Here is a 56,499-nt window from a genome sequence, read left to right as displayed (position 1 = left end):
TCTGATTTCTCAGACGCCACGCCCCGATATTGGCACCAGGATTCAGTTGCACATAAGTGCTATCGTCATTGCCACCCGCACCATCACGGTATTCCGTACGGTTGGTATTAGCACTGTAATTCAACAACAGTGCCGGGATGCCGTCATCCCATAACTGACGAGGCGCAATCCCTCTCAAATGAGGGCGCATGGCCACCTGAGGAATACTCAATTGCAGTTGCTGATTGTTAAACAAAAACTCGGTTTTTGCCTGTGAGATAGCATTCAGATTGGCGCAGACTTCACCTCCTTTGCTATTCTCATCACCATGGCTGTCAGCACGGCCCTCCTTTACCTCAGTAAAGCCTCCACTAGCAGTCAATCCAGGATAGTCCTCTACCTTTACGCCATAATGTGACAGTTGTTCAACCGTCAGGCAGGGCGTCAGTACAGATTGTTCGTTGGCATCTTTCTTTAGCACAAACTCCACATCCTGAGTATCAACCGGCTCACCATTGAGCAGAATATCAACATGATATGTGCCCGGAAGCTGACCACCAGCATTGAAGACTGAGACATCAACACGCCCATCTAACGCATTTGAATCAAACGACCATGTTTTGGCATTAAGCCCCCCTGAAAGACAGGTGAGGCTAACCGCAAGCGCAATGCGCGAATACTTCATGGCTGAGATCCTTGCTTATTGCCAAAGTAGAGCGGATTATCGTGTTATTATTTAACAATTGACTGATAGACCTGACTTTCGCCGCCGTAATCAGTGATAACCTTCCATTCCACCTTATTCCCGGACGCACTTTTTGGTATTGCAAGGGTTTGGCTACCACGAGGGGGCACATAATCCGGATTGACTGTCACTCCTCCCAACCGGACATTGCTCAGACTCATGTAATAAGGTGTTGGATTGGTGACCTTCAATTTGTCACCTTCTTTATTCCAAGTCAGGGTTGATGCCACTGTTTCCGGTCCACCTGTAATAGAAGAAGGGCGGACCAGTAACTTGACACAACTGCTGATGCTCATTTGAATATTCAGTGATACCTCTTTGCTGGTTTTTTTGTCCCCCTGCGCCCATTCGTCATCGGCTTTTGGCGGAACCCCAGTCACACACAACCACCTGAGCGTTTCGCGGTCATGAGCAAACTCCCCTCCTGTACGCACAATCCGAATCCGGCTTTGCTGCTGGCCATCCAAACGAAACACCGGAGGAGTCACCATAAAATCTGTTGTAGATTTCTTATCCTCACCCAACACTTTTGATTGAACGAGGATGGGATATTCCTGCGGATTGCTAATCTCCAGTGAACTCCCCCCCGATTCCGGGTCATAAACGACCCGCGTCGCTCCCAGCTTAACCGTAAAGGATTGCGTGGAAGTTTTGATATTCGGATCTGCTGCCAGCACACTTCCCACGCTAATAAACACCGTACCAGCTACCACCAACGTATTTAATGCTTTTCTCACTCTTCTTCTCCTGGCGTATCCGCTACATGGAGTCGCCTCATCAATTTTCCGCTTTGCAGTACTCTGCAAACACGTTTTTGCGAGTAGTCAATTAGAACCATTTTGACAACTCTTGTTTTCTCGTGGCGCAAAAAGATACAAATTAGCGCTTTGACAGATAAAAAGTCGTTGGGATGTTACTTACACAAAATAAACCACCACCACTGTCAGTATGACGAGTGCGCATGCTGAAAAATGCAAAGATTCAGCTACAACCCAGTGGCGGTCTGATAATCGAGAATTCAGAGGTGGATATTGCAGAAAAAAGCGAGCGCAGCAGGCTTGTGTGGAGAGCAAGATCGCTCAACCATCCTGCTGCTTTTGCGTAGGCATGAAGGTTAAAAAAGAGTAGTCAGTTTGGTTCTAAATGTTAACAGCGCGATCATTTTTCAAGCAATTACCCACTCATCGGGTTTCCTGGTTAAATGCATTTTCAGGCCAGGCAATCTGGTGGACAGGGCAGTAACAGCATCAGAGATGCCATGGCAGAATTGATGAGCCAGATCGCATACAAGCGTTTTTTTTCGCACCTCGACATTGATGGATTACAATAGAGGCTCACGCTCCGAACACTCGACTCAGGACCCAGTGGAACACTCAGGGAGATAGCATGGCGCACATGTCGCGGGAAAACGCAGAACATATCGTCTGCCAACGAGGCTGGCTGTCGAAAATGCCTGACACCTTCAGGAAATGTTTGCTGCAACATGCCCAACTGTTGAAATTCGACGCTGGCGAGGTCATCTTTCAGCCTGGCGATCCCGCCGGGGGCATCTACGGGATGGTCGCTGGCACGGTGATCGTAAGTACGGCCCCCCCTGATGCAAAACCGCGGCTGATCCACCTCGCACTGCCCGGCGGCTGGACGGGTGAAGACAGCTTTCTGACGAGACAACCGCGGCGGATAGAATTGGTGGCACAGAACGAAACCTGGGTGATGCATGTTCCGTTGGAAACCATGGAGCAGATGGCACAGGCCGATCCAGAAAACATTCGGGCCTTCGGCATTATTTCAGTGATGGCATCGGATTCCCTGCTCAGAATTGTGCATGACCTGCAGAAAAAAAGCGTCAGTGCCAGGATCGCCTCCGTTCTGCATCGCATGTGCTGGACCAGCGATGTGCCGGTCTGCGTTTCCCAGGAGAATCTCAGCATCATTGCGAATACCTCCCGTAAGCAGGCCAACAGCGTTGTTCAGCAGTTTGTGGCAGCCGGTTGGGTAGAAGTCCGTTACCGCTCTATTACCGTTACCAATCCTTCTGCGTTACGCCAACACGCAGAGCAGCCGTAACAGGCGCCTTGGCTGGCCCTGTATGCGGTGAATAGAGTACCGGCTTCTGCCATCCGATATTAACTGATGTGAATTTTATCCAATTTAGCTTTACGGCCCGTCGTCGCCATCTTTGGGCATAATTAATTCAGCCTCCCTTATGGTAGGTAAAATTAATTTATTAACCGGCTGGATAGATAGCGTAGTAAATCTATTGGCGATAAAAAGCCTGCGCCTATCCAACAAATGGATAGGCTTGCATAGAGAAACTCTATAACGCAAGGAGAGATAAGACATCCCTGTCATCATTGATGGAAAAATTGCGTTTTTTTGCCCATCACTATCATCATTTTTTGGCAAAAATTACATTCAGATTTTTAATCAAACCCAGGTATGGTGCTAAATATAATACTCATAATGAAATATAAAACTTATCATTATTTTTTTAGAAATAACACAAGGATCTAAAACAGAGTACTGTCTTTGTCGGGTTCGAAGAGGACTTCCCCCTGCCATAGCCGGGAAAAGCGCGCCGCATTACCTGCCGTATAATGCACCGTATGACGGATATTGCGGTGCCCCAGATAGTCCTGTATCAAGCGCGTATCCATACCCTGCTCAGCCAGTTCATAGCCACAGGCATGACGCAACATATGCGGATGGACATCGAACGGCAACCCAGCCAGGCGCCCGTACTCCCGGCACAGCGAGTAAAAACGCTGCCGGGACAACCGCCCGCCCTTGCGGGAAACGAATAGCCAGGGCATCCCATGGATACTGGCCATCTTACTGCGTACATTCAGCCACAAGACCAACGCACGTTTGGCCTGTGGATGTATCGGATGGACGGTACTGAAGCCGTTTTTCAAACGTCGAATGCATATCCGCCCACCGGATAAATCCAGGTCCTCCAGTTTCAACCCGGTCAATTCGCTGGTTCTGAACCCATGTAGATAGCACATCAGTAGCATGCAATAATCCCGCACACCGTTCGTCCCTCCATAGACCGTTCTGATTAGCCCGCTCATTTCCTGGCGTGTCAGATATAATCTTTCTTTCATAATTACCCCCGGTAGTTATAAATATTCACTTTAAAATAATTGCTATTCTGCTTTTGCATCACATAAGCAGTTCCCTGGTGATCCCTACTGCAGACGGGCTTATTCCAGGTTTATCCTCCCCCCTGATGTTGGACACAAAGAAACCGCCACCCTGAAATACGCATATTTAAATTATGTATAAAGCCATGGGTTACCGGTCAAACCGGGTTGAAACTCACCTTGACCTAGGATTTAACTCATTTTTAGCTTGCTTAATAGGTATTTAATACCTAACTTTCTCATTGCACACTGTGTCAAATCGGACAATTGGGGAAAAAAATGCCAGAGATGTCGCGTGAGACTGCCGAACGTTTGATCTGTGAAAGAGGCTGGCTGTCTCATATGCCCGAGCCATTCAGGGTCAGATTGTTGCAACATGCCCAATTGTTGAAATATGAACCTGGGCAGATCATTTTTCGCCCTGGCGATCCGCCTGGTGGGATCTATGGGCTGGTGGCAGGTACGGTGATCGTCAATACCGCCCCTCTGGATTCCACGCCAAGGCTGATCCACATCGCGGTGCCAGGTGGCTGGACGGGGGAAGACTGCTTCCTCACCGGGCAACAGCGGCGGATTGAGCTGCTCGCGCAGAGTGAAACCTGGGTGATGCACGTCCCGATTAAAACCATGGAACAGATGTCTGCGGCAAATCCCAACGACATGCGGGCGTTCGGGGTGATTTCGATTATTGCGGGGGATTCCCTGCTGAGGATCGTGCATGATTTGCAGAAAAACAGTGTCAGCTCAAGGATTGCCTCCGCGCTGCATCGCATATCCTGGACGACAGACGCCCCGGTTACCGTTTCTCAGGAAAACCTCAGCATCCTCACCAATACCTCCCGGAAGCAGGTGAACAACGTGATCCAGCATTTTGTTGAGCAAGGATGGGTGGAGACAGCTTATCGCTCCATCACCGTCACCAACCCTGCGGCATTACGGCAGTTCGCAGAAAAAGACATTACGGATTAATTTATCGCGGAAGGGGAAAGTCATGGTACAGATGTCACGCAAACATGCAGAAAGCATCATGAGCCAGCGCGGCTGGTTGTCTCATATGTCTGAAGCCTTCAGGCTCCGGCTGTTACAGCATGCATCGTTGGTGAAATATAACGCCGGTCAGGTCATCTTTAGCCCCGGCGATACGCTGGGAGGGATCTACGGCTTTGTCGAAGGCATGATTATCATCAAGACAGCGCCCCCCTACGCCACGCCACGACTGATTGACATCGCCGTACCCGGAGACTGGATGGGTGAGGACAGTTTCATGACTGGTAAACCACGCCGGTTTGAGTTGGTTGCACAGAATGAATCATGGATGTTGCATGTGCCACTGGAAACAATGGAGCACATGACCGCCGAACATCCTAACGACATCCGGGCGTTCGGGGTGATTTCGATTCTGTCAACAGATTCACTGTTGCGCATCGTGCACGACTTGCAGAAAAAAGATGTCAGCTCCAGGATTGCCTCGGCATTACACCGCATGTCCTGGGTGACCCATGCACCGATCGCCTTCTCCCAGGTAAATATCAGCATTATTGCCAATACCTCCCGTAAGCAGGTAAACAGTGTGATCCAACAGTTTGTTGAACGAGGATGGGTGGAAACGGGCTATCGTTCCATCACCGTTACCAATCCGGTGGCGTTACGCCAACATGCAGAAAAAGACGCGATAGAAGGTTGAGCCACCATCATCACGCACTGCATCATTATCTCAAGGTGGGGTAGCTTTTTCTCGTTGATATAGGTGCCCAATGCGCAAATAAACCCCACCTCCACGACTCATCCTGCGACAACGTGGCCGTATCAGCTCAAGTATGGCGTACCACCCGTCATAGCCGCCATATGGGAAAATAAAGTCCTGACTAGTTGGGAAATAGGAACGTTATGCCCGCACGAAAACCCAAGTCACTCGGCCCATATTCAGGAGCAGTCACCCAATAACGTGCACCAACTTGAAAGCTCACCAGTTGCGAACCCAGTTTTACGATTTTTGAAATTGTAAAATTGGCAGGAACGCTCCATTTGTCATCATTCCAGTCATACAAGCTTTCAGCATCTACTCCGAACGTCCAGGCATCCGTGGTGGTATGAGAAAAGAAAGGTTGTAAAAAGGTTGTATTGACGTTGCGGCGCTGCCGATCTCCTGCAAATGACCAAATGTGATTAGCAAGTACCCCATAGGTCAAACTGCCTTCTTGCTTCAGTAACACCACGCTGGGTCCGCCTCCCCACTTTTCTCCGCCCAAAAGGGAGTCCGTGGCCGAAGGTATCAAAAACGCAGGCCCTACCCCCCAGATAAGCCCGTTAGAGGTGGGTTCCTTTGGAGAAAAGAATAAACTCTGTGTAATATCCCCCAACCCCGACTGATTTCCAGATTTGCCTACTGCGTCATGCTGGGAAACTATCGGCAGAATCGTACGAGAAATAACATTCCAATCTTTATTTATTGAAAATGGGATGACAGGCTGAATATTTAAAACAGATTTAGTGCCATTCTCGGGGCCATAACCCCCATCGTAGTTAAATTGAAATGGGACACTGACCAATGCAGCGATAGGATTGGCCAGTTTCTTGGCGTACTCTGCTTCTTCTGCTTCTGCAGACAAAGAGCCAACCAGCCCGATAGCCCCTATCAGAACCAAACGTAATTTAAATTTCATAATAGCCTCAAAAATTCAGAATTATCAATACTTGACCACGGCAGCGTTCAAATACCAGCCTTGTCGAGGTCTATAAATTCACCGCCCTCAAGGAAGTTACTCCTATCAAGCCGAACCGCTCACTACGACACTGGGAAATGCCACTGACCATTCAAAATTTCATCGTCGGGCTGATAAAGCCTGACCGTATAGTTCCAACCAGGCATCGTCGGCAGACAATTGGCAATCTTGCCGTCGCAACCACCAAATTGGATCACAATCGAACCATCCTCACTTTGTGTAGCCGTGAGGTTATTTAACGAATAGGCGTTATAGGTTTTTTTTCTCGAAGTAACCGGCTGCATTATAAACGCTCACGGACCAGAAGCTCTTAATTGGGACATATCCAACCAATAAGCCGATAAACCGTTTTCCCATCATTTTAAAGCCGTCAAAATAATTCAGAATGTAAATGGGATGTGCGTTTTTTAAATCCCCCAGCCAGCGGATGGTAACTACCGCCTGAACAACCAATCGGTGGTGATCCTGTCCAGGGCACCGGAATGTTTACCGTCTGCGCCAAAGTAACGATCCGTACGACACTCCCTCGCACGCACGTTGCAGAATATGCCGTTGTCAAAGGTAAACGCGGTGCGGTCAAATCGGCCATGTGCCACCAACTGCCGGCCTTTATTTTCCCCCAGATATCGGGTTGTGAGTCTCTCAGAGACGCCTGCGGCGTCAGCACAGAAATACGCGTCGCAAACCACACCCGCTGCCGGAAAGCGCAACTGGTGGTCACTGGCCGTGCCAGCAAACGACGCCAGCCCAAGCGCGGCCACCAGCATGATGTTGATTCTTTTACTCATCGTGTATTGCCCTTAAAAATGGATTGCGCTGCCGCCAAGATATAGTCCAGAACGATAATGTCCTTCAGCACCGGTTTAAATATCGCTTTCAGCGCCTCATGGGCCGGGTGCGGCAGGTAGCGCCTACGCGCGGCTTCATCGGCAAAGGTCATCAGCACGCAATGGCTAAAACCGGCGTTTTTATCTTCCGGGCTGTCGTTCTGCCCCCACTCCACATCGAGCACCCCGATAATCTGTTGGGGGAGAGTCAGAAAGGCCTGCCGCACAGATTCAATCTGCTGATGGGTTGCCGATGCGTGAAACGTAATAAACAAAATATGGCGGATCATTCGATTGTCCCCTGAATAAATACCCCGGTCGCCAAATACAACGCCAGCCTGTCCGCCTGCAATGGCGGCGCAAAATAATACCCTTGCTGCTGGCTGATCCCTTGTGCCAGCAGCCATTCATGCTGGGCCTGGGTCTCTACGCCTTCAGCCACGACGTCGAGCGACATCAGGCGCGCCAGGCGGATCATCAGTTCCGCCACCGGCACCGCCCCTCCGCCGGGAAGTTCGCGTACATGCTCCCGATCTATCTTGAATCCATCCACCGGCAACGTTTCCAACTCCCTCATCCCCTGATAGCCGGTAGCAAAATCATCCAGCATCACCCGTATCCCCTCTTCCCGCAGAGTCAGCAACAACTGGCGGCCACCAGGAACCTGTGAAAACGCCGCCCGCTCTCCCACCTCCGCCGTCACCCTGCCTGCCCGGCTCGCGAGCGCCCGTTGTAACCGACGGCAATCCTGCAAGAACTGCCCCGATCCCGCATGGGCGGCACTCAGATTGACCGAAACCTCAAAACCCTGCGGTAACCAAGTCTGCATCCGCGCCAAATCACGGCAGACCTGACGAACCAAAATACGGGTCATTGGCACGATCAGCCCCTGCTCCTCCGCCAGCGCGATAAATCGCTCTGCCCCGCGGATACGGCCACCAGGCAAATGCCAACGCGCCAGCACCTCACAACCGCTGATGCGCCCTTGCGCCCCGGTCACCATCGGTTGATACCAGGCCCGGATGTCGCCACGGGCCAGCGCCCTGCGCAGTTGGCGGGTCCGGTAGCGCGTTATCACGTTCTTGAAAAAAGGACACCTCATAAGCTGTCAGCCTGGATTCGGCCGGATCAGGAACCAGCGGCGTAATGCCTGCAGCCCTGCATCCGAAAGTTGCCCTTCCCCCTGCGGTAAACCCGCTGCCGCTTCCACCGCAGACTTGCCCTTCACCGCCTTCTTCACGGTCATATTCGGCTCCGCCACGATATGCAGAAAGCGGCGGCGCACTCCATTCACCACCCGTTCGTAACTCTGGCGACTGCGTATTTTCTCCTGATCGGCCCGGCGGATATACGACATCACATCCCCGGCACGCTGCAATGTTATCCTGAAGGTCTGCGCCAACTCATCCCGGCAGAATGGCCGGCCCAACCGCCAGCCCCAGGTCGCCACCGCCAGATACAGAGGGGGATCGCCCAGGTCCTGCAACAACGCGGGCAGGGTATATTCACCGTAATTAGACTGGCCAGGTGCGACCACCGCACCGGCATTTTGCTCCTGTGTTGCCATCATGATTTCCCCTTTACTTGGTGTAGCCACTCAGCAACATCAGCCGGTCACACAGATGGGCACGGGCCTCACACCAATGGCGATCTACGCTGGCCGTGGCCAAATCGGACGCTGCCAGCCACTGCTGTGACGCCGCTACGTAGTTTTTCCCTCGCTCCAATATCGCCGCCGACCGGCTGAGCGCATGGTACTGATCCCGTTTGGTCGGCTGTGCGAGTAACACCTGCAGCGATGCGCTCACATCGCCGATATCGTCATGATCCCGATCTTTTTCCATCACCACTGTTCCTTACTCTATGCATTGCCGGGCAATACCCGGAACTGTCTCAGCAACACTTTCAGATGCGCAGCCCCCAACTTGTTCAAGGCGCCCTGCCGCTGGGTGTACAGCGTCTTGCTACTGATATCCAGGCGTCGAGCCAGCGCATGGACCGACACCATCTGCAGGCATTGCCATAACACCCCCCGCTCCCGGCTCGACAACTCCGGGGTGCCGGTATCGGCCAACAACAGCGCCGACCAGGCCATGATGTCCGGATCGTATAATTCGTCCTGGGGGTACACGGCCCGACAGAGCACCGCCAGCGGCAGGCGATCGTCCAACACGCGTACCCACAGCCGCACCCCGACCCGATTCAACACCCGCAACACCAGCTCCGGCGTCAGGGCGGTCAGCACTACCAGACGCTCGGCCAGCGCCAACGGCATACCAGGCGCCCCCAGTTGGAGCAGAGTGCTCAATGCCGCTCGTGGGTCAGCGGGGAGGCGCACCACCATGCAGTCAAACTGTAATCCGTCATACGAGGCTCTGCCCGTCACCCAATGCCTATGCAGTGCCCCGAGATCTTTTACCCCCGTTGGCCTTAGTTTCAGGCCGTCCCAGTGCGGCCCCCCCTGTAGCGCGGCGACCAATCCCACACGCCCATAGTGGCAACCGTCAACCACCGCGACCCGCCATGGCACCAGTCTGCGTCTGCGCCGGGTTGATGAGCTTGCCAGTGGCATAGACGGCAATGCCGGTAACGTTGCTGTAATACTGGGTCTCCGGGCCACTTGCCCCATTGGCTCCTTATTGGACATACACTCCCCTTTCTCTGGCGATTACCTACACGCTCTGCGTAACGACGACGGCCCTTCAGAACCTGGCGATCAGCACAATACTCAGTGCCACGCACAGTACGAAGGCCACCACAAATACCAACGCCTCACGGACAGCCTGCCTTCGGTCACTCTCTGGTTTAGGCGCATCCGCCGCGCCCCGTCGTGTCCACATCATCTTGTTCCGTTTCAATTTTCATTCGTCCTTGCCACAGGATGCGCCCCCGCCACAGCCGGATATGAGTAACGGCATCCGTGACGTTCCACCACAACACCGGGTCCGGCACGCTGAGCCAACCAGCCCGCACCGGGCCTTCCCGTACCAACTCAAGCCGCAGCCCGGTACGCTGGCCGCCATCGCCTCCCCCACTGACCACGTTGCGGTCGAGGACCGCTCTGACGCTTAGCCCCGGCAAACTGGTGGCAAGCAGCGTCCAGTCCAGTATTTCGCCCTGGCCCGTGCTCAGGGCACTGTCCCCTGGCGGCACGCCGGGGGGCAACGGCAGCGTCACACTGGTGATCACGGTGCCGACGGGCAGTGAACAGTCGACAATCAGGCGCGCGTGCGGGTAGTGCCAGGTGATACGGGCTTCCCGGCTGGCATGATTACCTGCACGAACGAGGGGATGGTGTATACCCGCCAGCAGCAGCAATGGCAGCACCACGACCCTTTTTATGATGCTCCGTATCATTCTGGTGCTCCCTGCTGGCAGCACCGTAGTTGCCCTTCCTGCGTCAGACAGCCCTTGCCATACTGATTGCTTGTTGCGGTACCGCTGGCGCGAGTTTGCGCTGGCGGCTGTGTACTCCCGTGATCCACAGAACCTCCGTCGGACAAAAGACCCGAACCGGCCAGAAAGAGCTGCCCCCGGCAAGCCCGACATCTCTGCACCGTGCCTTACTCATCCCCGGGGTGCTTCCCCTCATGTCTGGGCGGGTGATCCCCCTGCTCAGGCATATTGAGCACTTCATACCAGGATGCTGCCCCCAGTTCGGGTGCCGCAGGGGCAAACCGGCCATTCATCAACACCTGATCGACCTGCTGAAACAGATGATCGACGACGCCCCGATCGGTGCTGCAGATCAGCAGCAGGCCAAGGCCGACCACCAACAACGGCATCACCCAGCCCGTCATCGCGTGAGGAACAGGGTCTGAACGCCTGCGCCAACGCGCCAGCCACACCAGGATCACCGTTCGCACCACCAGCAAAAACAGCAGGCTCAGCACCATCCGTACCAACAGCATGATCAGCCCCGCCCAAGGGGGCGTACTCAGGGCCAGCATCGGGGCCAGCACCAACTCCCCGACCAGGGTCCACCCGAGGGTGGTCATCCCTCTTCTCCTCGCCCCCTCCAGCCCAGCGCCAGCGCACGCACCTCCGCAGTGAAAACCGAACTACGCCTGCTCCGAGGGCGAGAGACTGCGCCACGTTGCGGCATCATCTCGTCGCGGATAGCGGACACCTCAAGCATGGCGGTCCGTATCCCCCCCGCAGAGACCCTCACCACCCGCCGGGCGCTGACCACATCCGGACGCCGGGCCGTGATATACAGCATGATGTCCGCCGCCTGGCGCAGCGACAGACCAAACACCTGAGCGATAGCCAGCCGTGTCGCAGGCTCCCCCGACCGCAAGCACCACTGCGCCACCTGCAACCACAAGGGAGGCAAGCGTGCAGACTCAGGCGGTGCCTGCGTATCCGGCGCAACAACGTTGTCTGAGTTAACTGTTATGCCTTTCATTTTGTGCTCCCGTTGACCTGTGCTGGCCGTATCCCGCCCGCTCAGACCATCTGTTTTTTATCCGCCGGCGTGACGCAGCCCATACGCTGTTGGTTAGGTGCCACGCCCCGAGTGCTCACCTTGGCGCCCCTAGACTGGCACCATCAGGGCCAAGGCAAAGACAATCGCGCCCATCACCAAAAACCACAGCACCAGCAGGAGAATGGATGTGATGGGATAACCGCGTTTTTTCAGCGCTTTCAGTGCTTTCATGTTTCAGAATCTCCCGCTGATGCCCAGCAGGGGACCCTGCTGGACAATGTCGTAAACAAAGCCGTCATGGCGGTAGTCCACCCCCATCGCCCGGTAACCGGCCACCGCCGAGAAGCCCGGCATGAAATCCCAGCCCACCAACCCGGCCACGTCCCAGTCCGCCCGGGCCTGACCGCCCCCAGCCAGCCCCCAGGACGACAGCCAGACTCGGTCACTCAGCGCTACCTGCCCGCGCAACCCGACCAGAGCATCCATCCAGGTGGCATGGTCCGAACCCGAGAGACCACCTTGCGGCCCGTCGTGCAGGCTCAGCGTGCTGCCGCTGTACCAGCCGCGCACGCCCCCGGCGATATCCAGCCGGAATGTTTCATCACCGAGCACGGTGTAACTGCCGCCCATAAAGCCCGTGAAGCTTTTGCTGTCGATATCCAGGTGTTCAGCCCCCGCGTCCGCGGGCAGGTCGCTACGGGTGGTGGTTTCGATGTACATCAGGTCGACCAGCAAGCTGTACGGTCCTTTGCGAGCTTCCCCCATGGCCATCACCGCCACGTCCAGGTTGCGGACAATGTCGCCGAAATCGGTTTTCATAAAGGTGCTGCCGGTGTTGCGGTTGCCTACATAGCCACGGATCCCCGCCCCCCACAGGTACGGACCACCGCTAAACTGCCAACTGTCACTGTCTGCCGCGGCAGCCGAAAGTGAGGGCGATACCGGCTCCTCGACCGCCCTCACGGGCTGGCTGGCGCTCACCGCCAGAGCAGCGACCAGCAGAGCCAGACAGACACGCCCGCGCTGGGAGGGCAAGTTCGGTTCAAGACGATGCATCATCACAACCTCCTCAATGCTGAGTCAGAGACAGGGCCACGCGTTCAGCCGCACACTCCGGTGTCGGCTTCTGGCCGGCCTGATTCGCCGCCTGTACTTCGCGCTTTGCCGCAGCCAGATCGGCCTCAAATGCCGGGTTGCCGTGCAGCGTGGCAACGGTCGCCGCCCCCGTGAGCCGCCCGGCGTCCACGTCACTCTGCCAGTGGGCGTTACAGATAACGCGGCTCTGACCAAACGCCAGCCCACGGGCCAGGACTTCAGTGGCACGCGACGGCTGCACTTCCGCCAGAATCAGCCCCCAGGCCCACCCCGCCGCCGAGTGACCGGACGGCCAGGAGCCGTCGGTACGCAGCAGGGGCTCCATCGATTTCAGACAGGTCCCCTCACCATGCACCACAAACGGACGGGTACGGTTCCAGGCATTCTTGCCGGCGTAGGTCGAGCCACCCGCATCCGTCAACACCCGCTGCATCAGGGTGTAGAGGTGCGGAGTGCGTTTTTCACTGATGTCAGTCCCAAGGGCGCAGGCAAAGGCGTTGGCCGGAGCCGGGAAGGCCAGTTCTGCATCCGTGGCGGCCAGTTTTTCGCGCGCCGAGCCTTTCAGCGACAGCGCGGCGCGGTGCGCCTCCTCGTCACGGGCCAGTGCAGCGGACCCCTCTGCCGGAGGTGCGCCCAGCAGGGCCAGACGCAGGGGCAGGTTCTCCGGGGCCAAATACCCTGGGGCAAGTTTAAAATGCGGGTCGGTCACCGTCGGCGCTGCCCCCTCGGCGAGAACCAGACCGGACCACAACAGCCCCGCCAGGGGGGCCAACAGACAGAGAGTCTGACAAGTACGTTTCATCTTTTTCCCCTTAAAGTCGTTGATGTTGTGGGTTGGGCTGCGTGTCGGCACCTGGCAGAAACCGCACACAGACCAACCCGGGCGATCAGAACTGGTAGAGTGCGTTCAAGAAGGCCCCGGCTCCCATGGTTTCATCCGTGAGCGGACTATGGCGGGCACCAGCGGTCAGGGTATAAAGCTTGAACCCGCCTTGCAGCGCCACATGGGGCTGGACCTGCACGGTCAGCGCGGTTCTGAGGGTGACATCCCGCATGCCGCCACCGGCGTGGTACTCGTTAAAGCGGCTGTTGGCCGCCTGCTCACCGGTAACCCCGAAGCGGGCCATCATGTCGTGGCGGTCACTCCAGGTGCCGTACAGTGCGGACTCCAGCGTCATGTTGGCGGCCAGCGGCAGGGAATTGGCGACCCCCGCCTCCAGGTAAGCCGTGCGCCCCAGGTCATTGCCGCCGTAGTCACGCTTGCTGGTGGCCTGCAACCCGCGGACAAACAGGCGGCCCGCCGACAGATTCAAGTACGCCTCCGCCCCGACCAGAGCGGTGCTGTCCAAATCCCCCATGCCACGCAGGTAGTGGTTGTTGCCCCCCAGGGTACGGATTTTTTCCTTGCGACCTGGGTCATAACCGACCAACAGCGCGACGCCGAAGGCGGATAGATTCGGCAGGTCCCAGCGCAGCCCTTCAGGAAACGCCGCAGTGAACTTTCCCCAATGTTCCGTCGGGATCACCGCTTTGAGCGCCAGTGAGGGAAACGCCTCATAGCGTGAAGAACCTTCGTACAACGGGTTGACGGCCACACCACCGCCCACCTGGATGGATGGGGCCGCGTCGTGGGACGCCTGCTGCGAGGGGCTTGCGGTACCATCTGCCTCATCGATAGGGGCGGCAGCCTGGGCGCACAGCGGCGCACCGGTCATCAAGCTCGCGGCCAGCAATACGCCGTGGAGCGCGCTATAGGGGTATTTCACGTTCATGGTCTTTCTTCCTTAGTGTTATTCATGCCTGTTCACTGTTCAGGCGCGGCTGAAATACGCTGCCGCTCTCCCGGTGTATTACCCGTGTAGCCAGTTGGCCACTCGAAAACTTTTTTTCTATCTACTTTTCAGCCACCTGCGAATTAACCTGGCCGCTGCGACCATTCCATTTGCCCGAAAAAAGGACGCAGCAGTCCCCTGCCGATGAGTGGTTTTTTAAAACCAACCTCAGCTGAAATAACTCTTGGTGTGTCAGTGCCGCCGTGCGATGTCGTAATTAATTAAAAGTCTGGCCCTTTTCTATTCCCCCTAAATGCGCAAGTGACTGCTTACCCCGCATCGGCTACGGTGATGTCAAAGATCAGCGTCGCCCCGCCCGGAATGGTCGGTGGCAGACCCGCATCGCCGTAGCCTTTTTCTGGCGGTACCACCACCTTGATATGGCCGCCACGGGCGATTTTTTGCAGGCCGATGGCCACTGCGGGCATCAGCGCGCCGACTTTGGCGGTCTTGGACTGGCCGCTTTCGCCGCTACCATCAAACACCGTGCCATCTGGCAGGCTGCCGGTCACGGTGAAGGTCACCACGTCCGAGGCGGTAATGCGCTTGCCTTTACCCGCCTCGACAATGCGGTACAGGCTACCGGCGTCGCGCGAGCTGCCCTTCTCTTTCATAAAGGCCGACTGGAAAGCGCGCCCCAGGGTCTGCTGACGCTCGCGCCCCTCTCGAGCCTTCTCCATATACATCTCGTTGAGCGTGGTCATGATGGTATCCACCGACTCGCGGCTCATCTTCAGCGGTTGGTGGGCGGCCATATCATTCAGCCCCTTCATCACCCAGTCCGGGTCCAGCTCAATGCCCATGCTGCGCTGGGCAGTCATCGAGGACTCGATTTCGCGCCACACCGACACCCCGCTGGCATAAGCCTGACGCTGTGCGGCAGTCTGCGGCGCATCGGACGACTCAGAAATGGCGTTGGACGCTGGGGCGTCGGCCTGCACCGGTGGGGTAACTGCCGAGGTAGAAGCGGCCTCATGTACGTCCGAATTAACGGTATCCGAGGACGTCGCGGGCTCAGCAACCGACTGAGCTGGTGCCGCAGACGCTGAGATGGTTGGTGCTGGCACAGCGACATCCGGTGTCGCGGTGGTTGCGGCTGGCGCGGTGCTGACCATACGTTCTTGCAGCGTGCGCAGCAGTTCCTGCTGTTCAATCAGTTGCTTTTGCAAGGTGGCAATCAGGGTTGCTGCCTGGTCAGCAGGCAGCGTCGCACTGCCCGCCACCTCACCCGACGCCTGCGCCACCGTGGCCGGACTCACGGGCAGGGTTTCACCAGCGGGCGCGGCCATCACCGTGCCTGCACTCAGTAGGGCCACGGTCAGTGCGGCCAGGCGCAGGGGCTGCCGGGCGTATTGTGCATCTGGTCTGTTTACTTTCGTCATCCATAAATCCTCTGTCTGGTATTGCATGTCATTTCTGCTCCCACCGGCGTCCTGAGTAGCCTGTGGGAGACACAGATTAATAGGTCCCGGGGGCAAACCGCGGGTCCCAGGCGACCTCATGCCGGGCCTGCGCCAGCGCGGCATCACCAGCCCCCGTGTCACCCATCAGATACAGCGTGTCAAGGTACATTTTCCAGCCATTCGGGTCCGGGTAGACCGCCAGATAGCGCTTCAGGTATGCCGCAGCAGTGGCCAGCAATTGTCTATCCAAGGCTGGGTCCGCAGGCAACCGGTCCTGGTTGTAGCGGTACAGCACATGCATCGCCTCTTGATACCCCACCCGCTCCGGGGCATACCAGGGGTTCAGGCGTGCAGCGGACAGCAGAAACCCTGCCTCCGCTCCCCCAGTCGCATTCACCTGTACCCGGCCCGCCTCAATACACATGGCCGTGATGCAAAACCACAGTGTCATCACGACGACACCACACACCAGCAGGCGGCGCGTCAAGCCCCACAACGCAGAGAAGGCCGGCCCGGCATGGGCGCCCGCACCGCACGGCGCTGTGGGCTGCACATCCCGGTCTGTCCCCGCGGCGGCCTCTGTCATTCCCCCCTGTTCCCGCAGGGCCAGAGCCGGCAGCAAGACCAGTAGCAGGAGATGCAGTGGGCTTTGATAGGCCGGGTATTCCAGTAAACTGTGGACCAGCACCGGAGCCAGACACAGCAGCCAACCGGGCCCGGCCGTTCCGGGTGCACCATAGCCTCCACGCTGCGCGCTCACTCGCAGACCGTTTCGCAGCAATTTCACACCCCACACCATAAAACAAACCATCCCGGCAAGGCCCACCAGACCGCCTTCACCCCACCAGAGCAGGAGCTCATTGTGCGGGTAAGGCATCATGGCTTTATCTATCTGCACCTGGTGGATCATCGCCAGTCCGTCCGGAAAACGGTGCGCAAACTGCCCGTAACCGATACCGGCCCATGGATGGGTCTTGATCAGTGCCCAGGTGGCATGCCAGATCTGGGTGCGTGGGGTGTCCGCACTCAGGACTTCCCGCGCCGACCCGCCGTGCAGCCACAAGAGTAGGATCATCCCCCCCCAGCCCGCGACAACGCAGCCCCCGGGGATTAGAACCCGCCAACCGACCCGTTGATAGGCCAGCCACGAGAGGGCTGCCAGACCCGTCCACACGCCAAGCCAGCCGGTTCGACTGAAGGTCAGGGTCATGGCGGCGGTCATAACTGCCACCAACAGGCTCGTTCCTGCCAGATGCCAGGGATGCCGTCCAGCATGGGTAAATAGTAAGTGCGTACAGAGCAGCACACCCGTGGCAAGGAAGGACGCGGTGAGGTTCGGCTGGCCGAACAGCCCCTTGGCCCGCCCGCCGGGCACCATTTCCAACAGACGCCGTGTCCCGGTCAGGGCCGGATGCACCTGCCACAACAGTACACAGGCCACAGCCAGTGCCGCCGCGACCAACACACCTGCTGCCAGCCAATCGGCGGTATCAAAAACGCCCGCAGGCCGCCGAACCAGGAGAACCATCATCCCGAACGCCAACCACAGCACAACCACCCGCGACCAGGCTTCCCAGGGGAGCAACGGAAAGCCCGGCACCCACAGCAATGGCAGTGTCAGCAGCAGACTGCCCGCTATCGGGATGGTTAAGTAGCCCCTGGCCCCCATGTTGTTTGACCACAACCTCTGTATCCTGCGGTGTACACTGAACAGAAACAGCAAGCAGGTATTCATTAGTAACTCACGATGGACGCAGTCACGGACATCGTATAGCTCCCCGGTTTCTGACCAAGGGTTCCTGAAGTGCACAATGTCGCCCCCAGGGGGATGACAGTGGCGTTTAACCCCTGTCCCACAGGAATGTCTGTGATATGTGTGCTCGTGACACCATCAAGTTTTATCACGCTCGAGTCGCTTGCATTACAGGTATGTTTAGCATCACGAGTAAAGAGCATGTAGAAGGAAGGTTGATCCGCCTTATACATCAGCTTGGTGTTAGATTCGACGGTTCCGCCCCCGGCAGGTTTGAGTGTGAACCCGATGGGTAGAACTATGCCACTGGTGTTCGTATGGGCGCAGGTGACTTTCAGATCCATCTCCTGGCCGGTCGACTTACCCACAATATCACCAGATTTGCTGGACGGTTTGGCATCCGAGGTCAAAATGATATCAGCCCCACCAAGACCGAGCGTGCAGGTTAGTCCGGCGGTAACAATTGACGTGGGTTTATTTATGGAACCAGATTTTGTCGTTCGATAATCCCGGAGTTGCAAATTTGTCAACTTGGTTACACCAGGTTTCGCCGAAGGGCCCGCAATGAGGCGAGAGATGAGGGAGCCGGTCGTCAAGGTCTTGCTGGTATTGTAGTAGGCGCGATCTTTTAATTTGGTCGAGTCAGGCCCGATAAAGGCGATATAGCCCTTCTTTACTTGTATATTGTTTATGTCTGGATGTGGCCCAACTGCCTGTTCCCACATGGCACCCGATATTTTCTGTACAGATGCTAGTTTTACCAGCTCTGGGGTATTAGATATGAAGTCGGCCGTGAAGGACCACGTGACCCATCCATTGACACCACCGAAGTCCACGTAACTTTCAGCCTGCCGTGTAATAGTGCCCCCCACGGGCACCATGTATACACCGTTTTCGGGTACTGATATGCCATATGTTGTAGGGGATAGCCCAGGCACTGCCACCCCCCATTTAGCCCCACCGCGAGACGCGCCGACAGCAGTGCCAGCGGTGTTATCATCGGCGGTCAGGTACAAATATGCGTTTGGGTTCACGTCACAGTCGCCGGAACATGATGCAGAAGGGATGGCGAAGTCGCTCACGAAGTCACCGCCAGGAAGAACGCTATTTGGGGGGATCGAGGTTGACAGGACGTAGACTATCCGGTCAGCCTTACAGATTGTCGGCCCCCATACCAGCAGGATACAAAACGCCCAGATTGTCCAGCGTTTGCAGTATGTCGACACCCGTGCATGCTCCTGTAATTCGGTACTTTTTTGCTTCCGCACCGGTAACCGCGCACACCGCTCATAAAGCCACTGCCAGGCCAGCGCCATGCGCGTATGACCGCCCTTGAGGGCGCGGCTGGTCTGTATCTTGTCGTTCAGCGTCATGGTGTTACTCCTTACTTCTTCTGATGAAAAGTCATGTCATCTGCGGTCATGACCTTCCCGATTATTTAGTGTTCTGTGTCTACCTGCGCCATGCAGGAGGCAAACAGAGTCGCCACCTGCAAGTTCGGCCACCTCAATCTGCTGTTGTCATTGTGTCAGCAGCAGCGGTTGTAGCTGTGGTGTTTGTCGCGCCAGACGAACCCGGTGTGACCGGAAGCGGCGCGCTCACGCCTGCCACCGGCTGACAGATCAGCGTCTGCTGCACGATGTTCATGCCCGGCGCACTGTCCTTGTCAGTCGCTTTCAGTTCACCCAGGTCGTAACTGACCTGGCACTGCTGGTCCACGCCGTTGCCCCACTTCACCTGCAGGGTGCCCTTCTGCGGCGCCCCGGTCAGGTACAGCATGCCGTCGTCACCGACGATGGAGGCACTGTCCGCATCCTCACCCGGCAGGGAGGCCATCGCCCCAAACGGTACTGGCTTGTCACCGATGTTCAGGGTCAGCATCGCCTGACGCCCCACGCGGGTGCGCAGCTTCGCCACCACCAGAGCGCCGCGGGTCGGGTAGACCGTGGCGCTCATGTCCTGCATCTCCACGCCGTCGGGCAACGTGGTCGTGTCTGGAATCAGTTGGTTACGCTGGTAAGTTTGCAGGTACGGCACCACCGCGTAGCCACGACTGTCCGTGGTGGTATTGCCCACCCTCATGCCGCCAGCACCCGGGGCCTCAACCAGTGCCATCGCATCACCCAGCATGTTGGTGAAAGTCACCCCATGCTGATGGAGCACCACCCCACCGTTGGCAGAGCCGCTGTAGGTTTTCGTGTTCGGGCCATAACCGTACCCTACCCCGAAGCTGCCACGCCCGCCGTTCCAGTTCGTCGACAGGTTGCCGTTGGTACCGCCCCCCTGGTTGTCATGACCCTGACTCGCACTCCAGGAGAGCCGGTTGTCCATAAAGGAACCGCTGAGCCCCGCCTGCTGGGATGTGCGTCCGCGGTTGTCGTGCGAGATGCTGTAGTTGGCGTTCATGTTGCGCACCGCCTCCCATTTGGGGTCAAACAGGCTGAACGGCACCGACAGGCTCAGCGACGCCTGGCGGTTCACCGGCCAGGTATCATCCGTTGAGCGGGTGTGGTCTTCGTTGTAGTTCAAGGAGTAGTTAACCCCCTTGATACTGCTGCTGAACCCCGCCCCGATAGTGTTCACCACCCGGTCAGAGTTCCAGTAATCATCCCGCGAGGCCCGCAGGAAAACCGAGCCGATACTGCCCAGCGATTGGCTGAGGTTGCCCTGCCAGGAGCTGCGACGACGCTCGGCAAGCCACGGGGCCTGACCGTCCTGCAGGTTATACCCGCTGGTGACCGCGTCCTGAAAACTCAGGAAGTCACGGGTCGCATAACGCCAGGCTGCCACATTCACCGAGGTCCCCGTCTCATCCACCGTCTTGGCATACTGGGCGCGGAAGGCCGCCCCGTTCTTGGTCTCGTCTGGCTCCCCCTCTTTCTCATTATCTACACGGGCATGTGCCAGGGTGCTGTCCAGCGACACAGCACCTATCACCCCCAGAGAGATCGCCAGCCCTATCGCCAGAGACTGGTATTTCTGTGCCGTCAACACGCCACCGTAGGCGGTCATGTTCCACGGCAGACCCACCGTGGCCGTCGCCAGCGCAAACAGCGGGTCGCGGCTGCCCTGAAAAACATTGTCGTTGCCGCTGTAACGTCCAGCCGTCACCTCATACTCCACCGCCCCGGGGCGCTTCATCACGCTCAGGGTGGAGATGTTCTGCGTGGAGACGTGCTTTGTGCCGTCTGCCTCCGTGACCGTCACCTCCAGCTCACCATTGCCGGCATTATAGAGGTCTGTCAGGCGAAACGGCCCCGGTGGGACCGTGGTCTCATAAATCAGGTTACCGTTCTGGCGCACACTCACCCGGGCGGTCGTGGAAGCAATCCCCGTCACCACTGGCGCAAAGCCGCGCTTCGAGCTCGGCTCCATGCTGTCGTCCGAAGTCAGTTGCACCCCGCGAAACGGCACCGAGTCAAATACCGTACTGCCCGTGGAGCTTTCCCCGGCACGCAGCGACGCACGCAGACGCTGAATATCACGCTGCAGGTAGGTATTGCTGAAATCCGTGGTGCTCGTTGTCGTATCGTTGCCATTGCCACTGCTTTTGTACCGACTGGCGGTCATCGTAGAGCGCAGACGCCAGGCACCCAGGTTCAGACCACCGTTAATCGTGCCAAACAGGCTGTCGGAGGTACTGTTTTCCATGCCGTACTGACCATCCATGTTGGTGCGTGAGCCACTCAGCATGTAGCTGAACATCCCCGCCGGCACCCCCTCATCCCACAGTGACGGGTCCACCGTGCCGTCGGCCTGCTCCAGCATATCCACCTGAGGCACCGTCAGGTCCAGGCGCAACGTCGCCATACTGAATTCCACCGTCGCCCCAGGCACTGCCGTCTTCAGGTCACCTACCGGCTTGTCCACTGCCACCCCTTTCAGAGTCTCAATGCGATCGGTGGCCACCCCCATCGCCTTCAGCATGTCAGGCGTGAGCTCCGGTATCACGCTGCCATCAGCCACCTTGCTGAAGTGCACCTGACGGGTACTGACCTGTTTGCCATTCATCCAGATATCCACCAGGTAGGTACCTTCCACTACCCCACCGGCTGTTTCATAGGCGGACAGGTCAATCGTCTGACCGCTGCCGTCATCCAGGAAACCCGGGTTGAAGTAGTCTTTTGCCTGCACGGCACTACAACTGCCGGTCAGCAGCAGCATAGCCAGTACTGGACGGACGCGAAAACACATCGGCAACCCGGTCAGGGGATGGACTGGCGTTTCGGCCCGGTGCCCGTTAGCAGCCCCGGTTGCGTGAATGTTTTTCATTGTTCCGTCACTCTTATTGATATGATTCAGGTCGTTGGTGTTACGTCGGTTATCTGTGTGCGTATGGCATGGACTGATGACTCAGGAGAGCGGTTGGCGCTTCAGGTCAGTCATCAGGCCAAATTCGTCAATCACCTGCCAGGTCACCTCTCCGCTACTCACCCCCACCGGCAGCGGGTAGTCATGGCTGCCCACCGGCGGCACCATGACCCGGCGGCTGTCGGCATCCACCGGTTTGCCAGCGACGGTCAGCAGACCAAAGGTGATGTAATAAGGGGTGGGGTTGATGACCCTCAGGCGACCACTGCTGAGGCTGAACGAGAGTTTGTCCGCCACGCCACCGTCAAAAATGGCATGTGCGCCCAGGCCCGCCGGACGGTAATACAGCTTGATGTAACTCTGCAGCGCCAGGGACAGGCGCGCACCGCTGTTCTCCTCGACATCCTTGGCTTTCGTCTTGTCCGTGCCCGGGATGGCCTTCGACGAGAGGAAGAACAGGGACTCCCGGTCTTTTGGCAGTGATGCCGCCTGTTGCAGGGTGAGAATGCGCAGCGGCAACACCCCATTCTTCTCGATGCGCTTGAGCGGCGGTGTAACCATGAACGGTACCGACGCACGCGGCGTGCCGGGCTTGTCCGCCACCGGGAAACCGGTCGCCCCGTCCGCCAGCCAGATGCGGGACTGCACCAGATAGACGTTTTCAGAGTTGTTGACCGCGTAGATACGCGCACTCTGCGGATCATCCACCGAAACCACCACGCGGGGCAGGCTCAGTCCAAAACCCGGGAAGCGACTGTTACTCTGTTCCGCCTGCGCCCTGACGCCCAACGCCGACAACACGGCAAACAGCATCAGCACGCTCATCCTGTACCGATTACGGTATCCTCTGGAGTATTCTCCTGACCGGGATAACATCGTCCCCCGCCCCTGTTGCCCTGCTGTTAGTTGCATGCTAATTGTCCCGTTTATTCAAGGTGAACCCACCCGCTGCTACTGTCTGTCACCCGATTCAGGCGTAAAGGTGCCCGTTCCGGTCTGGCCAGAATGTAAAAAAATCTGAGTTCGGTGGTCATGTGTCCCCGTGTATCACGCACGGGGACTGCGTTTGCCGCAGAACGGTTTATTTCCTGTCTCTACCGCGCTTTTTTATTTGTCTGCGTTATTCTTTTTTATTCTTTATTAACGTTATTCTTTGTCTGTGTGGTTCTTTTGTTGTTATCGTTTGTTTATGTCGCCGTGACTGTTTATTTCACGGTGCTTAAGGTTGTGTATCGTTTTCTTCTCGCCCTCCGCCGGTGTCCCCTTATCCCTGCACATGCTGTGCTTTCAGCTCCGTCGTGCCACCGTAATCATTCATCACCCGCCAACTCACAGACTTCACCGCATCCGAGGCAGGGAACACGAGCTCACCAAACGGCGGTACCATTGAGGGCTGACTGTCCAGGTCCTGCTCTTGCCCATCAAAGGTCAGGAACGCAAAGGACTGGTAGTAAGGCGTCGGATTTTTCACCCGCACGCCCTTTGCCGCCCGGCTGAACGTCATTTTTTCAGGTGAGTCCTCCGGAGCTGTCGAAAGCCCCTTCGGGCGATAAAACACCTTCATCACGCTGCGCATCGACAGGGACACACTCGCCCCCAACTTTCCGGGTTCCGCCTCAGCCGGTGCTGTCGACGGAATGGCGCGTCCCGAGAAATAGAATACCGACTCCCGGTCGCGAGGCAGGTTCGCTCCCGTCATCATAATGCGCATCATCGCCTCACTCTGCCCGTCAAGGCGGAGCAGGGGCGGCGTCACCAGAAACGGTGCCGGCTGCCGACCATCCGTATCATTCGTGACCTTGGCCTGAATAAGGTAGGGGCTATCCCCGCTGTTGGTGGCCTTCAGGCTGATGGACTGACTGCCCTCCGGGTAGACCATCCGGTTGCGGGAGAACCCCACACCGGCAAGCGCCGGACTGGCTATCACCATCAGTACACACCAGACCATTATCTTTTCTTTCATCACCCTTCCCTCCCCCCGTATGATTTCGCTCTTCCCGTATCCGCACACCGGCAAAGCCGGGCCGGTTGTCTTTATTTGTATTCCAACTTCACCTTAATATCGGCAATCACTGTGCCAGCCCGGGCATTGGCAGGTTTAGTCTGTGATGAACTTCCTGCAGCCACCCCCAGCCAGAACGTCGATGAGGTATTCATCCCGCTGTCTCCCTTTCCAAGGGCAGGGGTCGTCAGCACCAGCGGGTCAGTGGTCTGGTAGGCATTACTTGAATCCCATGCCGTCAGCGGATTTTTTTTCAGCACGGCAATAAAAAACTCTTTGGCAGTCCCTCCGGCAGCCCCTTTATTCCGGAAGCGATATCCCAACGATGAGGCGTTAGCCGTAAAGTCACCGTTATCCGCCAGAGTGCCGTCAAACTTAAGCGTCGGCGTCACATTGCTGGTGCCCAGACCACAGTTTTCCAGTGTCAGAGTGACCTTCGTCAGCTCATTCTGCACTTTCACAGTTTTCTTCCATATTTCACCGGCACTCGTGGAAGGAAGGGTAATCGCTCCCTGAGGCGTCAGTTTAATCGTGCACGCTGTGGCGGTGACCTTGCCCGTCATGTTCAGCGTATTGCTGTCGGCCGCCTGCAGAGATACTTGCCCCCCCCCAAGCACAAGACAGAGCGCCACTCGGGCAGCGGGAGCTTGCTTCAGGCACTGAAGGGCCTTTTTTACGTTCAGTGTATTCATCCGCATGTTCCGGCCCTTCAGTGGTAGAGAAAGTGAAATGTGACGCTGGCCCGCAGGTCGCCCGCTTTAAGGCTACTCACCGTGTTACATTTATCGCCGCACGTGATATAGGCTTTCAGCGGTACCGTGGTGTCGCTGGTCACCGCCGTACCGGCACCTTTATTGGGGATCGCAATGTAGCGCTGCGACGCAGGCACCCCCTTGTTTTTGTCCCCGATCAGGCTGTTTTTATAATTCGACGCCGGCGTAACATTGTCCTTGGTGATCACAAAACCAAACCCTTTGGCATCACCGGGCGACGGGGCTGCATTGTTCACAAACAAAAACATTTTGCTGTCAGCACTAGCCCCCGCCGAACTGTCCGTGTCACCGTTGATTTCCAGACCCGGCGATTTCCCCGCCGCCGCTTGTCCGGCACATTTTGTCAGCCTCACGCTAAAAACCTGCACGCTGCTGGACCCGGCAAGGGGACCCCAGTTCGTCGGCAATGTCGTTCCGGTTACCGATACATCTGGAAAGGCCAGCAAACCGTTGACGCCGTCACTGCCCACCGTCACATCACAGGTGCCCTGCAGCACGGTATAGTTAAACGTCAGATTGACCGTATCGCTGTCGGCGAGTACTGCAGGGCTGACGGTCCCCCCGATCAGTGACAACACCACCGCCAGGATGACATTCATCCCTTTCCGTCCTTCTCTTTTCATTTCCTCCTCCCTTACGCCGTATTCAGGACGTTCACTTGTACTCAAATGAAAAAAGGATGTTCGCATCCAAGACCCCCTCTGGAGTCGGAGGGGCGCCAGCGTTGCACATTATGGTGTCGCCACAACTGAGACCCACCCAGAAATTGACCGTCTTTCTGTCCGCGTTGTTGTCGTTCAAAAGCTGCTGCGTGGTGAATTTCGTACTCACCACCTCGCCTTTTTTCGCCTGCTTGTTTACGTTCCAGGACGGCGTATTGCCGCTGGTATCGTCCTCAGTACGGACCACAAAGCCGAAACGGGGATCGGCCTGGTTCTGCCCGGTAGATACACGAAACAGATAATCTGACGTAGTCGTCGTTTCGCCGTCCACCTTAATCCCCGGTGTCTGGCTGTAGTTTTCGGGGGCACCTGCGCCGAAGCACTCCGTGAGTGACAACGTAAACGGGGTCAATCCATAAATGCCACCATTCATCACTTTCTGCTGTTGCTGTTCTTCTATCGCCAGGTCGTTTGTCACCACATCGCCGCCGCCAGGCTTCACAATCATCACCTTGCAGGTCGGGGCCTCGACGGTCCCAGTAACCGTAATAGTGGCACTCGTTGGGGCGGGTATGACTGGGGCGGCTGACACACCGCCGGATATCACGGCTGACAACCCGAGCAGCTTCAAGCCCTCCATCCGGGCTATGCCCGCCAAGAACCCGACGGAGGCCCCCCCTGTCATTCGCACTCTTTTATTTGCCATGGTGACCTCAACGGTAGTCAAATGAAAACGTCACTTCCGCATTCACAACACGGGGTCCTGGCGCAACAGCCCCAGGTGTCGGGGTCACCACGCCAACGAAATAGTTCAAACGGATGTCCTGCGGATCGTCTTCCCCTATCTTCGTACCTGTCCAAGTGTCGCTGCCAGCTGTCACCGTCCCCGGGTCGGTATAAAACGTCTCCTTCGACCCTGGCCAGTAATTCGTTGTCCCGTTTGGATTTTCTTTCAGCATAAAGCCCACGTCATCCCCGGCGTTTTTATTAAAAATATCCGGATGGCCCGTTAACGTGTCCCCACTAACCCTGATACTGAAGATCGAGCCTGCTTTAACGCCATTACAGTTGGTAAGCCTTACCTGAAACCCCAGCATCCCGGCCGTGTTTACGGTCGCAAACTCTGCCGGGATAGCATCGCGCACCAACACCTTATTCTCCTCCCCGACTTGTACCTCGCAGTTCGACGCTCTCAAGTTTGACTGGACATGCAGTCTTGCCTCCTGGGCAAACACCTTTCCGGTCAGGGTGCTGAGGTACAACATCGTCACGCCCGTCATCATCCGGAACAAAATTGATGTTACGAATGCCGCTTCTCTTGCTGTTGACATTCTCCCTCCTATTGCACCGCAGACGTACCGTTTTCCTTCCCACCCAGGTCGTTCACCGCAGTCCAGTTGAGCGTCTTTTTCACCACGCTGCCAGAGACGTAAACCTGGCTGCCAAAGGGGGGTAGCATGGTCGGTACATTGTCACCAAAGCGGACAGGATGCCCGTCCACCGACAACTGCTGGAAAGTGAGATGAAAGGGCGTAGGATTGCTGACTTTCACGCCGCCAGGCACCCGGGACACCGTCAGGTATTTCCAGGGTTCAGCCGTCATCCCGCTCATACTCTTCGGGCGATAAAAGACTTTTACCTCAAGCCCCATGGCCACAACCATCCCACCGCTGACAACCCCTACACCAGGCGCCATACGCTGGGAGGACGGCAGGCCGCTTACCGACAAATACATCACACTTTCCCGGTCAACGGGCATACCGGGCAGCGCAGCAGCCTGAAGACGGACCACCCCGGTCGCGCCTTTTTCCAGACGAAACAGCGGCGGAGACACGATGAGACCACTCACTGCCTTCTTGTCCTGGAGGCCTGCAGACACCCGTGAGCGTATCAGCAGCACATCATCCCCCTTGCCGCTGATGACCGGCACAGGTACCGCAGCCCCTTCCGGCAGTACCACACGCGTCTTTGCCAGCATGAAGGCCTGGGCTGGACTGAGCGGAGCCATCAGCGCCAGCATGGCTATCACCCCAGCCATTCTGAGGAACTGCCTCAGTCTCTGCCCTTTCGTTTGTTGAACCGTTTTGTCTGTTGTCATCTTATTCGTTATCCGAATCGCCTTTACGCCGGCAAAATGAATCATGCTTGCTGTCGGGGCCGGTATCCGGTCACTCATACAGCACAGAAAATATCAGCGGTACCGACAGACTGGTCCCTGTCACCACGCGCCGGTGGTCCCAGGTTCTCAGTTCGGGTCGCAGCACCACCGTGTGGATACCACTTCCGGCCTTCTGCTGCCGCCCTGAGGGGATAGTGAGGGCCAAGGTATTAAAGAACGGGGTTAGTGGGTAGCGTCCCGACACCCCATTTTCTTCCCAGTTCAGTCTGAAGCCCCAGGCCAGTTCACGGTGCGCATCACCCCAGTTTCGCCCCTTCGCTCCCTGAGCTGCCGGACCGTCCACCCTCACCTTCAGGTTTTTGCCCGCGCATTCACGCTCAGGAAAACGCATGACCAAGGCATCATTCCCTTTCAGGCGCACTCGGTCACTAACGAAATCCCCCCGACTAAACTGCCCCAGCACCACCGTGTGAGCAGACGCCTCCGGTCCATCACTGGCAGGGGTAAACCGGATATCGCAGGTCTGTTCACTGACTGACACCCGGAAACTGACCGTCACCGGCTCCGCGCTACCATGAAACGTTATCAGGGCCGTCAGGGCAGCAGTACATATCCGCAATAGCACACACCTCATCACCATTTCCCTCGACGACATCCATTCCTGGAACGCCCCGGGAGAGAGACTCCCCCGGGGTATTACAACGCAACGACAGACAATCAGTTATTTACGACTGTGAAGTGAACAACGGTATCGACCGTGGCACCTGCAGTAAATGCGGCATCATTCTGACCGTACACCGCCACATGTGGCATGATGCTGACGCTGGCATCGGGGAGTGCAGCCGCGTCAACCCCGGAGGCATCTTTGGTATTATTGATAACTTCAATTGTGTTATCTGTTGGTGTGGCGTAGCCCGCCAACTTAACTGGCTCAAAGTCCTTGGCAGGGTGAACGGTATACTCCAGTGCGATACCAAAACCCTGATCGGTAGTGTAATCACCATAAAGGTCGTTCTTGCCCACCCCCATGGCCGACGGGCCTTCAACCAGCATATTTATTCCAGAACCCTTAGCAAGCGATGCCCCTTCACAACCCGTGACATTCAGCACGACCCCGGCGCCCCCCTCAGGACCCGTTGTCAACCCATAATTGGTATTACCGACCTTTGTTTTGGTACCAGTAGTTCCAATTGTCGTCAGTGCCGTCGGAGTGAACTCGCCCATAAAGACCTTGGTAGCCGCTTCGTCGGTCTGGGTTCCCGTACCGACACCCACGTTACATGTGGTTGTCCCGACCTTGGTCTCGAACGTCACCAGCGCCCCACCGGCCGCCATGGCCCCCTGGGAGAGCACCAGACCGGTTACCAGGGAAGCCAACAGTGTCATTTTTACGTTTTGCTTATTCATTTCTTGTACCTGAGTAGATTGTTTTAAACTTCTGTAAAGAGCCCGGACGGTTAACCGCCCGTCCCTGCGCGCAGGTCCTTCACCGCGAAACAGTTGTGTTCCGTGAGTACACCAACAAGGTGACATTTAGGACCATTTTGACTCCTTATTGCAGCCACTGGCCTGACTGACTAAATAATCAACCATTTACAGTGATAGCTGCCGACATTTATGACATATTCGGCAGTTATCACTTTCGGTATCGAATAGAAAAGCGGCGCTGACAAAATCTGACAGAACGGGATGGGGGGTTGTTACAGGCTGTTTTTCTTAACTTGCTGATAACTAAGGAAAGGACGGGAAAGAAAACGTGATGCATGTCGTTGTTTTACAACTAGAAATAATTTGATAGGAAAATTCTTGTTTTTTCTGTTGCGCAAAATCAAGGCTATTCTAAGATAGATGACAGTTTGGTCCTAAAGGTAATTTTTTTTGCCTGCTTTTTGACCGCCACACACCCTCAAATCGCCCCGCATTACTGGCCGTGTAACGCACGGTATGCCTGATGTTGCGGTGTCCCAGATAGTCCTGGATCAGCCTTGTGTCCACGCCGCGGTCCGCCAGCGCAAATCCGCAGGCATGTCGCAACATGTGCGGATGCGAACATACCGAGATCCCCGCCGTTTCACCCAACTGTTGGATCAGTCGATAGATCCGCTGCCGGCTTAGAGGCCCCCCACGCTGTGACAAAAACAGCCAGTCACTGTCTGCCCCCTTCATGGTCTTTCTCACCTTCAGCCAGGCTCGCAGCGCCTTGATCTCTTTGCTCAGTAACGGGTGGGTGGTACTGAACCCCTGCTTTAGACGGTGGATATAAAGACACCCTTCCTTCATGTCTAAATCCGAGAGCGTTAAATAACGTGCTTCACTCACCCGAAAACCATGCACAAAGCTCATGTAAATCAGACAATAGTCCCGCTCTGGCATGCTGCCCTGCCCGGCGGCTATCAATAATTGCTCGACCTCTCCTTGTGTCAGGTACTTGCGTTGTTTGCTCAATTTTATCGTTCTCCAGAAGTATTCAAAGGCTGCAGTGCAGCAGCGGCATTATTCACGTTAAGCCCGTCAGGCTCAAGCATAGGGTAAAGGCAGCATACCCGCTCACATCCTGACAGGGTGCTCCTCGGCCCGGCATAAGCCGACTCCGAAAAGCCGATAATACCGCCCCCCATTGACAAGATAAAAAACCGTTGACTCAATGATGGCGTTGTTTCTTCACACAATGCATTCCCTTTAGGGTGTACCCCGTGCAACCCTTTTGTTTCTTTTTCTGCCCGTTAACTCGGGCTTTTTTTTACTTATGGTGTTTAGGCTGATGTGCAAAAAATGGCGCAACAACTTGATGCTCGACTTTTACCGGTTGACGAAAATAAAGAATAACTCACTGTTGAATCAGTAGTTCATTGATATCATTGAAAGTGGGTCAGCGGGTTGTCTCAGCAATGGAAACCGACGCGGCTGCAATATATGAAGCTATCTGCTGCAAGTGAAGTGACGGTGTTGTTGAGGAATATGTAAATCGCCTGAAGATGGTTGAAACGCCCAGAGGTATCGTCGTGCCGGGTTCGAGATACTGAAACAGTGGGTGATAATTCAGTTGAGCAATACTCTCCAGTTCATCCAGGAGTCACGGTAGCCTGCATGATGTGGTGAATTTCCGTACACGGGATCCCACACCTGCCAAGGAATGCCTGATCCCCGTTATCATAAATGCGTCAGCCGCCAAGACCCAGATAGCCCCGGCAACCTCGTCATTTCACCGCCCCCTCCCTCACTTTCGTTCACCATCTCCCCGTCGCAAACACCGGTAGCACCCGCCCTCCGATATTATATAGGAAGACCAAAATGGCACTTAGTACACCAGCCAAGCACAGACAGGGCAATATCGGTAACTCTGCCCTTCTCCCTACGTTGAGCAGAGCAATAACCAGAGCGAAACCAGTTACTATGACGATGCAGGCCCGCACAACGTCAGAAACCAGCACACCTGCCGCTCCACTCCACCATAGAGCGGTAGCCACCGTGATGACGACTCGAAACGATCCCCACCATCCAACTTCCCCCCGCAAAAATCGCCCCAACCAGTTGCCCCTCCCTCCCTGTAGCCTGCGAGTTTTGCATGCTGGTTCTCCCAACAACATCACTCCGGTCAAGGACACCGTAAGCCCAAACCACAACAAATATGCCATCATGCTCACCACATCTCCTATTACAACAACAATGAGTCAATTTCCTGTTTCCCCAATACATCGCTGCGGGATAAGACATATCAGGGGTAGGACTAAGCAATCTGTACGAAAGTCCCGTTGACGATTTGCTTGTTGTAGCTGTCCTTGCTCCCCTACAGGGCAGTCAAGAACGGTGTTAATGACTATGTTACTTTGCCTATCTATTTCATCAGTACTCCCTCGCTCCTGTCTGGAAAAGGAAAGACGCCATGGACACGATGCAAACAACCCGCTCCGCCAAGGCGGGTTGCCCTGGCAGAAATAACCAAAAGATTTACTTTCGCACTCTTTGTCGGCCATGTTATCCAACCGACTCTAGCGCATTAGCGCATGTTTGGTGGCAGCGCAGGGGCTGATGGAGATTAACGCCATATGACGTCATGTATTCCCAACGCTGCCATTATGAGGGAGCGAGCCCAGAGCTGAGGTCAAATGCAGGGGCATTGCCCATACTGGCGGCTACTTGACCTCTTCTATCTCACCGGGTTTCCACGTCTTGTCGAACCAGGCGTCAAGCGGGCCGTACAGCCGGAAGATGGTAAACCAGCCTTTACCCGGCACCGTCTGCGTCCAGTTAGCCTCCAGGCCTTTCGGCGGCTTAGGCCCGAAGTACAGATCGACCGATCCGTCAGCATTGGCGATCAGCTTGTCACGCTTGTTATTCTTGCTAGGGAACGGTTGCGAGGTCTGTAGCTCGGAGCGGGTCTGCGGGTCATAGATCACCACTGACCAAAAGTCCTTGGCTGGCACATTCTTGGGAATGTTCAACCGGTAGTTCTTCGCGCCATCGAAAGGCTCGCCTGCCGCATCGGCACTGGAAATGGCATACTGCGATCCCTTGCCAACCAGTTTCGCCGCCATCGCTGGCGTATTGACGGTGGCCATGTAGAAGAAGCTGGTGCGTGCATCAAGGTCCCGGCCTGCAAGGCCATCACCGCCGAGCCAACGATAATCGCCACCAATAAAGCTGGCCCGCCACTGGCTATTGGGATACAGCAGGGAACGGGGATCACGGCTACGAAAACTGATGGCTCTGGCAGTAGCGTTGCCAGCAGCGACCGCATGGCTGAGAATTTTCGTCATCCGCTCGTCTGGTGAAAATACCTGGCCCTTACGAATACCAATTGAAGCGGCCAGCCCGCGCAGTTCGGGATCGATAAAGCCGACGGGTTCTTTCTGAATGATATGGTCGAGTTCCTTGTAGAATTCAAAGTTGTTGGCATGCACCGTGTTAAATGCCTTCCCCGAGGAGTTGATAAACTCCATCTTCGGAGGGTTGTGCGCCTTGCTCAGCGAATAGACTTTGAAACCGTCACGGAACATTTTCGAGGCCGCATCAGGTTTGCCATCCACCAAAAATCCGCGCAGTACCACGATGTTCACATAGGATGGCGAACGTGCAATGTAGTATTCACCGCCATGCTTCACATCCTTGGGTAACTTACCCTTGTAGTCTGCGGGCACAATCAGGTATTTCCCCCCTTTGCCACGATCTGGACCGGGTACCCCCATATCGACAACAAAGCGGAAGAAGGCATCATTCACTGTACCCGGTCCGCTGCCTGGCGGCACCTCAACCACCGTCGGACCGTCAGTTTCCAGGTCAAGTATGCCAAAGGCGTAGACCGTGTCGGTGTTGGCGGTAAGCAGCAGCGGATTGGAATCGGCCAGTTGATCGTAGATAGTGGCCTGGTTGCTCTTGGTTGCCCCAAGCGCGGCGTTGCCCCGGCGGATCGCCTCAATGCTCGCGGCAGGCATAAGGCTGAGAAACACTTCCACGCCGCGCAGGAAATCAAGGTTGTCGAACGCCAGGTTGGCCGTGTCTTGCGTCGGTACGCCGTCAACAAAGCTGAGCGTGCCAATCCGGGTTGGAATGGTGCTCGGGGTCAGGACATCCTGTGGGATATAGGTATTAAAGCCCGGCGTGGGTACATCCGTAGAAGCTTGCTGCGCGTAGACGTTCGGCACGCATAACGCGCCAAGGAGAGTCGTGGTGATGAGGCCCTGATAACGGTTGAGAATCATAAGTTTTCCCTCTTTTTGTTATAGGAAACTTACGAGAGCGGGCATTTACAGCTCCCAGCACCATGGCTAACCACTCGCACCATCTGGAGGCAGAGGCTTGTGCTTGTCGCCGTCGCGTTTCCCTGATGTTAAGCAAACTCTCAACGGGTTTTTCTCCGGCAAAACGCTTTTATGTAAGCAAAATAATCAAAGAAAGACATTTACTGTCTAAATGTTTCAAATATTGTCGTAGTGCGAATTTGTTAAGCGATAAGGCCCGATGCTCGTGGGACAAATTCTGCACTCAGCTAACAGGCTCTCCGGCCACTCCGGATCTCCCCACCAAAAATGACTGGATGTTAATTTTATGATAAGAAGTAAGGGAGATAAGATAAATCCTACTAATTAACGGGTCCCCCCCTTGCATTGCCAAAATTCTCCACCCGGGGTGGTAGCAATCCGTTAATTCATATCGGGATCGCTAACCATTTGGTATTACCTGGTATTATTTGCACGGGGACTCTGATGAACCATGCTCTTACCGCAGTAGCGGAAAGCGACTCTCCGCCACTGACATATTCCGGCATTGCCCGGCAGCGTACCATTCTAAGCGTGCGTAACCTGAGCAAATCCTGGCGCGGGCAGGCTCCCGTCCTGAACAACCTTAGCGTTGATTTTTATGCAGGAGAACTGACTGGCGTCATTGGCCGTTCAGGGGCGGGTAAATCAACCTTGCTGCATATCCTGAACGGTGTCCTCCCTGCCAGCGAGGGAGAAATCGTCAGTTATCCGCTGCATGAGAAGCCGCTTGAGATTACCCAATTAACGGGCCGCGCACTGCATGCCTGGCGTAGTCGGTGCGGCATGATTTTTCAGGATTACTGCCTCGTCCCGCGTCTAGATGTCCTGACAAATGTCCTGCTTGGCCGCCTGAGCCAAACCTCCACGCTTAAATCCTGGTTTAAGCTATTCACTAAAGCTGACCAACTGCGCGCCATTTCTCTGCTGGAGTGGATGAACATACTGCCGCAGGCGTTGCAGCGCGCGGAAAACCTTTCCGGGGGGCAGATGCAGCGCGTAGCCATTTGCCGGGCACTGATGCAAAACCCGGAGATTTTACTGGCCGACGAACCCGTAGCCTCGCTTGATCCTACCAATAGCCATCTCATTATGGGCGCGCTTCGTGAAATAGCCGAACAGGGTATCAGTGTCGTCGTTAATCTCCACTCTATTGATATTGTTCAAAAATATTGCACACGTGTTATTGGCGTGGCTGGCGGCCGTATTATCTACGACGGTCCTCCCTCAACATTGAATCAGACTATCCTGCACCAACTGTACAACGACGAAACAAGCTAACTACATCAAAGTGATGACAAAATGGGATCCTAGCTAACCCATTGATTATACAAACGGGCGCAGCATGCAGCGCCCCTACATGGTAGGCCGGTGGGGAGTCAGCAGCCTCACTACATTTTTTTTTCAAACGGGGAAGATGATGACACAACACTTTTTTACTCGCGTTGGTTTTTCTGCCACCATTCTGAGCACGGCGCTAGTATGGCAGGCCAGTGCCGCTACGCAACCGGCAGTATTAAATCTGGGGATTTTAGGCGGACAAAACTCAACACAACAAATCGGTGATAATCAGTGCGTTAAACAATTTCTGGATCATGAGCTGAAAGTCGATACCCGCTTACGCAACGCGTCGGACTATACGGGTATCACTCAGGGTCTGCTTGGTGGCAAGGTCGATGTTGTGCTGAATATGTCTCCGGCCGCCTATGCGTCGGTGTATATCAGGGATCCCGATGCGGTCGATATCATTGGTATTACCGCCGATGATAAAACCAGAGCTCACCGTTATCATTCGGTCGTGGTGGTTAAAGCTGACAGCCCGTACCAGTCTTTGGACGACCTGAAAGGTAAACCCTTTGCTTTTGCCGATCCTGATTCTACTTCCGGTTATCTGATCCCTGACTACGCATTCAGGAATAAGCTGGGCGGTAATGTGGATAATCAGTATAACCACTTCTTCTCCAGCATTACCTTCTCCGGAGGACATGAGCAGGATATCCTTGGCGTACTGAACGGACAGTTCGCCGGCGCAGTCACCTACAGCTCAATGACCGGCGATCGCAACAGCGGCTATAGCGCGAGCGCCTTCCACTCGCTAATGCGTATGGGCTACCCGGACCTGATGAAACAGATCCGGATAATCTGGCAATCCCCGCCTATTCCGAGCGGGCCGATCCTCGTCAGCAACGCCCTTCCGGCGGAGTTTAAAACCAAAGTGATCGGCGCCATCAAGAAACTAGATACAGACGATCATGCCTGCTTTATCAAAGCGGTAGGGGGACCATTACATATCAGCCAGGGGAGTGTTGCTGATTTTCAGCTCATTATCGATATGAAACGCGAATTGCTCAGCACGCGTTAATTCTGTTCCAGGTCTCCCCGGCCATCACGCCGGGAAGATCGCCCCCCAGGAAATCAGCGCCCGATGAACAGTGCCCATACCGATTTTGAACGTTATTATCATCAGGTTCGCTTTCGACAAAAGCGGGATACTCTGGGTGTGTCAGTTCTGCTACTGGCATTCTATTTTTCCGCCGGTCACGTTGCCGAATTTAATCCCCTCACTCTCTGGCATGCCCTGCCTGATTTAGCGAGTTACCTGTCTGACACCTTACCGGCACTTCACCTGGCGGACCTGTTTGCTGGTTCCCATGTTAAGGGGTCTCTTGCCTGGTGGGGATATCGCCTGCCGGTACAGTTGCCACTGCTTCTGGAAACACTCCAGATGGCACTGGCCTCAACCGGTATTGCCATCGTTATCGCCACCCCTCTGGCGTTCCTTGCAGCCAGCAACGGAGGCGCGGTTTGGCCACTGCGCCTTGCCATACGCACACTGGTGGCATTCTTAAGAACCCTGCCGGACCTGGCGTGGGCGATGCTTTTTGTGATGGCATTGGGTATCGGCCCATTGGCTGGAACCCTTGCGTTGATGCTGCACAGTACGGGTAGCCTGACCAAATTGTTCTATGAGGCGGTAGAAAGTGCCCAAGACAGACCGGTACGCGGCTTGATGGCCTGTGGTGCGTCTGCGCTGCAGCGGGTACGTTTCGCCCTGTGGCCACAAGTAAAGCCGATTTTTCTCTCCTACGGTCTGATGTGTCTGGAAATCAACTTTCGTTCCTCAACCATTCTTGGATTGGTGGGGGCTGGAGGGATAGGCCAAGAGTTGATGGCTAATATCAAACTCGACCGTTACGATCAGGTCAGCATGACGCTGCTGCTGATTATTATTGTAGTATCCCTGCTGGATAGCCTGTCCGGTCGGCTACGCAGAGGGGTGTTGTACGCAACACCAATGCGCCCCGAGCTTAACCACCACAGTCCCGGATTGAGTCGGCTCGGTCACGAGGTGCTACTCCAGGTTCAGATACGCTATTTTTGTCGTATAGGGGGGCTGGTCTTGGCTGGCTTATTATACTACCTCTGGTTTTTCTCCCAGTACGGCATCAGTCCCGACAAGTTCAGCGCAGGCATCGGGAAAATCGGCCATTATTTGCACCGGATGTTTATCTGGCAGGATTTTACTGACTGGCCGTTATGGTATTACCTGACGCAGATCCTTATCACACTGGCCATTGTCTTCGCCGGAACACTGACCGCTACGGCGATTGCGCTTCCGCTGTCATTCCTCGCGGCGCGTAATATCATGCAGGGCCGGTTGCCCGAGGCCATTGCTGTGCTGATACGCCGTCTGTTTGATGTACTGCGCGGGATAGACATGGCCATCTGGGGATTGATTTTTGTTCGTGCCGTCGGCCTTGGGCCGCTGGCGGGAGTGCTGGCCATTATCATGCAGGATACCGGGTTACTGGGGCGTCTGTATGCTGAAGGGCATGAGGCCGTGGATCGCGCTCCCGGCAAGGGGCTCGACGCAGTTGGTGCCAATAGCCTGCAAAAGCATCGCTTCGCTATCTTCACGCAATCCTTTCCGACACTCCTGGCTTTGAGCCTGTTTCAGATTGAATCCAACACTCGTTCAGCGGCTGTCCTAGGCTTTGTCGGCGCAGGAGGCATCGGTCTGGTCTATGCTGAAAACATGCGGCTGTGGCACTGGGACGTGGTGATGTTTATTACCCTGGTGATGGTCATAGTGGTAATGGCGATGGACGCACTCTCTGCCTGGCTGCGCCGCCGCTATATTGTTGGTAATACAATACCTTTGTTTAGAACTAACGAGGAATAGAGCAGCTGCGCGTGTAGTTGAAAAAACACGTCGCTCCCTTCCCATAGACTGGGGCTCTGCCGCTACGTGAACGATGCCAATGCGTTCAAACCTTGCGATATACGAGACATCAGCAAATCACGGGTTTTGAGATCGGCAATATTGCGGTTACCCATGGCGGGAAAAAGATAATCTGAAAGGCTCTTGAGAACTCGGACGCAGTGAGACTCAGACCATTTCTTAGTAGATTTAGAAGGGAAACCGCGTGATACCTGAGTTTCAGGCACAAAAAAAGCCGCTCGAAGGCGACTTGATTTGCGTACTGACTAATGGTGCCGAAGGCCGGACTCGAACCGGCACGTATCTCTACGGTTGATTTTGAATCAACTGCGTCTACCGATTTCGCCACTTCGGCACTGAAGTAGTATGCGGAAAACGTGGGCATTATACCTTCCCACCTGCCTCGCGCAACACTTATCAAGCATTCAACGAGTTGAATGTTGAAAAAAACGTCACCCGTCGATTTTCTCGGCTTACCCTGCTCATTTCTCACTCTAAATTGACTTCATCAGCGACCGCGATCGCCCCCTCTCCCACAGGGAGAGGAGGCCGTCCGAGTCGATTTGTGAGTGTCTGGATAATTTTCCAAGAAGCAGACTTTATGCAGTGGGCAGCTAGGCTGTCATCAGCCAATCTACTCTGCTGCCCCACCACCATCCTGCACTTTTTTGTTACACCTCACACTTTTCATCACAACCTTCTGTGATTCACACTCTCGCAAAAATAAAACGTAATTTATTGAATAATAATAACTTTATACCACTCCCCCCGCCCCTTCACCACCAGCCCTTCTGTGACCACCCTCGTTTATTTGTTAAATCAAATGATTGAATATTAATAACATAACAAAAAATAACAGCCATCCAGCGGCACCATCGCTACCGACCAGGAGTTTAGGATGATCCCATCGGAACGCCGCGATTTTATCTATCGCTATGTACATGAGTATCAGTTGGTCACCATCGTGGCCCTGGCCGAGTTGATGAGCGTTTCACATATGACCGTCAGGCGCGACATCCATCAACTGGAAGAAGAAGGCAAGGTGATCAGCGTCAGCGGCGGCGTACGCCTGAGTGACGCGCTACGCCAGGAACTGGCCTACAAAGAGAAGGCCCAACTGCATCACCGGCAAAAGCGGGCCATCGGCAAATATGCCGCCGAGCTGGTCGAAGATGGCCAGGTGGTCTATCTGGACGCGGGCACCACCAGTTTCGAGATAGCCCGCCAACTGGCCGAACGCTTCAACCTGACGGTAGTCACCAACGATTTTTCCATTATCCAGCACCTGATGAATCGCCCACAGCTCAACCTGTTTCACACCGGCGGGCGAGTCGATCAGCGCAACTATTCCTGCGTCGGCAGCTGCGCCGCCATGTTGTTGCGCACCCTGAATATCGACGTGGCCTTTATCAGCACCAGTTCCTGGGATCTGGAGCATGGCCTGTCTACCCCGCATGAAGAGAAAGTTCTGGTGAAACAGGCGCTGCTGGACGTGGCCCGGCGCAAGGTGCTGGTCTCCGACAGCAGTAAATACGGCAAGTACGGCATGTTTCGCGTCTGCCCACTGGCGGCGCTCGACGACATCATCTGCGATGCCGCCCTGCCGCCAGAAACGCAGCAACAACTCCAGGAGCGTGGCGTGCGGCTGCACAGCATCAACCTCTGATAACAATCCCCTACAAGAAAAGGAATATAACCATGAAGGTCATCATTACCGGTGGAGCAGGCTTTTTGGGCCAACGTCTGGCAGCCGCGCTGCTGCAGGACAATACGCTGCCTTTTGACGAACTGGTTCTGGCTGATATCCAGCAACCAAACGCCCCGCTAGCGGATCCACGAGTTCGCTGCCTGGCACTCGACCTCACTCAACCCGATGCCGCCGATCGGTTGATCGACAGTGAGTGCAGCGTGCTCTATCACCTGGCCGCCATCGTCAGCAGCCATGCAGAAAGCGACTTCGATCTCGGGATGCAGGTGAACTTCGACGCGACTCGCCAGCTACTGGAGGCCGCTCGCCGCAATGCCCCAGCGATGAAGTTTATCTTCACCAGTTCGTTGGCAGTGTTTGGTGGCCAGCTTCCGGACACCGTTACTGATGATTGCGCCGTGCAGCCGCAATCCTCCTATGGCGCACAAAAGGCGCTGTGTGAGCTGTTGATCAACGATTACGCCCGCAAAGGATTTGTCGATGCGCGTGTGCTGCGTCTGCCTACCATCAGCGTGCGCCCCGGCAAGCCGAATAAGGCGGCCTCCTCCTTTGCCAGCGGCATCATCCGTGAACCACTGCACGGGGAGCCTTCCGTCTGTCCTGTCTCCCCAGAGTTGGCGCTGTGGCTGTCCAGCCCTGGCACCGTGGTACGCAACTTTATCCATGCCGCCACGCTGCCCACCGCGCAGTTCGGCACCTCACGCATCGTCAACCTGCCCGGCATCAGCGTCACGGTGCAACAGATGCTGGCCGCGCTGGGGGAGGTAGCCGGTGAGCAGACTCGTGCCAAGGTGAGCTTTGTACCGGATGAAGCCATCAATCGCATTGTCGCCAGTTGGCCGGGCAACTTCGATGTACAACGTGCATTGGCGTTGGGGTTCTATGCCGATGAGAACTTCCAGCAGGTCATCCGCGCTTTTATGCGTGATGAGATGCCGCAGGCAGGGAGCTGATTATGGCACTTTATACTCCCATCATTGGTTTGGCGGTGGCCGTATTCGTACTGGTGTGGCTGGTATTACGCACCCGAGTTCATGCGCTGATCGCCATGCTGACGGCGGCCTCTATCGCCGGGATCAGCGGCGGACTGAGCGCCATGCAGACGGTGGATACCATTTCCAAAGGGTTTGGCAGCACGCTCGGCAGTATCGGGATTGTCATTGGTCTGGGGGTGATGATGGGCCGCGTGCTGGAGGTTTCCGGCGCGGCGGAGCAGATCGCCTTCAGCTTTATCAAGTGGCTGGGTAAAAAGCGCGAAGAGTGGGCGTTGGCGATCACCGGCTATATCGTCAGCATCCCGATCTTTGTCGATTCGGCTTTCGTCATCCTTTATCCGTTGGTCAAGGCGCTGGCCAGGAAGGGCCAACGCAATCTGCTGACGCTCGGCGTAGCCTTGGCGGGTGGCCTGATCATTACCCACCACGCGGTGCCACCAACCCCTGGCCCATTAGGTGTCGCGGGGATCTTCGGCGTGGATATCGGTGCCATGATGCTGGCCGGGTTGGTGTTAGCCATTCCCTGCGTGATCGGCATCGTGATCTATGCGCGCTGGCTCGGTACCTATTACCCTGATTTTACGCCGGAAAACCAGGATGAGGAGCCGGAAGATCTGCGGGCCACCCACCAGCGCTATCTGGCCGAGAAAGAAGCCAAGGTGCTGCCGAGCCTGACGCTATCGCTGTTGCCAATCATCGCCCCCATCGTGCTGATCTTTATCAATGCGGTGAACACTATGCTGGCCAAGTCTGAAGGTATGGCCTGGCTGGGGGAAAGCCTGTGGGGGCAAGCCTTTGCCTTCCTCGGCGCACCGGTGATTGCGTTGGCCATCAGCGTGCTGCTGGCGGTTTACACCCTGATGCCGAAGGTCGACAAGCACGAAACGCTGGAGCGGCTGGAGGAAGGGTTGCAGACCGCCGGGATCATCTTGCTGGTAACCGGTGCCGGTGGCGCGCTGGGGGCGGTGTTACGTGAAAGCGGTACCGGCACCCTGCTGGCGCAGCACGTCGCCAATCTACCGCTGTCCCCGGTATTGATCCCCTTCTTTATCGCTACGCTGGTGCGCCTGATACAGGGATCGGGCACCGTTGCCATGATCACCGCCGCGTCCATCTCGGCCCCTATCGTCAGCCAGTTGCCCGGCGTCAATATGCTGGCCGCCGCGCAGGCCGCCACCATGGGCGCGCTGTTCTTCAGCTACTTTAACGACAGCATGTTCTGGGTAGTCAACCGGATGATGGGCATCAAGGACGTGAAGCAGCAGATGATGGTCTGGTCAGTGCCCACCACGATAGCCTGGGCGATCAGCCTGGTCGGTATTTTACTGCTGGACTGGATCTTGTAGCCCCTCAACCCAACCCTCTCCTTTAGTGAGAGGGAACGGTCCTAGCCACCTGTTAACCTTAACGCCCCAGTTAGCTCCCAACTTCGATTAAGTTAGTAAAAACTTTCCTAATTGATTGATAAATAAAATAGTTTGACCTACTTAGCATTATTCAGGATTGGTCAGACCTTTAGGGGAAGCGGATTGACCTCGATCAAAAATAACATACCGGCTGGTCGGTATGCTCTTCCCCATGAATACCCACGTGCATCGCAAAAAAGACCCGGAACGGCTGCAAGAGCAGCTGCTGGAAGCCGCCAGTATCATCGCAGCCAAAGATGGGATTGCCGCGCTGTCGCTAAACGCCGTCGCCAAGCAGGCTGGGGTCAGCAAGGGCGGGCTGCTGCACCACTTTCCCGGCAGGCAGGAACTGATCCACGCGCTGTTTATTCGTCTGCTGGCGGTAATGGATCGCGGCATTATGGCGCTGATGGCCGTGGACGATAACCCACGCGGGCGCTTCTCCCGGGCCTATCTGATGTACCTGGCGGGCATCAGTGAAACCGACACCAGTCGTCAATTGGCCCTGCTGTCGCTGGCCATGCCGGATGAGAAGGTGTTGCGTAAGTGCTGGCGGGACTGGGTGCTGCAACATCTGGCCAACGCCGATGAACTGGATCGCAGCTACGTAGGTAATTTGGTGCGCTATGGTGCAGACGGCCTATGGCTTTCTGAACTCACGGAAGGAGTCACTATGACGCCGGAAGAGCGGCTTGCATTGGTGACGAGACTGGCGGCAATGACCTGCGAGGAGTTTTAACCTCCTCGGTTCGCGGACAGCCAATCACCCAGGGGCGATAATGAAATACAAAATTAATGCCTTTCTTATTTATGACGCCACCGAAGGCTCGCTAAAGCTGGACGACGGCGGCAAGTCAGACAGCCAACTCACCATCACTGCCAACGCCTTGCTGTTCTTCATGATCCAGCATCCTGGCGTGATCAGCCGCGATACGGTGATGCAGCGGGTCTGGGACGACAACGGGCTGATGTCCTCCAACAGCAACCTGAACCAGTACCTGAGCATCCTGCGCAAAGCTTTCCGCCGTTATGGCATTGAGAACGTGATCGTCACCGTGGCCCGAGGCCGGCTGGAAATCAACCCAGAGCTGACGATCGAGGTGATCGATGACTCCTTGTTGCACCCGGTGATACACGCCAGCGAACACGAATCCTCTGCCGAGATAGCCCCTGAACCAACGCCGGTAGCGGCGGCCACCACCAGCAACGATCGCTACTGGGGTTGTGCCGGGGCGATGATATCGCTGTTGGCCATCGCGCTGATCGGCTGGTCGTGGAGTAACAACGGCAGCCTGACCCCTCTCACCTTCACCCTCGTTGCGCAGGAACCCATTGAGGTGTTATCCACCGACGCCATGATAAATCCAAGAATGCGCGAGAATTACCTGAAAAACTTTTTTGCTGTCAAAGAAAAAAAGAACATAAGGTATGATAAGGACGAACGTTTTCTGTTCTTTTATGGTGACAAGCTGCAATCCAACGGCTTAGGCCGGACGTTTCTCGCACATTGTGCCAAGCATCAAGATAATACATTCAGCTACTGCGATAACTATTTTTATTATTCATGGAAATAAATTATGAAAACAATGGGATGGGGGAAAAGGCTGTTTGCAGTCTCTATCATATTGCTACTGGTCTCACTATTTATCACCGTCAAGCATAATGTTATCTGGCACGATGATGTTTTAAACTGCTCAACCAAAGCTATTATGCATTTTGAAGACACCATCACCGAATCCGTTAACGTCAACGTTCACTTTTATTTTAATGCCAAAGGCAAAGGCTCCATCGTGGTGGAAGGATATTCAGACTCGGAGGCCGGCTGGCTGTATTTACAACGCTACGTACAGTTTGATTATACCAGCAAGCGCGTTTCCCCCGGCACCCGCTATTATCAGATCAACCGCTGGGTCTCCAGCAAATCCTCTATCGATCAATCACCCGACGTGATCTTTGATTACTTTATGCGGGAAATGTCAGACAGCCACGACGGCCTGCAATTGGCGATGGAGAAAATCAATGCCGACTCCGTGTTACTCAGTTCGATCAACTCCCCACTGTTTATCTGCACGTTGAAACCCGGTAGCCAGTTAGACTAACGCCCGTTCCCCAGCAAAGCTGTTCCCCCTTGTCATAAGCCTATGGCCTGCCTCTCATTAGCCCTTACAATCCCCAAAAACCGCCCCCGATAGTCATAATGCCTGTCGATTATTCAGCGATCGCTATTTCCCCCTCACCTCAACCCTCTCCCCAAAAGGAGAGGGAGCTAGTACGGAGCCGAAGTTAGGTACAGAGGCTAATCTGTGGCACGTTAAGTCACCTCTCACTGCGGGAGAGGGTTAGAGGGAGGGGAAATTGCCGACCTTAACAACTGCCCCAAAAAAACCTGCGCTACTCCACAGTCTGCAAGCCGCTCCGCTACCTAAAAAACCCATTTGAACACCATAGATTTAACATTATTTTCCGCCCTTAAGTGAATGCCAAAACCCGCCATTTCTTGCCAGGGAGCAGAACTATTATCGAGCTGATTATCAGAGTAAACAGATAAAAATAGGATAAATTGACGCTTATTATTAGAATAAAAAACTAAATAGATATCGATTAATGAATTTATATTTTGATTCAACCACCAAGGGGTATAGTGCCTTTAGCCGTCGGAAACCTTGATCCCCTCATGGCGAACGGCGCAGCAGATGACGACTCATAAACCGGCTTTGTGGAGGAAACAACAATGGGTGATGCATTAGGCTTAATCGAAACCAAAGGGTTGGTGGCCTGTATTGAAGCGGCGGACGCCATGTGCAAGGCGGCCAACGTCGAACTGATCGGCTATGAAAACGTCGGTTCCGGCCTGGTCACCGCCATGGTGAAAGGTGATGTCGGTGCGGTAAAAGCCGCCGTCGATTCCGGCGTGGAATCCGCGCAGCGTGTGGGTGAAGTGGTGACTTCACTGGTTATCGCCCGCCCACACAACGACATCAACAAAATCGTGATTAAGCACAAAGCGTAACGACGCTTTGAGGAGAACGGACATGGGTGACGCATTAGGATTGATTGAAACCAAAGGGCTGGTGGCCTGTATTGAAGCCGCCGATGCGATGTGCAAAGCGGCCAACGTGGAGCTGATCGGCTATGAGAACGTCGGTTCCGGCCTGGTCACCGCCATGGTGAAGGGCGACGTCGGTGCGGTCAAGGCGGCGGTGGATTCCGGTATTGAATCGGCCAAACGCGTTGGCGAAGTGGTTACCTCACTGGTGATTGCCCGCCCGCATAACGATATCCAGAAAATCATCTCGCAGTACAAAATCACCGAATAACAAGGAATTCACTGATGAAAGATGCACTCGGATTGATCGAAACCAAAGGGTTGGTGCCCGCCATCGAAGCCGCCGATGCCATGTGCAAGGCTGCCAATATCGAACTGATTGGCTATGAAAACGTCGGCTCCGGCCTGGTCACCGTAATGGTGAAAGGCGACGTGGGTGCCGTTAACGCGGCGGTGGAATCCGGTATTGAAGCCGCCAGCCGGATTGGCGAAGTGATTTCATCACGGGTTATTGCTCGCCCACATAATGATATTGAGAAAATCGCCTCACAGCATAAGGCGTAATTCAGCCTGATTACCGGCGGTGGCAGATAAGTACTCTACCCGATTGTAGCAAATAAAAAATTAAACTCCTATTTAGGGGAATAGACTAATGACCACATTAGATCCGGATTTACAATCCATTCAGCAGGCTCGCACGCTGATAAAAAATGCCAAACAGGCGCAATTGCTGTTTGCCAAATATTCACAAGAAAAGATCGACGGCATTATTAAACATATTGCCAGCGAAGCGGCCAGACATGCCGAAGAATTGGCCAAGATGGCCCATGAAGAAACCGGCTTCGGCAATTGGCAAGACAAGGTGTTAAAAAACATTTTCGCCTCTGAAAAAGTTTTTGAGCATATTAAGGATTTAAAAACCGTCGGTATTATTCGTGACGACCAGCAGAATAAAGTGATGGACGTGGGTGTCCCGTTAGGGGTCATTACCGCCCTGGTGCCGTCCACCAACCCAACCTCAACCATTTTCTATAAAACGCTGATCGCGCTGAAGGCCGGGAACGCCATTATTTTCTCCCCGCACCCTAATGCGCGCCAGTGCAGCCAGCGGGCAATTGAGATCGTCAAGCAGGCCGCGCTCCAGGCCGGTGCCCCAGCAGGTATCGTTGACGGCCTGACCCAGCTGACGCTGGAGGCCACCAAAGCCCTGATGCATAGCAAAGACGTCTCGCTGATCCTGGCCACCGGCGGCGAAGGTATGGTCCGTGCGGCCTACAGCTCCGGCACACCAACCATCAGCGGCGGCCCAGGCAACGGCCCGGCGTTTATCGAACGCAGCGCCAATATCCCGCAGGCGGTGAAAGACATCATCACCAGCAAAACCTTCGATAACGGGGTGATCTGCGCCTCTGAGCAGTCGATCATCGTGGAAAAGTGCATCTATCAGGACGTGCACCGCGAGTTGCTGAGCCAGGGCTGCTACTTCATGAACGACGATGAGTCTGCCCGCCTGGCCAATATCCTGTTACGCCCGAACGGCATGATTAATCCGGAAGTGGTGGGCAAGACCGCCATCTACCTCAGCGAACGCGCCGGATTCTGCGTACCTGCAACCACCAGGGTGCTGATTTCACTGCAAAACAGCGTATCGCGTAAAAACCCTTACGCCCGTGAAAAACTCTGCCCGGTACTGGGGCTGTACATCGAAGAAGACTGGATGAGCGCCTGCGATCGCGTGGTGGAGCTGCTCACCAACGAAGGTCTGGGGCATACGCTGGTCATCCACACCCAGAATCAGCAGGTGATCCGCGAGTTTGCGCTGCAAAAACCGGTGCACCGCATCCTGATCAATACGCCCGCCGCGCTTGGAGGCATTGGCGCAACCACGAATCTTATACCTGCGTTAACGCTCGGCTGCGGTGCCGTCGGTGGTGGCTCCAGCTCGGACAACGTCGGCCCGATGAACCTGTTGAACGTGCGTAAGGTCGGCTATGGCGTTCGTAGCATCGAGGATCTGCGCCAGCCACAGCAGGCAGCTCAACCGTGCAGCGCGCCAACCCGCCATAGCACCAGCATCTTCGACGATAACCGCTTTGCGGCTCCATCGGCGGCGGTGGCCCCGCAAACTGCACCGGCACCGCTGTATGCCCAGGGCGACGATCGTTTCGGGGCGGTCACCCGCGCAGTGGTTAACGCCGCAGCCAATGACATCACCGAAGAGAACGTCGAACGGATCATTACGGAAGTGCTTGGACGCCTGTCCCGGTAACAATCAACCAAGGGTGAAAACATGATCCTCGCAAAGGTAACCGGCCATGTGGTGGCCACGCAGAAAAGTGACGAACTACGCGGTAGTAACCTGCTGTTGGTCACGGCGCTGGGTGACGACCTGGAAGCCATCAAAGATCGTACTTACGTCGCCGTCGACAGCGTCGGTGCCGGTGAAAACGATCTGGTGTTGGTGGAAGAGTATTTCGCACTGAGTAAAGACCGCTACAAGGCCATGTCGATCGTTGCCATTGTCGAGAAGGTTCACCGGGAGCGTTAAGAGTAAGAGGAAGTAGGCATGAATGAGTTTCTGATTAAGCCAAAAATCCATTTCGGTGAGGATGCGCTGCTCGCTCTGAGCAGCTTGCCTGGACGCTCGGCGTTTTTGGTCACCGATCAGGCGATGGTGAAGTTTGGCTTGGCCGAGCGGGTGACCAGCCTGCTCCAACAGCGGCAGATCCGCTGTCGTCAGTATGACGAGGTGGCCTCCGACCCGGATATTTCTGCCATCGTCAGCGGCATGAAGCTAATGGATGACGACTACCCGGACCTGGTGATTGCCTTGGGCGGCGGCTCAGTCATTGATGCCGCCAAGGCGGTGATGTATGCGCTGTGGCATTGCCGTAAAGACAGTGGCCGTAGCAAGCCCTGCTTTGTCGCCATCCCCACCACCAGCGGCACCGGTTCCGAAGTCACCAGCTTCTCGGTGATCAAGTCCCGCAGCCAAAAGCTGGTGTTGGTAGACGAGTTCATGCTGCCCGACATTGCCATCCTCGATCCTCAGTTAGTGAAGTCGGTGCCGGCCAGCATTACCGCCGATACCGGGATGGATGTGCTGTGCCACGCTCTGGAGGCCTATGTTTCCCGCAAGGCCAGCGACTTCAGCGATGCGATGGCCGAAAAAGTGGTGCAGATGGTGTTCGGCCACCTGCTGACCTGCTACCAACAGGGCAGCAATCTGCCAGCGCGGGAAAAAATGCATAACGCCTCATGCATGGCCGGGATGGCGTTCACCAACGCATCGTTGGGCATCACCCACAGCCTGGCGCACGCCCTCGGCGGCATGTTTGGCATCCCGCATGGCCGAGCCAATGCGCTGCTGATGACCTCGGTGGTCGCCTTCAATGCCGACGTTGACGGCGGCTGCGACACCCAGGCCGCACACAAATATGCCGCCCTGGCGCGCCTGCTGGGGCTGCCAAGCACCTCGGTACGTGATGGCGTCAACAGCCTGCTGGTGGCGATCGAAACGCTGAAACAGGAAATGCAGCTACCGGCCAATCTGCAAGCCGCAGGGGTAGAGGAACACCGCTTCCAGGTTTGCCTTGGCGAACTGGCCACGCAGGCGCTGCACGACAGTTGCACGCCAACCAACCCGCGCGACGTTAACGCGGCAGATTTGGAGAAACTGTTCCGCCTCGCCTACAGCGGCGGCCCGGTACAGCTTCAATAACGCACTCATTACAGTCAACGGATTTTGCCAATTTGTGTGAAAGCCGCAGGACATCAGGAGAGATTTGAACATGGCCCATTATTCACTGACGCCACGCGTAAAACTGCTGGCAGAAAGACTCTTATCCCAAAACAGCACCATCAGCACCGAACGTGCCGCCATTCTGGAAACGCTGGGTGGCGATGTGGCCGGCATGCCGCAGTTGGTCAAGAATGCCAAGCTGTTCAATGAGCTGGTCAAGCAACTGCCCGGCTATATCGGCCCCGATGAGCTGATCATCGGCAGCCAATCCTCCACCCCGCGCGCCGCCGTGTTCCACAGCGAAAGCGAGCTGCGCAGTCCTTCGGCCTTCACCGCGTTGGGCCAGACCTCACCGGACTATCTGGCGGTGATCACCAAGGGGCTGTTCGCCATCGAAGCCGAAATGGAAGACCGCGCCAGAAGCATCGGCAGCGCCGTCAGCCGTTCCGGGCTGGACGAGGTCAACCAATGCCGCGCCATGATCTACGCCTGCAATGCGGCGATGCATCTGGCGCAGAAACTGGCCAACAAGGCCGAAAACATGGCTGCGGTAGAAAACCATCCGTACCGTAAGGCGGAGCTGCAAGAGGCGGCCGCCATGCTGAAAAAAGTCCCGGCTTACGGGGCCAGCAGCTTTAAAGAGGCTTGCCAGTCGTTCTACTTGTTCCAACTGGCGCTGCATCTGGAAAACGGTAGCTACGCGGTTTACCCGGGCGGCTTCGACAAACAGCTGTACGGCTTCTATCAACAGGACATTACCCGTGGCGTGCTGACGCCGGAGCAGGCTTACGAAATCGTCGAGTGCCTGTGGCTGAAGCTGTGTGAGCTGTCAGAAGTGCGCGCGCCACGTGAGCTGGACGGCTACCCGATGTTTGATGCCATGCTGCACGGCGTGAGTCTCAACGACCCGGCCCTGGTGATCAACGATCTGTCCGCCATGCTGCTGGCCGCACGTAATAATCTGATGACGTTCAACGACAACCTGCAGGTGAAACTGTTCGCTGGCCAGGCAGGTGCACGTCCGCAGTACAGTGCGCCATCGGCACCGTTCGTGGCGGCTTCAGCGCAAGACATGGCAACGCACAAACTGATGGAAGGGCTGACGCCGCGCCTGCAACGCCTGCGTGACAACTACCTCGATGCGCGCCCAAGTGTGTCTATCTATCGTGCCATTACCTTTACCGAAATGGCGAAAAACAACCCGGGCCTGCCAACCATCCTGCTGCGCGCCAAGTCTTTCCGCGCCGCCTGTGAAACCGCGCCAATCCTGATCCAGCAAGATGAGCTGATCGTCGGCCATCCGTGCGGCAAACCACGTGCCGGGGCATTCTCACCGGATATCGCCTGGCGCTGGGTGCGTGACGAGCTGGATACCATGGGCACCCGCCCGCAGGATCCGTTCGTCATCTCCGAGGCCGACAAGAAGACAATCCGCGAAGAGATCGTGCCGTTCTGGGAAGGCCGTTCGCTCGATGAGATCTGTGAAGCACAGTACCGCGAAGCGGGCGTTTGGGCCTTCAGCGGCGAAACCTTTGTCAGCGACCTCTCCTACCACCAGATTAACGGCGGCGGCGACACCTGCCCAGGCTACGATATCCTGCTGTTCACCAAAGGGATGAACGGTATCAAGGCCGATGCCCAACAGCACCTCGCGGCGCTGAGCATGGAAAACCCGGCGGATATCGACAAGATCTACTTCTACAAAGCGGCCATTGAAACCTGTGACGGCGTGGTGGCCTATGCCAAGCGCATCGCCGACAAGGCCCGTGAACTGGCCGCCGTTGAGCAGGATCCGGCGCGCCGTGCCGAATTGCTGACCATCGCAGAAACCAACGAAAACGTACCGGCCAACCCACCGAAGACCCTGCAAGAAGCGTTGCAAAGCATCTGGACGGTAGAGTCGCTGTTTGAAGTGGAAGAGAACCAGACCGGGCTGTCGCTGGGCCGTCTGGATCAGTATTGCTATCCGATGTACCAGGCCGATATCGCCTCTGGCCGCCTGACGCAGGAACAGGCGCTGGAGTTGCTGGAAGCCTTTATCATCAAGTGTGCCGAGCTGATGTGGATGTCCAGCGAGCTGGGTGCCAAGTACTTTGCCGGTTATCAGCCGTTTATCAACCTGACCATCGGCGGGCAGAAGCGCAGCGGCGGCGATGCCTGTAACGATTTGACCTACCTGATCATGGACGCCGTGCGCTTTGTCAAAGTGTACCAGCCGTCGCTGGCCTGCCGTATCCATAACCAGTCACCGCAGAAGTACATGGAGAAGATCGTCGACGTGGTGAAAGCGGGTATGGGCTTCCCGGCCTGCCACTTTGATGATTCCCATATCAAGATGATGCTGCGCAAGGGCTTCGACTTTGAAGACGCGCGCGACTACTGCCTGATGGGCTGCGTAGAGCCACAAAAATCCGGCCGCATCTATCAGTGGACCTCCACCGGTTATACCCAGTGGCCAATCGCTATCGAGTTCGTGCTCAACCGTGGCCGCATGGTGCTGTTCGACAGCTACCAGGGGCTGGATACCGGTGAGTTGAGCACTCTGAAAACCTACGAAGAGTTCGACAACGCGGTGAAGGCGCAGATCGCGCACATCGTCAAACTGTCGGCTATCGGCACCGTGATCAGCCAGCGTGTCCACCGCGACGTGGCGCCAAAACCGCTGATGTCGCTGCTGGTGGAAGGCTGTATGGAACAGGGTAAAGATGTGGCCGCCGGTGGCGCGGTGATCAACCACGGCCCAGGGCTGATCTTCTCCGGTCTGGCGACCTATGTCGACTCCATGGCCGCGATCCGCAAGCTGGTGTATCAGGATGGCAAATACACTCTGGAGCAGATCCGTGACGCGCTGCTGGCCAACTTTGAAGGTTTTGAACAGCTGCGCCGCGACTGCCTGAACTCGCCAAAGTACGGCAACGACGATGATACGGTAGATCAGTACGCGCTGGACATCACCGAATGGACCGAACGCGAGTGCCGCAAGTACAAAATGCTCTACTCCACGCTGAGCCACGGCACCCTGTCGATTTCCAACAACACGCCGATCGGTGAACTGACCGCCGCGACGCCAAACGGCCGTCTGGCCTGGATGCCGCTCTCCGACGGGATCAGCCCGACGCAGGGTGCGGACAAACAGGGTCCAACCGCCATCATCAAGTCCGTCAGCAAGATGAACGTGGAAACCATGAACATCGGCATGGTGCACAACTTCAAGTTCCTCAAAGGGCTGCTCGATACCCCGGAAGGCAAGAACGGGCTGATCACCCTGCTGCGTACCGCGTCCATTCTGGGCAACGGCCAGATGCAGTTCAGCTACGTGGATAACGAAGTGCTGAAGCAGGCGCAGGTGGAGCCAGAGAAATATCGCGACCTGATCGTCCGCGTGGCTGGCTACAGCGCCTACTTCGTCGAACTGTGCAAAGAAGTTCAGGATGAAATTATCAGCCGTACCGTGATTGAGAAGTTCTGACCTTAGCCTTGGATAAGACAGGGACGTCTTATCCCATCAGCCTTCGAAGAAAGGGGAAAATAGAATGGATAACACGCTGGAGAAAAAGGGTCGGATATTCAATGTCCAGAAATACTCGATCTATGACGGAGACGGTATTCGCACCCTGATTTTTTTCAAAGGTTGTAACATCCTCTGCGCCTGGTGCGCCAACCCCGAGGGGCTCACCAGCAATTTCCAGGTGATGTATTCACATGATAAGTGCGTTGATTGTGGCCAATGTGTCGCCGTCTGCCCGGTGGGGATCCACTCCCAGCGCCAAAACGCACAAGGCGATCTCAAGCACCACCTCGATCGCAACATAGACTGCATCGGTTGCCGCAAATGCGAAGAGGTCTGCATCTCCGGCGCACTGGACATCATGGGCAAGGACGTCACGGTACAGGAGTTGATGGATATCATCCTGCAGGACGTCGATTTCTATCATGCCTCCGGTGGTGGCGTTACCCTGGGCGGTGGCGAACTGAGCCTGCAAACCGACTTCGCGGCCGCGCTGCTGACCGAATGCAAAAAAATGATGATCAACACCGCTATCGAAACCAATGGCACCACCTCATTAGCCAACTATGAAAAGCTGGCGACCTGTACCGATATGTTCCTGTTCGATATCAAGCATATCGATAGCGCAAGGCATAAGGAGCTGTTTGGCGTCGGGAACGAGGGTGTAAAAAGAAACCTGGAGCGCCTGGTGGAGCTGGGCAGCCATATCGTGGTGCGTATGCCTTTGGTGCGCGGCTATAACGATTCTTACGATGCCATCACCGGTGCCATTGACTACGTCATGGCCTTGGCACGCAAAGGCAATATCAGCCGCATCGACGTGTTGCCTTATCACCAGCTGGGTAAAAACAAATACCAGCGGCTCGACATGATCTATCCGGTCAAAGACGACCCAAGTTACAGCAATGAAGAACTGGACCAACTGGCGGCTTTTTTCCAGCGCTTTGACTTTGATATCCGCCTGGTAAGGCACTAAGGAGATTGAGATGAATTTAAGCCTGGGAGTGATTGAAACCTATGGCCTGACCGCCGCGATCCACGCGGCCGATGCGGCCTGTAAATCCGCTGCGGTAACGGTACTGGGATACAAGAAGATTGGTTCCGGTCTGGTTAGCGTGTTCTTTGCCGGTGAAATCAGCGCGGTGAAAACCGCCATCGACAGCGGTGTGGCAGTGATCAAGCAACCGGCGTTTATCAAAGGCCAGTTGGTGATTGCCCGCCCGGAAAAACAGGTCGTCGCACTGCTGACCGGGTTGAAAGGCAAGGAGCTGACGCCGCCAGCGGCCAAGGTGCAGCAAGAACCGCCAGCGGTAGAGGCCGCAGCGCCGATAGCCGAAGCCCCTGTTGCCGACAACAAACCCGCACGCACGGGCGGCAAGAAAGAGTCTAAATAACCGTACCGCTTCTGAGATAGGGTAGGAATAACAGTATGTTTAACGAGTCGTTACTGGACAGGATCCGCCATAACCTGGCAGAGAGCTATTCTTCTCCCACCGGCATCGCCATCCCGGTTGGGGTTTCTAACCGGCATGTCCATCTGTCGCAGCAGGATATTGAAACACTGTTTGGTGCCGGTTATCGGCTGACACCGTGCAAAGAGTTACGCCAGCCGGGGCAGTTTGCCGCCAAAGAGTGCGTGATGATAGTAGGCCCGAAAGGCTCGCTCTCCAAAGTGCGGGTGTTGGGGCCAGCACGCGAATGCACGCAACTGGAAATCTCAAAGGCGGACTGTTTCACCCTGGGTTTGAAAGCACCGGTGCGCGAATCCGGCAATCTGATCGCCTCCGGTGACGCCATGCTGGCTGGCCCGGCAGGCTACGTTTCGCTGCATTCACAGGTGATTTGTGCCCAGCGCCATATCCATATGAACCCGCAGGATGCCGCCAGGTTGGGCGTGCAGAACGGCCAGAAGGTACGGGTGAAGGCGGCAGGCGTGCGTGGGCTGATCTTTGACGAAGTCATCGTGCGGATCAAAGCCAGTTTTGCACTGGAACTGCACATTGATACCGATGAAGCCAACGCCGCCGGGCTGGCTTCCGGTGACAACGTGGTTATCGTTCCCTGAGGCGGCAATATGATGCAGCGTGAAGTCATCGACAAGTTGGTCAGTGAAGTGCTGTTACGGATGCGGCCACGGGCATTGGTGCTGTTAACCGCTGCGGATGGCTACCACGAGATAATCCGCGCGCGTTTGCAACAGTGCCAGGCGTTCTCGCCGGTGATCCTGTTTAGCGATAATGCCCGGCAGTTTCACGCAGAGGCTGATTGGTGCCAACTCGGGCCAATCACTTCTCTAACAGCAATCCGTCAAACCGGCGCGCTGGATAATATTGAGCGGGTATTAATCCCTTTTCTCGATTTCGCTACGGCGGCAGAAGTGGCCAACGGCTTATTACAGTCCGACGCCGCCAGGTTTATTCATCTGGCCCGGATGAGCGGCAGGCCGATTATGGCGCTGGATTATAACTGCAACCCGACCAGCGAATTAAATCAACTGAAAGGTCTGAGCCGCGCAGGGGAAAACACCCCCCAGGCAGATTATCTACCCAAGCTGGCGGCACAAGGCATTGAGCTCTGTACGTTGGATCGGATGTTATCGGCCCAGCCTGCCGCCACGGAGCCGTTGGCAGCGCCGCCACCACAGGCTTACGTAACGCTAAGCGAACTCAAGCGGCTCAATGGTCGTTCACCACCGGGGGCCAAGCTGACCGATTTGGCACTGGAATATAGCCGAGGGAAAAAATAATACCGAACCGGGTGAGGGCTTTTACTACGGAGAGAGTCCCCTCACCCTCTCCCACAGGGAGAGGGGACCGATCGAGTGGGTATGAAAACTCGGTGGTGCACATTGGATAAGTGGGCGATCGAGTTTGCTGAGATTTCCTCTTTATTTTCAAGTGAGCTGGAGCGGCGTGATATTCAGGTACCAAAGTTAATCTGTAACAAGAGTGATTAAAAAACCAGCACCGTAGCCAAGTTGTTGCACACTCGGTTCCCTCTCCCCGTGGGAGAGGGTTGGGGTGAGGGGTAATTAATATAAGTCTCAAATTTTAAATTTATATAAATCATTACTTATCAGGAGCTAACTCTATGTCTTCCAAGGCAAAAGCATGGGTATGGATGTTATTGGTCATATTCTCTGAGACCTCGGCCACCTCTACGTTAAAAATGTTTGATAACAGTGAAGGCACTACCAAGACGTTATTACTCGGCTTGATCGTGGTGTTGTACTGCGTTTGCTATTACTCGTTATCCAATGCGGTGAAATACATCCCCGTCGGCCTGGCTTACGCCACCTGGTCAGGCACCGGAATTTTACTGGTCTCAAGCCTGGGCATGGTGTTTTACGGCCAACACCCTGATACGCCAGCCATTATCGGCATGATCGTTATTGCCAGCGGCATCGTGATCATGAACCTCTTCTCCAAAATGGGCTCCTCAGAAGAATAAGGGTATCAACTATGTTTAATATTGGCTTCTTGTGGCTGGCACTGTCGATCGGTTCGGAAATCACCGGGACCTCGATGATCAAAAAAACCAACAACTTTAAAAAGCTGGGGCCTTCGGTGCTGGTGATCGCCGCTTACTGCCTGTGCTATTTCGCCCTGACCAAGGCAATGGGTTTTATCCCGGTGGGCGTCGCCTACTCGCTGTGGTGCGGCTTTGGCATCGTCGGCGTGACCTTCGTTTCCATGCTGCTCTACAAGCAGAAACCGGATCTCCCTGCCATATTCGCCATGGCGCTCATCATCGGCGGCGGCGTCATTATGAACATCTTCTCGCAGATGTAAGCTTGCAAAGCTCTACCTTAAAAAGCGCAGCGGCAACGTTGCGCTTTTTTTTTGATGCGCTATAGTTATGCGCATAAATTATGCTCAGGAGGTGCTATGGGAACCGTTTCAATAATAAAAAAACGCAATACTAACGTGTACTTAAGTGTCGACCTGATCGAACAGGCTAAAGCATTAGACCTAAACTTATCGGCTACGCTCAACCACGCCTTAGAACTCGCAGTTAAGAAGGGGCAACGTGAACGTTGGCTAGCGGAAAATCGTGCTGGTCTTGAAGCATTGAATGGTTTCGTTGAGGAGAACGGTCTTTTTTCTGATGATGCTGACTTTGGTGTCCTGTAATGAAACAATTTTCTGTTTATAAAAATCAATCTAAAAACAAAAAAGCCTATCCTTTCTTTATCGTTGTTCAGTCCGATTTACTCGATCATCTTAGCACTCGTTTGGTCATGCCCTTGGCTTTAAAACATGCAACAAACTCACAGGTCAAAGCACTGACTCCCGTTTTGTCTGTGGACCAACAAGA

General features: G+C 55.6%; 60 protein-coding genes, 1 tRNA gene and 2 pseudogenes (2 of these 63 cut by a window edge). 28 read left to right on the top strand and 35 right to left on the bottom strand.

From position 1 onward, the window contains the following. A protein-coding gene (locus ABIE29_RS01375; RefSeq protein WP_429616454.1) for a fimbria/pilus outer membrane usher protein crosses the window boundary here: on the bottom strand, positions 1-664 show its start. It extends 1,877 nt beyond the left edge of the window; the window shows 664 of its 2,541 coding nt (coding positions 1-664); the start codon lies at positions 662-664; its stop codon lies beyond the left edge, outside the window. Between the two features lie 47 nt (positions 665-711). Next, positions 712-1,461: a fimbria/pilus periplasmic chaperone gene (locus tag ABIE29_RS01370; protein ID WP_429616452.1), complete on the bottom strand. Its 750-nt coding sequence runs from the start codon at positions 1,459-1,461 to the stop codon at positions 712-714. 649 nt (positions 1,462-2,110) lie between these two features. Between ABIE29_RS01370 and ABIE29_RS01365 the strand changes: the two genes are divergently transcribed. Next, positions 2,111-2,791, top strand: coding sequence for a Crp/Fnr family transcriptional regulator (locus ABIE29_RS01365; RefSeq protein ID WP_429616450.1), 681 nt, complete (start codon positions 2,111-2,113; stop codon positions 2,789-2,791). Between the two features lie 443 nt (positions 2,792-3,234). Here the strand turns inward: ABIE29_RS01365 and ABIE29_RS01360 are convergent, their stop codons facing one another. Next, positions 3,235-3,831, bottom strand: a complete 597-nt coding sequence (locus ABIE29_RS01360) for a tyrosine-type DNA invertase (RefSeq protein ID WP_429616448.1) — start codon at positions 3,829-3,831, stop codon at positions 3,235-3,237. A 318-nt stretch (positions 3,832-4,149) separates the two neighbouring features. On the opposite strand from ABIE29_RS01360, the gene ABIE29_RS01355 reads away from it, so the two are divergent. Beyond that, the gene (locus ABIE29_RS01355) at positions 4,150-4,839 is read left to right on the top strand and encodes a Crp/Fnr family transcriptional regulator (RefSeq protein ID WP_429616446.1); all 690 of its coding nucleotides are present in this window, start codon (positions 4,150-4,152) and stop codon (positions 4,837-4,839) included. A gap of 22 nt (positions 4,840-4,861) precedes the next feature. Beyond that, positions 4,862-5,554, top strand: coding sequence for a Crp/Fnr family transcriptional regulator (locus ABIE29_RS01350; protein WP_429616444.1), 693 nt, complete (start codon positions 4,862-4,864; stop codon positions 5,552-5,554). A 181-nt stretch (positions 5,555-5,735) separates the two neighbouring features. On the opposite strand, the gene ABIE29_RS01345 is transcribed toward ABIE29_RS01350, so the two are convergent. The 30 genes from ABIE29_RS01345 to ABIE29_RS01200 form a co-directional block, all read right to left on the bottom strand. Continuing rightward, positions 5,736-6,533: a hypothetical protein gene (locus ABIE29_RS01345; RefSeq protein ID WP_429616442.1), complete on the bottom strand. Its 798-nt coding sequence runs from the start codon at positions 6,531-6,533 to the stop codon at positions 5,736-5,738. 122 nt (positions 6,534-6,655) lie between these two features. Next, the gene (locus ABIE29_RS01340; RefSeq protein ID WP_429616440.1) at positions 6,656-6,877 is read right to left on the bottom strand and encodes a DUF1214 domain-containing protein; all 222 of its coding nucleotides are present in this window, start codon (positions 6,875-6,877) and stop codon (positions 6,656-6,658) included. Positions 6,878-7,027: 150 nt separating this feature from the next. After that, on the bottom strand, positions 7,028-7,381 hold the full coding sequence (locus ABIE29_RS01335; RefSeq protein WP_429616438.1) for a YcgJ family protein: 354 nt from the start codon (positions 7,379-7,381) through the stop codon (positions 7,028-7,030). Further along, a complete protein-coding gene (locus ABIE29_RS01330; RefSeq protein WP_429616436.1) occupies positions 7,378-7,710 on the bottom strand; it encodes a Dabb family protein in 333 nt (110 codons plus the stop codon). The genes ABIE29_RS01335 and ABIE29_RS01330 overlap by 4 nt, the downstream gene beginning before the upstream one ends. Further along, positions 7,707-8,522: an EAL domain-containing protein gene (locus ABIE29_RS01325; protein ID WP_429616434.1), complete on the bottom strand. Its 816-nt coding sequence runs from the start codon at positions 8,520-8,522 to the stop codon at positions 7,707-7,709. Before ABIE29_RS01325 ends, ABIE29_RS01330 begins: the two co-directional genes overlap by 4 nt. A gap of 6 nt (positions 8,523-8,528) precedes the next feature. Then, the gene (locus tag ABIE29_RS01320) at positions 8,529-8,990 is read right to left on the bottom strand and encodes a CaiF/GrlA family transcriptional regulator (RefSeq protein ID WP_429616432.1); all 462 of its coding nucleotides are present in this window, start codon (positions 8,988-8,990) and stop codon (positions 8,529-8,531) included. A 10-nt stretch (positions 8,991-9,000) separates the two neighbouring features. Further along, positions 9,001-9,264, bottom strand: a complete 264-nt coding sequence (locus tag ABIE29_RS01315) for an ANR family transcriptional regulator (protein ID WP_429616430.1) — start codon at positions 9,262-9,264, stop codon at positions 9,001-9,003. 17 nt (positions 9,265-9,281) lie between these two features. Next, the gene (locus ABIE29_RS01310) at positions 9,282-10,067 is read right to left on the bottom strand and encodes a LuxR C-terminal-related transcriptional regulator (RefSeq protein ID WP_429616428.1); all 786 of its coding nucleotides are present in this window, start codon (positions 10,065-10,067) and stop codon (positions 9,282-9,284) included. A 158-nt stretch (positions 10,068-10,225) separates the two neighbouring features. Beyond that, positions 10,226-10,777 (bottom strand): hypothetical protein, encoded by a 552-nt coding sequence (locus tag ABIE29_RS01305; RefSeq protein WP_429616426.1) that lies wholly within the window; start codon positions 10,775-10,777, stop codon positions 10,226-10,228. 206 nt (positions 10,778-10,983) lie between these two features. Further along, positions 10,984-11,418, bottom strand: a complete 435-nt coding sequence (locus tag ABIE29_RS01300; protein ID WP_429616424.1) for a hypothetical protein — start codon at positions 11,416-11,418, stop codon at positions 10,984-10,986. Then, positions 11,415-11,828, bottom strand: coding sequence for a CaiF/GrlA family transcriptional regulator (locus tag ABIE29_RS01295; protein WP_429616422.1), 414 nt, complete (start codon positions 11,826-11,828; stop codon positions 11,415-11,417). The genes ABIE29_RS01300 and ABIE29_RS01295 overlap by 4 nt, the downstream gene beginning before the upstream one ends. 129 nt (positions 11,829-11,957) lie before the next feature. Next, positions 11,958-12,080 (bottom strand): hypothetical protein, encoded by a 123-nt coding sequence (locus tag ABIE29_RS01290; RefSeq protein ID WP_429616420.1) that lies wholly within the window; start codon positions 12,078-12,080, stop codon positions 11,958-11,960. Between the two features lie 3 nt (positions 12,081-12,083). Then, entirely contained in the window at positions 12,084-12,908 is an 825-nt protein-coding gene (locus tag ABIE29_RS01285) for a hypothetical protein (RefSeq protein ID WP_429616418.1), read from the bottom strand. Between the two features lie 10 nt (positions 12,909-12,918). Next, positions 12,919-13,746: an acid phosphatase gene (locus ABIE29_RS01280; RefSeq protein ID WP_429616416.1), complete on the bottom strand. Its 828-nt coding sequence runs from the start codon at positions 13,744-13,746 to the stop codon at positions 12,919-12,921. 85 nt (positions 13,747-13,831) lie between these two features. Then, positions 13,832-14,716, bottom strand: a complete 885-nt coding sequence (locus tag ABIE29_RS01275; RefSeq protein ID WP_429616414.1) for a MipA/OmpV family protein — start codon at positions 14,714-14,716, stop codon at positions 13,832-13,834. Between the two features lie 329 nt (positions 14,717-15,045). After that, positions 15,046-16,158 (bottom strand): FKBP-type peptidyl-prolyl cis-trans isomerase, encoded by a 1,113-nt coding sequence (locus ABIE29_RS01270; protein ID WP_429616412.1) that lies wholly within the window; start codon positions 16,156-16,158, stop codon positions 15,046-15,048. Between the two features lie 76 nt (positions 16,159-16,234). Then, a complete protein-coding gene (locus tag ABIE29_RS01265; RefSeq protein ID WP_429616410.1) occupies positions 16,235-17,914 on the bottom strand; it encodes an O-antigen ligase family protein in 1,680 nt (559 codons plus the stop codon). Further along, positions 17,914-19,305 carry a hypothetical protein gene (locus tag ABIE29_RS01260; RefSeq protein ID WP_429616408.1) on the bottom strand — a complete coding sequence of 464 codons (1,392 nt, stop codon included), beginning with the start codon at positions 19,303-19,305 and terminating at the stop codon, positions 17,914-17,916. The genes ABIE29_RS01265 and ABIE29_RS01260 overlap by 1 nt, the downstream gene beginning before the upstream one ends. A 133-nt stretch (positions 19,306-19,438) precedes the next feature. Then, the gene (locus ABIE29_RS01255; protein WP_429616406.1) at positions 19,439-22,204 is read right to left on the bottom strand and encodes a fimbria/pilus outer membrane usher protein; all 2,766 of its coding nucleotides are present in this window, start codon (positions 22,202-22,204) and stop codon (positions 19,439-19,441) included. Positions 22,205-22,285: 81 nt separating this feature from the next. Then, entirely contained in the window at positions 22,286-23,056 is a 771-nt protein-coding gene (locus tag ABIE29_RS01250) for a fimbrial biogenesis chaperone (protein WP_429616726.1), read from the bottom strand. A gap of 451 nt (positions 23,057-23,507) precedes the next feature. Further along, positions 23,508-24,206, bottom strand: a complete 699-nt coding sequence (locus tag ABIE29_RS01245; protein ID WP_429616404.1) for a fimbrial biogenesis chaperone — start codon at positions 24,204-24,206, stop codon at positions 23,508-23,510. 71 nt (positions 24,207-24,277) lie between these two features. Further along, positions 24,278-24,937, bottom strand: a complete 660-nt coding sequence (locus ABIE29_RS01240) for a hypothetical protein (RefSeq protein WP_429616402.1) — start codon at positions 24,935-24,937, stop codon at positions 24,278-24,280. A 17-nt stretch (positions 24,938-24,954) separates the two neighbouring features. After that, on the bottom strand, positions 24,955-25,641 hold the full coding sequence (locus ABIE29_RS01235) for a fimbrial protein (protein ID WP_429616400.1): 687 nt from the start codon (positions 25,639-25,641) through the stop codon (positions 24,955-24,957). Between the two features lie 31 nt (positions 25,642-25,672). Further along, positions 25,673-26,182 carry a hypothetical protein gene (locus ABIE29_RS01230; RefSeq protein ID WP_429616399.1) on the bottom strand — a complete coding sequence of 170 codons (510 nt, stop codon included), beginning with the start codon at positions 26,180-26,182 and terminating at the stop codon, positions 25,673-25,675. A 211-nt stretch (positions 26,183-26,393) separates the two neighbouring features. Then, positions 26,394-27,011 carry a fimbrial protein gene (locus tag ABIE29_RS01225; protein ID WP_429616397.1) on the bottom strand — a complete coding sequence of 206 codons (618 nt, stop codon included), beginning with the start codon at positions 27,009-27,011 and terminating at the stop codon, positions 26,394-26,396. 8 nt (positions 27,012-27,019) lie between these two features. Continuing rightward, on the bottom strand, positions 27,020-27,718 hold the full coding sequence (locus ABIE29_RS01220) for a fimbrial biogenesis chaperone (protein WP_429616395.1): 699 nt from the start codon (positions 27,716-27,718) through the stop codon (positions 27,020-27,022). A gap of 130 nt (positions 27,719-27,848) precedes the next feature. Beyond that, a complete protein-coding gene (locus ABIE29_RS01215) occupies positions 27,849-28,358 on the bottom strand; it encodes a hypothetical protein (RefSeq protein WP_429616393.1) in 510 nt (169 codons plus the stop codon). 158 nt (positions 28,359-28,516) lie between these two features. After that, entirely contained in the window at positions 28,517-29,206 is a 690-nt protein-coding gene (locus ABIE29_RS01210) for a hypothetical protein (RefSeq protein WP_429616391.1), read from the bottom strand. Between the two features lie 432 nt (positions 29,207-29,638). Next, positions 29,639-30,244: a tyrosine-type DNA invertase gene (locus ABIE29_RS01205; RefSeq protein WP_261261605.1), complete on the bottom strand. Its 606-nt coding sequence runs from the start codon at positions 30,242-30,244 to the stop codon at positions 29,639-29,641. 1,688 nt (positions 30,245-31,932) lie between these two features. Further along, entirely contained in the window at positions 31,933-33,498 is a 1,566-nt protein-coding gene (locus tag ABIE29_RS01200; RefSeq protein ID WP_429616389.1) for a DUF1254 domain-containing protein, read from the bottom strand. Positions 33,499-34,002: 504 nt separating this feature from the next. Here ABIE29_RS01200 and phnC point away from each other — a divergent pair. The 4 genes and pseudogenes from phnC to phnE (ABIE29_RS01180) all read left to right on the top strand — a co-directional run bounded on the left by phnC (position 34,003) and on the right by phnE (ABIE29_RS01180) (position 37,738). Next, positions 34,003-34,836 carry a phosphonate ABC transporter ATP-binding protein gene (phnC, locus tag ABIE29_RS01195; RefSeq protein WP_429616387.1) on the top strand — a complete coding sequence of 278 codons (834 nt, stop codon included), beginning with the start codon at positions 34,003-34,005 and terminating at the stop codon, positions 34,834-34,836. A gap of 139 nt (positions 34,837-34,975) precedes the next feature. Then, positions 34,976-35,917, top strand: coding sequence for a phosphonate ABC transporter substrate-binding protein (phnD, locus tag ABIE29_RS01190; RefSeq protein WP_429616724.1), 942 nt, complete (start codon positions 34,976-34,978; stop codon positions 35,915-35,917). Between the two features lie 63 nt (positions 35,918-35,980). After that, a pseudogene (phnE, locus tag ABIE29_RS01185) lies at positions 35,981-36,838 on the top strand (phosphonate ABC transporter, permease protein PhnE); the annotation flags it as partial. A 12-nt stretch (positions 36,839-36,850) separates the two neighbouring features. Then, positions 36,851-37,738, top strand: a complete 888-nt coding sequence (gene phnE, locus ABIE29_RS01180) for a phosphonate ABC transporter, permease protein PhnE (protein WP_429616723.1) — start codon at positions 36,851-36,853, stop codon at positions 37,736-37,738. 110 nt (positions 37,739-37,848) lie between these two features. Here phnE (ABIE29_RS01180) and ABIE29_RS01175 read toward each other — a convergent pair. Together ABIE29_RS01175 and ABIE29_RS01170 are read right to left on the bottom strand one after the other, a co-directional pair. After that, positions 37,849-38,004, bottom strand: a pseudogene (locus tag ABIE29_RS01175) (phage integrase central domain-containing protein); the annotation flags it as partial. Positions 38,005-38,047: 43 nt separating this feature from the next. Continuing rightward, positions 38,048-38,132, bottom strand: a tRNA-Leu gene (locus ABIE29_RS01170). Between the two features lie 543 nt (positions 38,133-38,675). Between ABIE29_RS01170 and ABIE29_RS01165 the strand changes: the two genes are divergently transcribed. The 21 genes from ABIE29_RS01165 to ABIE29_RS01065 form a co-directional block, all read left to right on the top strand. Then, entirely contained in the window at positions 38,676-39,443 is a 768-nt protein-coding gene (locus tag ABIE29_RS01165; RefSeq protein ID WP_429616385.1) for a DeoR/GlpR family DNA-binding transcription regulator, read from the top strand. 32 nt (positions 39,444-39,475) lie between these two features. Continuing rightward, positions 39,476-40,438 carry a D-erythronate dehydrogenase gene (denD, locus tag ABIE29_RS01160; protein ID WP_429616383.1) on the top strand — a complete coding sequence of 321 codons (963 nt, stop codon included), beginning with the start codon at positions 39,476-39,478 and terminating at the stop codon, positions 40,436-40,438. Continuing rightward, on the top strand, positions 40,438-41,826 hold the full coding sequence (locus tag ABIE29_RS01155) for a GntP family permease (RefSeq protein ID WP_429616722.1): 1,389 nt from the start codon (positions 40,438-40,440) through the stop codon (positions 41,824-41,826). The genes denD and ABIE29_RS01155 overlap by 1 nt, the downstream gene beginning before the upstream one ends. A 220-nt stretch (positions 41,827-42,046) precedes the next feature. After that, on the top strand, positions 42,047-42,625 hold the full coding sequence (locus ABIE29_RS01150; RefSeq protein ID WP_429616381.1) for a TetR/AcrR family transcriptional regulator: 579 nt from the start codon (positions 42,047-42,049) through the stop codon (positions 42,623-42,625). A 40-nt stretch (positions 42,626-42,665) separates the two neighbouring features. Then, positions 42,666-43,460, top strand: coding sequence for a winged helix-turn-helix domain-containing protein (locus ABIE29_RS01145; RefSeq protein WP_429616379.1), 795 nt, complete (start codon positions 42,666-42,668; stop codon positions 43,458-43,460). Positions 43,461-43,463: 3 nt separating this feature from the next. Continuing rightward, on the top strand, positions 43,464-43,985 hold the full coding sequence (locus tag ABIE29_RS01140) for a FidL-like protein (protein ID WP_429616377.1): 522 nt from the start codon (positions 43,464-43,466) through the stop codon (positions 43,983-43,985). A gap of 632 nt (positions 43,986-44,617) precedes the next feature. Further along, entirely contained in the window at positions 44,618-44,896 is a 279-nt protein-coding gene (locus tag ABIE29_RS01135; protein WP_004249182.1) for a BMC domain-containing protein, read from the top strand. A gap of 22 nt (positions 44,897-44,918) precedes the next feature. Beyond that, complete coding sequence (locus tag ABIE29_RS01130) at positions 44,919-45,203, top strand: BMC domain-containing protein (protein WP_021807825.1); 285 nt, start codon at positions 44,919-44,921, stop codon at positions 45,201-45,203. Positions 45,204-45,217: 14 nt separating this feature from the next. Then, positions 45,218-45,496 (top strand): BMC domain-containing protein, encoded by a 279-nt coding sequence (locus ABIE29_RS01125; RefSeq protein WP_021179127.1) that lies wholly within the window; start codon positions 45,218-45,220, stop codon positions 45,494-45,496. Positions 45,497-45,584: 88 nt separating this feature from the next. Then, entirely contained in the window at positions 45,585-47,201 is a 1,617-nt protein-coding gene (locus ABIE29_RS01120) for an acetaldehyde dehydrogenase (acetylating) (RefSeq protein ID WP_429616372.1), read from the top strand. Positions 47,202-47,222: 21 nt separating this feature from the next. Next, entirely contained in the window at positions 47,223-47,480 is a 258-nt protein-coding gene (locus tag ABIE29_RS01115; protein ID WP_021179125.1) for a EutN/CcmL family microcompartment protein, read from the top strand. Between the two features lie 18 nt (positions 47,481-47,498). After that, the gene (locus tag ABIE29_RS01110; protein WP_429616370.1) at positions 47,499-48,653 is read left to right on the top strand and encodes a 1-propanol dehydrogenase PduQ; all 1,155 of its coding nucleotides are present in this window, start codon (positions 47,499-47,501) and stop codon (positions 48,651-48,653) included. 70 nt (positions 48,654-48,723) lie between these two features. After that, a complete protein-coding gene (gene cutC / locus ABIE29_RS01105) occupies positions 48,724-52,143 on the top strand; it encodes a choline trimethylamine-lyase (protein ID WP_429616368.1) in 3,420 nt (1,139 codons plus the stop codon). Between the two features lie 64 nt (positions 52,144-52,207). Further along, positions 52,208-53,158 carry a choline TMA-lyase-activating enzyme gene (cutD, locus tag ABIE29_RS01100; protein WP_429616366.1) on the top strand — a complete coding sequence of 317 codons (951 nt, stop codon included), beginning with the start codon at positions 52,208-52,210 and terminating at the stop codon, positions 53,156-53,158. Between the two features lie 10 nt (positions 53,159-53,168). Beyond that, positions 53,169-53,576, top strand: coding sequence for a BMC domain-containing protein (locus ABIE29_RS01095; RefSeq protein ID WP_429616364.1), 408 nt, complete (start codon positions 53,169-53,171; stop codon positions 53,574-53,576). 35 nt (positions 53,577-53,611) lie between these two features. Continuing rightward, complete coding sequence (locus ABIE29_RS01090; protein WP_429616362.1) at positions 53,612-54,247, top strand: phosphate propanoyltransferase; 636 nt, start codon at positions 53,612-53,614, stop codon at positions 54,245-54,247. Between the two features lie 9 nt (positions 54,248-54,256). Beyond that, positions 54,257-54,928, top strand: a complete 672-nt coding sequence (locus tag ABIE29_RS01085) for a hypothetical protein (RefSeq protein ID WP_429616360.1) — start codon at positions 54,257-54,259, stop codon at positions 54,926-54,928. Positions 54,929-55,272: 344 nt separating this feature from the next. Next, on the top strand, positions 55,273-55,632 hold the full coding sequence (locus ABIE29_RS01080; RefSeq protein ID WP_429616358.1) for a DMT family transporter: 360 nt from the start codon (positions 55,273-55,275) through the stop codon (positions 55,630-55,632). Between the two features lie 11 nt (positions 55,633-55,643). Next, the gene (locus tag ABIE29_RS01075; protein ID WP_429616356.1) at positions 55,644-55,973 is read left to right on the top strand and encodes a DMT family transporter; all 330 of its coding nucleotides are present in this window, start codon (positions 55,644-55,646) and stop codon (positions 55,971-55,973) included. 96 nt (positions 55,974-56,069) lie between these two features. Then, complete coding sequence (locus tag ABIE29_RS01070; RefSeq protein ID WP_429616354.1) at positions 56,070-56,315, top strand: type II toxin-antitoxin system CcdA family antitoxin; 246 nt, start codon at positions 56,070-56,072, stop codon at positions 56,313-56,315. Then, a protein-coding gene (locus ABIE29_RS01065; protein ID WP_429616352.1) for a CcdB family protein crosses the window boundary here: on the top strand, positions 56,315-56,499 show its 5' portion. Its footprint extends 133 nt past the window's final position; 185 of the gene's 318 nt are visible here — the first part of the coding sequence; the start codon lies at positions 56,315-56,317; the stop codon falls past the right edge of the window. Before ABIE29_RS01070 ends, ABIE29_RS01065 begins: the two co-directional genes overlap by 1 nt.

Source organism: Serratia sp. 2723 (genome assembly GCF_050434425.1).
Classification (GTDB): Bacteria; Pseudomonadota; Gammaproteobacteria; order Enterobacterales; family Enterobacteriaceae; genus Chania.
Note: the sequence above shows the minus strand (reverse complement) of the source record. Positions and strands in the feature narration are given on the sequence as shown.

What these genes read in the sequence shown, in the direction of transcription:
- ABIE29_RS01295 (WP_429616422.1), bottom strand. Translation starts at nt 11,828, where the DNA reads ATGAAAGGCATAACAGTTAACTCAGACAACGTTGTTGCGCCGGATACG.
- ABIE29_RS01340 (WP_429616440.1), bottom strand. Translation starts at nt 6,877, where the DNA reads ATGCAGCCGGTTACTTCGAGAAAAAAAACCTATAACGCCTATTCGTTA.
- ABIE29_RS01085 (WP_429616360.1), top strand. Translation starts at nt 54,257, where the DNA reads ATGATGCAGCGTGAAGTCATCGACAAGTTGGTCAGTGAAGTGCTGTTA.
- ABIE29_RS01360 (WP_429616448.1), bottom strand. Translation starts at nt 3,831, where the DNA reads ATGAAAGAAAGATTATATCTGACACGCCAGGAAATGAGCGGGCTAATC.
- ABIE29_RS01265 (WP_429616410.1), bottom strand. Translation starts at nt 17,914, where the DNA reads ATGAATACCTGCTTGCTGTTTCTGTTCAGTGTACACCGCAGGATACAG.
- ABIE29_RS01120 (WP_429616372.1), top strand. Translation starts at nt 45,585, where the DNA reads ATGACCACATTAGATCCGGATTTACAATCCATTCAGCAGGCTCGCACG.
- phnE (WP_429616723.1), top strand. Translation starts at nt 36,851, where the DNA reads ATGCGCCCCGAGCTTAACCACCACAGTCCCGGATTGAGTCGGCTCGGT.
- ABIE29_RS01075 (WP_429616356.1), top strand. Translation starts at nt 55,644, where the DNA reads ATGTTTAATATTGGCTTCTTGTGGCTGGCACTGTCGATCGGTTCGGAA.
- ABIE29_RS01165 (WP_429616385.1), top strand. Translation starts at nt 38,676, where the DNA reads ATGATCCCATCGGAACGCCGCGATTTTATCTATCGCTATGTACATGAG.
- ABIE29_RS01290 (WP_429616420.1), bottom strand. Translation starts at nt 12,080, where the DNA reads ATGAAAGCACTGAAAGCGCTGAAAAAACGCGGTTATCCCATCACATCC.
- ABIE29_RS01275 (WP_429616414.1), bottom strand. Translation starts at nt 14,716, where the DNA reads ATGAACGTGAAATACCCCTATAGCGCGCTCCACGGCGTATTGCTGGCC.
- ABIE29_RS01140 (WP_429616377.1), top strand. Translation starts at nt 43,464, where the DNA reads ATGAAAACAATGGGATGGGGGAAAAGGCTGTTTGCAGTCTCTATCATA.
- ABIE29_RS01080 (WP_429616358.1), top strand. Translation starts at nt 55,273, where the DNA reads ATGTCTTCCAAGGCAAAAGCATGGGTATGGATGTTATTGGTCATATTC.
- ABIE29_RS01125 (WP_021179127.1), top strand. Translation starts at nt 45,218, where the DNA reads ATGAAAGATGCACTCGGATTGATCGAAACCAAAGGGTTGGTGCCCGCC.
- ABIE29_RS01210 (WP_429616391.1), bottom strand. Translation starts at nt 29,206, where the DNA reads ATGAATAAGCAAAACGTAAAAATGACACTGTTGGCTTCCCTGGTAACC.
- ABIE29_RS01285 (WP_429616418.1), bottom strand. Translation starts at nt 12,908, where the DNA reads ATGATGCATCGTCTTGAACCGAACTTGCCCTCCCAGCGCGGGCGTGTC.
- ABIE29_RS01365 (WP_429616450.1), top strand. Translation starts at nt 2,111, where the DNA reads ATGGCGCACATGTCGCGGGAAAACGCAGAACATATCGTCTGCCAACGA.
- ABIE29_RS01135 (WP_004249182.1), top strand. Translation starts at nt 44,618, where the DNA reads ATGGGTGATGCATTAGGCTTAATCGAAACCAAAGGGTTGGTGGCCTGT.
- ABIE29_RS01270 (WP_429616412.1), bottom strand. Translation starts at nt 16,158, where the DNA reads ATGACGAAAGTAAACAGACCAGATGCACAATACGCCCGGCAGCCCCTG.
- ABIE29_RS01355 (WP_429616446.1), top strand. Translation starts at nt 4,150, where the DNA reads ATGCCAGAGATGTCGCGTGAGACTGCCGAACGTTTGATCTGTGAAAGA.
- ABIE29_RS01310 (WP_429616428.1), bottom strand. Translation starts at nt 10,067, where the DNA reads ATGTCCAATAAGGAGCCAATGGGGCAAGTGGCCCGGAGACCCAGTATT.
- ABIE29_RS01090 (WP_429616362.1), top strand. Translation starts at nt 53,612, where the DNA reads ATGTTTAACGAGTCGTTACTGGACAGGATCCGCCATAACCTGGCAGAG.
- ABIE29_RS01240 (WP_429616402.1), bottom strand. Translation starts at nt 24,937, where the DNA reads ATGAATACACTGAACGTAAAAAAGGCCCTTCAGTGCCTGAAGCAAGCT.
- ABIE29_RS01325 (WP_429616434.1), bottom strand. Translation starts at nt 8,522, where the DNA reads ATGAGGTGTCCTTTTTTCAAGAACGTGATAACGCGCTACCGGACCCGC.
- ABIE29_RS01330 (WP_429616436.1), bottom strand. Translation starts at nt 7,710, where the DNA reads ATGATCCGCCATATTTTGTTTATTACGTTTCACGCATCGGCAACCCAT.
- ABIE29_RS01345 (WP_429616442.1), bottom strand. Translation starts at nt 6,533, where the DNA reads ATGAAATTTAAATTACGTTTGGTTCTGATAGGGGCTATCGGGCTGGTT.
- ABIE29_RS01200 (WP_429616389.1), bottom strand. Translation starts at nt 33,498, where the DNA reads ATGATTCTCAACCGTTATCAGGGCCTCATCACCACGACTCTCCTTGGC.
- ABIE29_RS01245 (WP_429616404.1), bottom strand. Translation starts at nt 24,206, where the DNA reads ATGAAAGAAAAGATAATGGTCTGGTGTGTACTGATGGTGATAGCCAGT.
- ABIE29_RS01130 (WP_021807825.1), top strand. Translation starts at nt 44,919, where the DNA reads ATGGGTGACGCATTAGGATTGATTGAAACCAAAGGGCTGGTGGCCTGT.
- ABIE29_RS01250 (WP_429616726.1), bottom strand. Translation starts at nt 23,056, where the DNA reads ATGCTGTTTGCCGTGTTGTCGGCGTTGGGCGTCAGGGCGCAGGCGGAA.
- ABIE29_RS01280 (WP_429616416.1), bottom strand. Translation starts at nt 13,746, where the DNA reads ATGAAACGTACTTGTCAGACTCTCTGTCTGTTGGCCCCCCTGGCGGGG.
- ABIE29_RS01255 (WP_429616406.1), bottom strand. Translation starts at nt 22,204, where the DNA reads ATGAAAAACATTCACGCAACCGGGGCTGCTAACGGGCACCGGGCCGAA.
- cutD (WP_429616366.1), top strand. Translation starts at nt 52,208, where the DNA reads ATGGATAACACGCTGGAGAAAAAGGGTCGGATATTCAATGTCCAGAAA.
- cutC (WP_429616368.1), top strand. Translation starts at nt 48,724, where the DNA reads ATGGCCCATTATTCACTGACGCCACGCGTAAAACTGCTGGCAGAAAGA.
- ABIE29_RS01300 (WP_429616424.1), bottom strand. Translation starts at nt 11,418, where the DNA reads ATGACCACCCTCGGGTGGACCCTGGTCGGGGAGTTGGTGCTGGCCCCG.
- ABIE29_RS01225 (WP_429616397.1), bottom strand. Translation starts at nt 27,011, where the DNA reads ATGTCAACAGCAAGAGAAGCGGCATTCGTAACATCAATTTTGTTCCGG.
- phnC (WP_429616387.1), top strand. Translation starts at nt 34,003, where the DNA reads ATGAACCATGCTCTTACCGCAGTAGCGGAAAGCGACTCTCCGCCACTG.
- ABIE29_RS01145 (WP_429616379.1), top strand. Translation starts at nt 42,666, where the DNA reads ATGAAATACAAAATTAATGCCTTTCTTATTTATGACGCCACCGAAGGC.
- ABIE29_RS01335 (WP_429616438.1), bottom strand. Translation starts at nt 7,381, where the DNA reads ATGAGTAAAAGAATCAACATCATGCTGGTGGCCGCGCTTGGGCTGGCG.
- ABIE29_RS01260 (WP_429616408.1), bottom strand. Translation starts at nt 19,305, where the DNA reads ATGACGCTGAACGACAAGATACAGACCAGCCGCGCCCTCAAGGGCGGT.
- ABIE29_RS01220 (WP_429616395.1), bottom strand. Translation starts at nt 27,718, where the DNA reads ATGGCTGGGGTGATAGCCATGCTGGCGCTGATGGCTCCGCTCAGTCCA.
- ABIE29_RS01350 (WP_429616444.1), top strand. Translation starts at nt 4,862, where the DNA reads ATGGTACAGATGTCACGCAAACATGCAGAAAGCATCATGAGCCAGCGC.
- ABIE29_RS01095 (WP_429616364.1), top strand. Translation starts at nt 53,169, where the DNA reads ATGAATTTAAGCCTGGGAGTGATTGAAACCTATGGCCTGACCGCCGCG.
- ABIE29_RS01320 (WP_429616432.1), bottom strand. Translation starts at nt 8,990, where the DNA reads ATGATGGCAACACAGGAGCAAAATGCCGGTGCGGTGGTCGCACCTGGC.
- ABIE29_RS01235 (WP_429616400.1), bottom strand. Translation starts at nt 25,641, where the DNA reads ATGAAAAGAGAAGGACGGAAAGGGATGAATGTCATCCTGGCGGTGGTG.
- ABIE29_RS01110 (WP_429616370.1), top strand. Translation starts at nt 47,499, where the DNA reads ATGAATGAGTTTCTGATTAAGCCAAAAATCCATTTCGGTGAGGATGCG.
- ABIE29_RS01315 (WP_429616430.1), bottom strand. Translation starts at nt 9,264, where the DNA reads ATGGAAAAAGATCGGGATCATGACGATATCGGCGATGTGAGCGCATCG.
- ABIE29_RS01305 (WP_429616426.1), bottom strand. Translation starts at nt 10,777, where the DNA reads ATGATACGGAGCATCATAAAAAGGGTCGTGGTGCTGCCATTGCTGCTG.
- ABIE29_RS01070 (WP_429616354.1), top strand. Translation starts at nt 56,070, where the DNA reads ATGGGAACCGTTTCAATAATAAAAAAACGCAATACTAACGTGTACTTA.
- phnD (WP_429616724.1), top strand. Translation starts at nt 34,976, where the DNA reads ATGACACAACACTTTTTTACTCGCGTTGGTTTTTCTGCCACCATTCTG.
- ABIE29_RS01115 (WP_021179125.1), top strand. Translation starts at nt 47,223, where the DNA reads ATGATCCTCGCAAAGGTAACCGGCCATGTGGTGGCCACGCAGAAAAGT.
- ABIE29_RS01150 (WP_429616381.1), top strand. Translation starts at nt 42,047, where the DNA reads ATGCTCTTCCCCATGAATACCCACGTGCATCGCAAAAAAGACCCGGAA.
- denD (WP_429616383.1), top strand. Translation starts at nt 39,476, where the DNA reads ATGAAGGTCATCATTACCGGTGGAGCAGGCTTTTTGGGCCAACGTCTG.